The organism is Methanosarcina sp. 1.H.A.2.2, assembly GCF_000979975.1.
Classification (GTDB): Archaea; Halobacteriota; Methanosarcinia; order Methanosarcinales; family Methanosarcinaceae; genus Methanosarcina.
Map to the genome: position 1 here is coordinate 1 of NZ_JJQL01000038.1, position 57,671 is coordinate 57,671.

General features: G+C 42.7%; 46 protein-coding genes and 1 pseudogene. 17 read left to right on the forward strand and 30 right to left on the reverse strand.

Annotated features, from left to right (window positions below; genetic code table 11):
* Positions 1–77: 77 nt before the first annotated feature.
* Positions 78–2,459, reverse strand: a complete 2,382-nt coding sequence (locus EO93_RS05870) for a tetratricopeptide repeat protein (protein WP_048161416.1) — start codon at positions 2,457–2,459, stop codon at positions 78–80.
* A 525-nt stretch (positions 2,460–2,984) separates the two neighbouring features.
* On the opposite strand from EO93_RS05870, the gene EO93_RS05875 reads away from it, so the two are divergent.
* Complete coding sequence (locus tag EO93_RS05875; protein ID WP_082107578.1) at positions 2,985–3,617, forward strand: flavodoxin family protein; 633 nt, start codon at positions 2,985–2,987, stop codon at positions 3,615–3,617.
* Positions 3,618–3,872: 255 nt separating this feature from the next.
* Here EO93_RS05875 and mtaA read toward each other — a convergent pair whose 3' ends face one another.
* From mtaA to EO93_RS05895, 4 genes are all read right to left on the reverse strand, one after another.
* Entirely contained in the window at positions 3,873–4,904 is a 1,032-nt protein-coding gene (mtaA, locus tag EO93_RS05880) for a methylcobamide:CoM methyltransferase MtaA (RefSeq protein ID WP_048161417.1), read from the reverse strand.
* A gap of 286 nt (positions 4,905–5,190) precedes the next feature.
* Positions 5,191–6,111, reverse strand: coding sequence for a glycine betaine ABC transporter substrate-binding protein (locus EO93_RS05885; protein WP_200898088.1), 921 nt, complete (start codon positions 6,109–6,111; stop codon positions 5,191–5,193).
* 209 nt (positions 6,112–6,320) lie between these two features.
* On the reverse strand, positions 6,321–7,151 hold the full coding sequence (locus tag EO93_RS05890) for a proline/glycine betaine ABC transporter permease (protein WP_048161419.1): 831 nt from the start codon (positions 7,149–7,151) through the stop codon (positions 6,321–6,323).
* Positions 7,145–8,614: a glycine betaine/L-proline ABC transporter ATP-binding protein gene (locus tag EO93_RS05895; RefSeq protein WP_048161421.1), complete on the reverse strand. Its 1,470-nt coding sequence runs from the start codon at positions 8,612–8,614 to the stop codon at positions 7,145–7,147. Before EO93_RS05895 ends, EO93_RS05890 begins: the two co-directional genes overlap by 7 nt.
* Positions 8,615–9,266: 652 nt before the next feature.
* Between EO93_RS05895 and carA the strand changes: the two genes are divergently transcribed.
* From carA to EO93_RS05910, 3 genes are all read left to right on the forward strand, one after another.
* Entirely contained in the window at positions 9,267–10,373 is a 1,107-nt protein-coding gene (gene carA, locus EO93_RS05900; RefSeq protein WP_048161423.1) for a glutamine-hydrolyzing carbamoyl-phosphate synthase small subunit, read from the forward strand.
* On the forward strand, positions 10,373–13,585 hold the full coding sequence (gene carB / locus EO93_RS05905; RefSeq protein WP_048161424.1) for a carbamoyl-phosphate synthase large subunit: 3,213 nt from the start codon (positions 10,373–10,375) through the stop codon (positions 13,583–13,585). The genes carA and carB overlap by 1 nt, the downstream gene beginning before the upstream one ends.
* A gap of 353 nt (positions 13,586–13,938) precedes the next feature.
* Positions 13,939–15,126 carry an argininosuccinate synthase gene (locus EO93_RS05910; protein ID WP_048161426.1) on the forward strand — a complete coding sequence of 396 codons (1,188 nt, stop codon included), beginning with the start codon at positions 13,939–13,941 and terminating at the stop codon, positions 15,124–15,126.
* Positions 15,127–15,303: 177 nt separating this feature from the next.
* On the opposite strand, the gene EO93_RS05915 is transcribed toward EO93_RS05910, so the two are convergent.
* Complete coding sequence (locus EO93_RS05915; protein ID WP_052735394.1) at positions 15,304–15,699, reverse strand: hypothetical protein; 396 nt, start codon at positions 15,697–15,699, stop codon at positions 15,304–15,306.
* A 244-nt stretch (positions 15,700–15,943) separates the two neighbouring features.
* On the opposite strand from EO93_RS05915, the pseudogene EO93_RS16750 reads away from it, so the two are divergent.
* The 3 genes and pseudogenes from EO93_RS16750 to EO93_RS16485 all read left to right on the forward strand — a co-directional run.
* Positions 15,944–16,337, forward strand: a pseudogene (locus tag EO93_RS16750) (argininosuccinate synthase); the annotation flags it as partial.
* A gap of 311 nt (positions 16,338–16,648) precedes the next feature.
* Entirely contained in the window at positions 16,649–18,520 is a 1,872-nt protein-coding gene (locus EO93_RS05930; RefSeq protein WP_052735395.1) for a HEAT repeat domain-containing protein, read from the forward strand.
* Between the two features lie 430 nt (positions 18,521–18,950).
* Complete coding sequence (locus EO93_RS16485; RefSeq protein ID WP_052735396.1) at positions 18,951–19,862, forward strand: hypothetical protein; 912 nt, start codon at positions 18,951–18,953, stop codon at positions 19,860–19,862.
* A 682-nt stretch (positions 19,863–20,544) separates the two neighbouring features.
* Here EO93_RS16485 and EO93_RS05940 read toward each other — a convergent pair.
* The 6 genes from EO93_RS05940 to EO93_RS05970 all read right to left on the reverse strand — a co-directional run bounded on the left by EO93_RS05940 (position 20,545) and on the right by EO93_RS05970 (position 26,111).
* Positions 20,545–20,772: a type II toxin-antitoxin system HicA family toxin gene (locus EO93_RS05940; protein ID WP_048161433.1), complete on the reverse strand. Its 228-nt coding sequence runs from the start codon at positions 20,770–20,772 to the stop codon at positions 20,545–20,547.
* Positions 20,765–21,016, reverse strand: coding sequence for a type II toxin-antitoxin system HicB family antitoxin (locus tag EO93_RS05945; RefSeq protein WP_048161435.1), 252 nt, complete (start codon positions 21,014–21,016; stop codon positions 20,765–20,767). Before EO93_RS05945 ends, EO93_RS05940 begins: the two co-directional genes overlap by 8 nt.
* A gap of 502 nt (positions 21,017–21,518) precedes the next feature.
* Positions 21,519–23,999, reverse strand: a complete 2,481-nt coding sequence (locus tag EO93_RS05950; protein WP_052735397.1) for a PKD domain-containing protein — start codon at positions 23,997–23,999, stop codon at positions 21,519–21,521.
* 927 nt (positions 24,000–24,926) lie between these two features.
* The gene (locus tag EO93_RS05955) at positions 24,927–25,151 is read right to left on the reverse strand and encodes a type II toxin-antitoxin system HicA family toxin (protein WP_048131891.1); all 225 of its coding nucleotides are present in this window, start codon (positions 25,149–25,151) and stop codon (positions 24,927–24,929) included.
* The gene (locus EO93_RS05960) at positions 25,152–25,370 is read right to left on the reverse strand and encodes a type II toxin-antitoxin system HicB family antitoxin (protein WP_048131895.1); all 219 of its coding nucleotides are present in this window, start codon (positions 25,368–25,370) and stop codon (positions 25,152–25,154) included. It abuts the gene before it with no gap.
* Between the two features lie 543 nt (positions 25,371–25,913).
* Positions 25,914–26,111 (reverse strand): CxxC-x17-CxxC domain-containing protein, encoded by a 198-nt coding sequence (locus EO93_RS05970; protein WP_048131897.1) that lies wholly within the window; start codon positions 26,109–26,111, stop codon positions 25,914–25,916.
* Between the two features lie 242 nt (positions 26,112–26,353).
* Here EO93_RS05970 and EO93_RS18610 point away from each other — a divergent pair, with 242 nt between their 5' ends.
* Complete coding sequence (locus EO93_RS18610) at positions 26,354–26,647, forward strand: transposase (protein ID WP_156161245.1); 294 nt, start codon at positions 26,354–26,356, stop codon at positions 26,645–26,647.
* Between the two features lie 33 nt (positions 26,648–26,680).
* On the forward strand, positions 26,681–26,950 hold the full coding sequence (locus EO93_RS18615; protein WP_082107579.1) for a transposase: 270 nt from the start codon (positions 26,681–26,683) through the stop codon (positions 26,948–26,950).
* Positions 26,951–27,248: 298 nt separating this feature from the next.
* On the opposite strand, the gene EO93_RS05975 is transcribed toward EO93_RS18615, so the two are convergent.
* Entirely contained in the window at positions 27,249–27,932 is a 684-nt protein-coding gene (locus EO93_RS05975) for a trans-aconitate 2-methyltransferase (RefSeq protein ID WP_048161439.1), read from the reverse strand.
* 200 nt (positions 27,933–28,132) lie between these two features.
* Here EO93_RS05975 and EO93_RS05980 point away from each other — a divergent pair, with 200 nt between their 5' ends.
* The gene (locus EO93_RS05980) at positions 28,133–28,378 is read left to right on the forward strand and encodes a hypothetical protein (RefSeq protein WP_048161440.1); all 246 of its coding nucleotides are present in this window, start codon (positions 28,133–28,135) and stop codon (positions 28,376–28,378) included.
* Between the two features lie 360 nt (positions 28,379–28,738).
* Here EO93_RS05980 and EO93_RS17905 read toward each other — a convergent pair whose 3' ends face one another.
* A complete protein-coding gene (locus EO93_RS17905) occupies positions 28,739–28,894 on the reverse strand; it encodes a hypothetical protein (protein ID WP_200894987.1) in 156 nt (51 codons plus the stop codon).
* A gap of 110 nt (positions 28,895–29,004) precedes the next feature.
* On the reverse strand, positions 29,005–30,228 hold the full coding sequence (locus tag EO93_RS05985; protein WP_048161544.1) for an NADP-dependent malic enzyme: 1,224 nt from the start codon (positions 30,226–30,228) through the stop codon (positions 29,005–29,007).
* Positions 30,229–30,554: 326 nt separating this feature from the next.
* Between EO93_RS05985 and EO93_RS05990 the strand changes: the two genes are divergently transcribed.
* Both EO93_RS05990 and EO93_RS17910 read left to right on the forward strand, forming a co-directional pair.
* Positions 30,555–30,950, forward strand: a complete 396-nt coding sequence (locus EO93_RS05990) for a Mov34/MPN/PAD-1 family protein (RefSeq protein WP_048131902.1) — start codon at positions 30,555–30,557, stop codon at positions 30,948–30,950.
* 456 nt (positions 30,951–31,406) lie between these two features.
* Positions 31,407–31,580 (forward strand): hypothetical protein, encoded by a 174-nt coding sequence (locus EO93_RS17910; RefSeq protein ID WP_200894988.1) that lies wholly within the window; start codon positions 31,407–31,409, stop codon positions 31,578–31,580.
* 366 nt (positions 31,581–31,946) lie between these two features.
* Here EO93_RS17910 and EO93_RS05995 read toward each other — a convergent pair whose 3' ends face one another.
* The 15 genes from EO93_RS05995 to EO93_RS06060 form a co-directional block, all read right to left on the reverse strand.
* Positions 31,947–34,736, reverse strand: coding sequence for a NosD domain-containing protein (locus tag EO93_RS05995; RefSeq protein WP_048161442.1), 2,790 nt, complete (start codon positions 34,734–34,736; stop codon positions 31,947–31,949).
* 190 nt (positions 34,737–34,926) lie between these two features.
* Complete coding sequence (locus tag EO93_RS06000) at positions 34,927–37,029, reverse strand: CHASE4 domain-containing protein (RefSeq protein WP_235284129.1); 2,103 nt, start codon at positions 37,027–37,029, stop codon at positions 34,927–34,929.
* A 542-nt stretch (positions 37,030–37,571) separates the two neighbouring features.
* Positions 37,572–37,820 carry a KEOPS complex subunit Pcc1 gene (locus tag EO93_RS06005; protein ID WP_048131908.1) on the reverse strand — a complete coding sequence of 83 codons (249 nt, stop codon included), beginning with the start codon at positions 37,818–37,820 and terminating at the stop codon, positions 37,572–37,574.
* 225 nt (positions 37,821–38,045) lie between these two features.
* On the reverse strand, positions 38,046–38,519 hold the full coding sequence (locus tag EO93_RS06010; protein ID WP_048131909.1) for an rRNA maturation protein: 474 nt from the start codon (positions 38,517–38,519) through the stop codon (positions 38,046–38,048).
* Positions 38,520–38,524: 5 nt separating this feature from the next.
* Positions 38,525–38,662 carry a DNA-directed RNA polymerase subunit P gene (locus tag EO93_RS16765; protein ID WP_011021777.1) on the reverse strand — a complete coding sequence of 46 codons (138 nt, stop codon included), beginning with the start codon at positions 38,660–38,662 and terminating at the stop codon, positions 38,525–38,527.
* 30 nt (positions 38,663–38,692) lie between these two features.
* Complete coding sequence (locus EO93_RS06015; protein ID WP_048131910.1) at positions 38,693–38,977, reverse strand: 50S ribosomal protein L37ae; 285 nt, start codon at positions 38,975–38,977, stop codon at positions 38,693–38,695.
* 159 nt (positions 38,978–39,136) lie between these two features.
* The gene (gene rrp42, locus EO93_RS06020) at positions 39,137–39,937 is read right to left on the reverse strand and encodes an exosome complex protein Rrp42 (RefSeq protein WP_048131912.1); all 801 of its coding nucleotides are present in this window, start codon (positions 39,935–39,937) and stop codon (positions 39,137–39,139) included.
* Positions 39,921–41,450 (reverse strand): exosome complex exonuclease Rrp41, encoded by a 1,530-nt coding sequence (gene rrp41, locus EO93_RS06025; RefSeq protein WP_048161446.1) that lies wholly within the window; start codon positions 41,448–41,450, stop codon positions 39,921–39,923. The genes rrp42 and rrp41 overlap by 17 nt, the downstream gene beginning before the upstream one ends.
* Before the next feature lie 78 nt (positions 41,451–41,528).
* Positions 41,529–42,311, reverse strand: coding sequence for an exosome complex RNA-binding protein Rrp4 (gene rrp4, locus EO93_RS06030; protein WP_048131914.1), 783 nt, complete (start codon positions 42,309–42,311; stop codon positions 41,529–41,531).
* A gap of 11 nt (positions 42,312–42,322) precedes the next feature.
* A complete protein-coding gene (locus EO93_RS06035) occupies positions 42,323–43,015 on the reverse strand; it encodes a ribosome assembly factor SBDS (RefSeq protein ID WP_048161447.1) in 693 nt (230 codons plus the stop codon).
* Between the two features lie 78 nt (positions 43,016–43,093).
* Positions 43,094–43,843 carry an archaeal proteasome endopeptidase complex subunit alpha gene (gene psmA, locus EO93_RS06040; RefSeq protein ID WP_048161449.1) on the reverse strand — a complete coding sequence of 250 codons (750 nt, stop codon included), beginning with the start codon at positions 43,841–43,843 and terminating at the stop codon, positions 43,094–43,096.
* 1,115 nt (positions 43,844–44,958) lie between these two features.
* Positions 44,959–45,321: an Rpp14/Pop5 family protein gene (locus tag EO93_RS06045; protein WP_048131920.1), complete on the reverse strand. Its 363-nt coding sequence runs from the start codon at positions 45,319–45,321 to the stop codon at positions 44,959–44,961.
* The gene (gene rnp3, locus EO93_RS06050) at positions 45,318–46,037 is read right to left on the reverse strand and encodes a ribonuclease P protein component 3 (RefSeq protein ID WP_048131922.1); all 720 of its coding nucleotides are present in this window, start codon (positions 46,035–46,037) and stop codon (positions 45,318–45,320) included. Before rnp3 ends, EO93_RS06045 begins: the two co-directional genes overlap by 4 nt.
* Entirely contained in the window at positions 46,030–46,455 is a 426-nt protein-coding gene (locus EO93_RS06055; RefSeq protein WP_048131924.1) for an RNA-binding protein, read from the reverse strand. Before EO93_RS06055 ends, rnp3 begins: the two co-directional genes overlap by 8 nt.
* A gap of 14 nt (positions 46,456–46,469) precedes the next feature.
* A complete protein-coding gene (locus tag EO93_RS06060) occupies positions 46,470–47,060 on the reverse strand; it encodes a 50S ribosomal protein L15e (protein ID WP_048131926.1) in 591 nt (196 codons plus the stop codon).
* A 426-nt stretch (positions 47,061–47,486) separates the two neighbouring features.
* Here EO93_RS06060 and EO93_RS06070 point away from each other — a divergent pair, with 426 nt between their 5' ends.
* The 5 genes from EO93_RS06070 to EO93_RS06090 all read left to right on the forward strand — a co-directional run bounded on the left by EO93_RS06070 (position 47,487) and on the right by EO93_RS06090 (position 57,058).
* Positions 47,487–48,668 carry an acyltransferase family protein gene (locus EO93_RS06070; protein WP_048161450.1) on the forward strand — a complete coding sequence of 394 codons (1,182 nt, stop codon included), beginning with the start codon at positions 47,487–47,489 and terminating at the stop codon, positions 48,666–48,668.
* Between the two features lie 145 nt (positions 48,669–48,813).
* Positions 48,814–50,685 (forward strand): DUF2207 domain-containing protein, encoded by a 1,872-nt coding sequence (locus EO93_RS06075; protein WP_048161453.1) that lies wholly within the window; start codon positions 48,814–48,816, stop codon positions 50,683–50,685.
* Positions 50,686–50,736: 51 nt separating this feature from the next.
* The gene (locus EO93_RS06080; protein WP_048131934.1) at positions 50,737–51,285 is read left to right on the forward strand and encodes a LemA family protein; all 549 of its coding nucleotides are present in this window, start codon (positions 50,737–50,739) and stop codon (positions 51,283–51,285) included.
* Between the two features lie 477 nt (positions 51,286–51,762).
* Positions 51,763–54,501, forward strand: coding sequence for a DEAD/DEAH box helicase (locus EO93_RS06085; RefSeq protein WP_048161454.1), 2,739 nt, complete (start codon positions 51,763–51,765; stop codon positions 54,499–54,501).
* A gap of 1,123 nt (positions 54,502–55,624) precedes the next feature.
* The gene (locus tag EO93_RS06090; RefSeq protein ID WP_048161455.1) at positions 55,625–57,058 is read left to right on the forward strand and encodes an NAD(P)/FAD-dependent oxidoreductase; all 1,434 of its coding nucleotides are present in this window, start codon (positions 55,625–55,627) and stop codon (positions 57,056–57,058) included.
* Positions 57,059–57,671: the final 613 nt, after the last annotated feature.

A 57,671-nucleotide genomic window follows, 5' to 3' on the forward strand; every position in this document is an offset into this window, starting at 1 on the left:
GTTAGGAATTGTAGGGAATGCTCTCTGTTTTGTGATGTTCATTTGACCGAATTACACAAAATAGAGAGCACTTATTTTTATCTAACTGTCAAAGTCAGGTTATAAGTCAAAACAAGTCTTGCCCTGTTTTCCAAGGAACTATTATATTCCAAATTCTTCAAAAAATGAGTTTTTCCACTTCCGGCTTTTCCAATAATAGCAGTCATTAGAGGGTTGACTAAACTTAGTCTACAAACACTCTCAAACAAAAATTTAAGTTCTCGAGCTTGATTTCCAACTAAAATATCTTTATTGTCGTCGGGAGATTCAGGAAAAGGATTGTCTACTTTCATCCTGTCCACAATGTCCTTTATCTCAGAAATGGGACGTTGTGTTTCAAAACTCTGAATTGATTCATTTTCAACCTGCTTGTGAAAATCTTCTATTCTACGGATATAAATATTTTTTAATGAACTGGAGAATAGATCCTCTGGAAAAGATCCTTTATATTGCTTAATATCCTGAATAAGGCATTTAAAATCTTCTATTATCGAGAATATGTATTTATTAGCTGCTTCAATATCAAAATGGTTAGTATTTCCCTGAGAATTGAATGTAAAGGTATTTTTTATATCATTTTCACGATTTAGTTTATTTATTATTTCATATACTGTACAATATACTTCATGGTTATTCTGAATCTCTTCAAGATCATTTCTAAAATTGCTTAAGTTAGTAACTATCTTAGTGAGAGTTTTCTCAGCAACATTAACAGAGTCAAGAGTTTCTTCATATGTTGGTATTGTGTTAATCTCTTCATTGATAACTTTTGTTTCTATGAAATCTATTTTTGGGATTGATTCTAACTGAGCATCATTTACTTCAACTACTTGGGCAGTTCCTTTCAGAGATTTTTTTCCCTTCTTACAAAAGGAGGTCTTCAATTTTTTTTCTGAACAATGTTTTTTCCCTACAACTTTATTTTTTGAGCTACCTACCTCTGTTGTGTTATTTTCTTTGGGTTCAAATAACTCTGACTGTAGAATTTTGTTAATAGCATATGTCCTTGTAGAATGGTCAAATTCCTCTATTACTTTTTCCCACAATTTTTCTTTGAATATTTCAGTTGACTTCTTATATTCTTCAAGGATGCCACCAATCGAGCTTTTGGTAGTATATCTATCAGAATACTGCACGTCTGTTCTCATTGCCCAGTTAAAAGCTTCCAAAGACTGTCCTAAATTGCCAAGTTTCAGAAAGATTAGTCCTTTTCTTTCCCAAACTCTCGGACATTGAGAATCTATAGCTAAAGCCTTATCAAATGACTCTATAGCTTTTTTATACTCTTTATTTTCTGTAAGTTTGACTCCTTCTTCATACCACTTGTTGGGCTTTTCCGGACTTTTTTTATCTACTTGAAGAAGGACTGGATCATTTCCTAAAGAAATTTTCTCTGCTTTCTTAGCGACAGATGGTTCTTCTTTTGACTCAACAATTTCTTTATTTTCCATTCCATCCTTTTTACATACATTAATTTTTGACAAAGCATCTATTTTGAGATAAAGTGACTTGACATCTTCGGGATTTGTGTCAAGAACTTTGTCAAGAGCTTCTATTGAATTCTCATATTGTCCTAATTTTAGCAGTACTTTTCCTTTCCAAAAAAAGATTTCAGGTTCATTAACTTTTGTTTCCGAAAAATAATTTAATACATCCAAAGATTTTTCGTACTCCCCAAGATCAAAAAGAGATATACCTTTAAGAAGTCTAGCTTTTGTAAAGTCCGGGTTAAGTTCAAGTGCTCTATCTAATACTCCTATTGCATTTTCAAGTTGATTTGTTTTGACCAGAGTCTCTCCTGCATTAAACCAACAATTTTCGTTTTGTGTATCTTCTATCAGGCACTCTAAGTTTTTCAAAACTTCTTCATGTTTGCTTGATTTCAGAGAATAAAGCCATTTATAATGTTGTGCTTCATAAAAATTAGGATTAATTTCAAGTGCTTTTTCAAATGATTGGATAGCACTTTCCATCTGTCTAAGTTCAGCAAGGACAATCCCCTTGTTAAACCAGATTTCGGGATTGTTGGAATCCATTTTTAAGGCTAAATCGTAGACCTCAAGTGACTTATCATAATTACCTGTAAAATAGGATAAAAGCCCATGATAAAGATGGTCTTCTATCAGATCAGAACGTACAATTTTTTTAATTAAATCTAAGTTACATGTAATTTCGGTCAGTCTGTTAATTTCTTCTGTAGACCTTTTAACACCGAGAGACGTAGAGAAATTCTCCAGTCTTTCCTTTCGTAACTTATCCGCTTCGTCGTCAAATTTTTGTACAAATTCCTCTATACCTTTTTTACCATTGTTTAAGCAATTTCTAACCTCTATTAAGGTATCTGTGATTTCTTCAACTTTAGTCTCCAACTTCCAAAATTGATCGAGTAAAATACATAGGTCTTTTTCGTCATCCAACATGTCCTAACAACACCCCATGAAAAATAGGACTTAAGAAACTGGTAAATTTAAGTAAATCTTGTAAACTCAGAGTATATAATTTAAACTTTTTTTTTAGAAAGTCATTGTATCTAATTCGTATTTATAGTTTTAGATTTTAAGTAGAGTTTCGGGCGAGAGGATCCTAATAAATATTAGTTGGTTTAATTGTGAATAATCAATTGAATAAAAGGATCTTGTCACGCTCTAGGCTGTCCAACAATTCAATTTCAGGGCAAAAACATGTAATAAATTAGGCATATAAAGCCTTTAAATCAAAAAAGAAGGAATTCGGTTCTTAATGATAGTAATTTTAGGACAGCCTGATTTGATTAAACCTGATAATTGTCCAGATAAATATCTGGAGTTTTATAATAAATAATGTTCTGAGATTTAATCAGGTTCATTAATCCTGACTTGAACTTCTACTCAGGTTCTACAACAGGATGGGACTTCATTCTGGAACCTATTTAACCTGCCAGCCCCGATATAATATGGGGAAATAAGGTGAATGAGATCAAAATTATCGGAGTTGGAGGAAGCCCCCGGAAAGGAGGGAATACCGACATCCTGCTTGACAGCTTTTTGAAAGGAGCGGAATCGGCAGGATCTGAAACGAAAAAAGTCCTGTTAAGGGAATATTCGATCGAACCCTGCATCGGCTGCGAAGCGTGCAGGAAAGCCGGGACCTGTATAAAGTTCCACGACGGAATGGGATTCCTTTACCCCGAGATCGAAGCCGCAAAAGGCCTTATCCTCGGCTCTCCCACTTACAACTACAACGTAACCGCCCAGATGAAAGCCTTCATCGACCGGCTCTACCCTTACTACAATTTCACGAACGACCTTCCCAGGCGGTATTCAAGCAGGCTTGCCGGGCAGGGGAGAAAGGCGATTGTTTTTTCAGTCTGCGAGCAGCTGGAAATCGAAGAAATGGGTTTTACGCTTGGAGCGCTCGGGATGCCCCTTGAAGCCCTGGGTTATGAGGTCGTGGAAAAGTTTCCGGTGACCGGGTATTTCCATAGGGGAGCGGTTTCTAGAGATGAAGAACTTGTAAGGAAAACGTTTGAAGCGGGTAAAAAACTGGCAGAGGCTCTTCTCCGGGCCGGTGGAGTGGGAAATCTTCCGGAAAAAGGTTGATTTTTGATTTCCTGCCTCAAAGCCGGCGGCTTTTTCTATAAAGTATACCGGGATACCTAAAATATGCATCCGAATAACTGAAAAAATATAGTTAGGTGACTAAAAAGGGCATCCGGATGACTGGTGAGATATATTGAAGTGACTAAAAAGGGCATCCGAATAACTGAAAACATATATTGAAGTGACTAAAAAGGGCATCCGAATAACTGAAAACATATATTGAGAGAACTAAAAAGGGCATCCGGATGATTGAACTCATCGGTTTCTCCCGCAAAACTCATTTCTTGCTTCCACCAGAGCCTTCAGGTTCCGAAGTGGGGTTTCCGGGGCAATCCCGCAGCCCGGAGCAAGGACATCCACCCCGCTTCCCAGGCACTCAAAAGCTTCTCTCTTTACATCTTCCGGCTTTCCGGCAAATAGGGTCCGAGACGTTGAAACGCTACCGATTACCACAACACCTGATTCATGGGCTATATGCACGGCGCTTTTCAGGTCCTTTATGCCTTCCTCAAGGCTGAGCCCGTCAAACCCGCACTCTGCCATGTCTGCAATTATGGGATCTGCAGCTCCGCAGATGTGAAGCACACTTTTTCCTCTCCCGAGAGCTTTCGGGATCCTGCTCATGCCCGGTTTTATCAGGTCTCTGAAAGCATCCGGGGAAATCATGACCGGGGAGGAGACTGCATCTGCGATAACTACCACATCGGCTCCTCTTTTCAGGCATTCCCTGCCGTACACAATGCAGGCATCTGTGCAGAGTTCGACAAGCCTTTTCACAATATGAGGCTTATTTATAGTCCATTTCAGGAAGCGGGTGATTCCGCAAAGGGAGCTAGCAAGGTCTGCAGGGCCTTCCATCCCTACAATGAGGGGAAGGTTTGAGCCGGCTTCCCTGAGGATTTCAGTAGCTTCCAGGACTGCCGGGATCCTGCCCCTTTCCAGAAGGTCTTCAGGCAGTTTCGGAACTGCGGGAGAAAATTCCATAGGGCCCTTAAGCACAGCCGGGGTCCTGGCTTTCGTGCCTGGGTCAATTGTGCAACCCAGAGCTTCTGCGAGTACAACCACGTCAAAGGGATACCTGAGAGTTTCAAAAGAGGCATTTACGTACTGGGAAAAGGCAAGCAATGCCATCTTTTCAGGCTGGCTGTCCGCCTCGGGCCTGGCTGCCCCGCTCATGTCCATTAGTTCGAGTACAGGCGCGGTTGTGAAGGTGCCAACCGGTATCTGAGCGGGAGTTTTGCCTTCGAGGGTTCTGAGCATCTCTGTCCTGAAGTTCGGTTTTTCCATAAAAGTGACCCCGGATTCGTGTCTTTTGCTTTTTCTGAAGCTATTAACTGTGCTGCTATTCTATTGTAATGATACTGTGCAATGATACTGTGCAATGATACGGTATCATTATACTATACTGCTAATATACCATATTATACTGCTACTGTACGGCGGCTGTGACCTGTAGCTATTCGAACAAACCACCCTGGAAAAGGATGAAAATAAAACAAAATAAAGATCGAAAGAAAAGACAGACAATGAAAAATTAGGCGAAAAAAAGATAAATGGAAAATGAAAGAGAAATTTACTTCTCTCCGATCCATTCATTGACTTTTTCAGGGTTACTCTTTACCCAATTTGCTGCGGCTTCTTCAGGAGCAATTCCGTTTTCAATGTCCACCATTACTGCCTGGATATCTTCATGGGTCCACTGGAAGCGGGTAAGGATGCCGTAGAGGTTGGGCTTATCTTCTTTGAGCCCAAGCCTTGCCAGGGTTTCAACGTGGTCAGCATCGCCGTAAACGCCTTTAGGGTCATCAAGGTACTTGAGGTCCCAGCGGTTAAAAGCCCAGTGGGGAGACCAGAGGGTCACAGCTACCCATTCTTCGGAGTCAATGGCTTTTTTCAAGGAAGCGGTCATCGCAGCACTGCTGCCTGAAACAAGCTCCATATCAAGGTCATACTCGGAAATTGCGTTTTCAGATACCTGCATGATGCCTGCTCCGGGATCAATGCCGATGATCTTACCGTCAAATTTGTCCTTTTCGGAGTTGAGCTCTTCAATGGAGTCTATAGTTACATAGGAAGGCACAACAAGCCCGATCTTGCAGTCTTCGAGGTTTGTCTGGACAGAGTCGAGCTGATCTCCGTAAGTTTCCCAGTAATTCTGGTGGGTATAGGGAAGCCAGGCAGATGTGGTAAAATCAAACTGCCCGTCAGCGAGCCCCTGGTAAAGGGGACCTACATCAACTGCAATGATTTCCACGTCTTCATACCCTGCCTGTTCGAGCACCTGCTGCATCACATTGGTACTTGCAATCTCACCGTCCCATAAGACATATCCTATTTTCACAGGTTCACTTAACTCTGATACCTCTGTTCCTTCTACAGCTTCATCTCCTTGTTCTGCACAGCCTGCCGCAAAAAGGGTAAGCCCTATGATCAGAACAATTGTAAAAATCGATCCGATCTTTTTTCCTTCAGGGTTTAGTTTTATACTGGTCAAAATATCTACAACCTATTTTTGAATTTCATTCTATTTTTGGTTTTTATTCTTATTTTGGGATTATTTCAGGGGGATTGAAGTGAGTGATGCACCTCTTCCAGACACTGTTTTACACTGTATGGTGCTGTCTGGAAGGAGTGGCCCTGTTAAAGTGAAGAGTTCTGAATCCAGAGTGCCGGTTTCAAGAAGGCATCAGGAGTGGAACGTTTTTACCTGGGGCTGAGTTTCTGGGTAATACGATCCAGGACAACCGCTATTATGACAATAGCAAGCCCTGCTTCGAAGCCCATGCTGATGTCCACCCGCTGGATCCCGAAAAGGACCTGGTACCCGAGCCCTCTGGCTCCGATCATGGCTGCAATGACGACCATGGAAAGGGAGAGCATAATGCACTGGTTGACCCCGGCCATTATGGTCGGGAGAGCCACAGGCAGTTCCACCTTTGCAAGCTTCTGCCAGCCCGTGGAGCCGAAGGCGTCTGCGACTTCGATAAGCTCTTTTGGCACCTGCTTGATCCCCAGGTTAGTGAGCCTGATTGCAGGAGGCATGGCAAAGACAACCGTTGCGATCATGCCCGGGACGTTTCCGAGCCCGAAAAAGATCAGGGCGGGGATCAGGTACACAAAAGACGGCATGGTCTGCATTAAGTCAAGCAAGGGCTTTACAACATGGTAAAGCGTCGTGTTTTTTGCAGAAAGGATCCCCACCGGAATCCCTATAAGCAGGGTCAGCAGGGCAGAAGAGAGCACGAGAGCGAGCGTCTCTATCGAGAGCACCCAGAGCCCCATATTATGGATAAGGAAAAAACCGAAAGCAGTCCCTGCTGCAAGCTTGATATTGCGCTTTCCCGCAAAGTAGGCAATCAGGGAAATCCCGAGGATGAAAAGTTCAGGAGGCAGGAAAAGAAGCGCGTCTTTCAAACCCGAGATAAGGAAATCAAGCTTATCGCTTGTGAGGTCAAGAAATGTGCCGAAATTGCCTTCGATCCAGTCAACAGCAAACTCGACCGTGTCTCCGATGGGGAGCCGGGGAATCAGCATGTTTTCACCTCGGGACCCGGCAGGGCATCAGACCTGGCAGGGGCTTTGGCAGGGGCTTCGTTCTTTGCTTCTGCCTCCACAGGCACAGGCCCACTGTCAATTCCGTTGTTAATTATACTGCCAGGGCTACCTGAGCCTGCGGGCGGAGGTCCGGCTTCGCCTTCATTTTTGCCGATGAGGACCATTTTTTCAGGAGGCTTCTCTTCAGGAATATTTTCTCCTGAGTCTCTTTCTTCTGAAGCTTTTCCGTCCGGAACCTCGTCCTGCCCGATCTCTCCGGAAATTGCAAGAGCACCAAGCACACTGCCCCGGACTATAATTCCGAGTAGCTTTCCTGAATCATTGACTACTGCAAGAGGGTACTGGCTTTCCGCAATCAGAGGGATTACCTCATTGAGAGGCATATCCGGAGCCACACGGGGGATGTCCGGAATCATCACTGCTTCAAGGCTCTTTCCTGTTTTCAGGGCTTCAAGGGCATCACCTATCATAAGTATGCCTTTCAGGCGCCTGTTCTTCCCCTCAACCACATAAATAGAGGAGATCCCATGGTCTTTCATCAACTGAATGGCAACCCTGGGCCCGGAATTGATGGGTACGAGCGGTTCAGGCCGTTTCATAACCGATTCAGCAACAAGGATTTTTGACCTGTCGACCCCTGCAACGAACTTCGAAACATAGGAATCTGCAGGTTCGGTCAGGATCTCTTCAGGGGTCCCTATCTGGACAACTTCCCCGTCTTTCATGAGTGCAATGCGGTCCCCGATTTTCAGGGCTTCGTCCAGGTCGTGGGAGACAAAGATAATTGTCTTTTGCACCCTGTCCTCAAGGGCAAGCAGCTCGTCCTGCATATCGCTCCTGATAAGGGGGTCAAGGGCACTGAAAGCCTCGTCCATAAGCAGGATGTCAGGGTCATTGGCAAGCGCTCTTGCAAGCCCTACCCTCTGCTTCATGCCTCCGCTGAGCTGTGTTATCCTGCTATGCTCATGGCCTTTGAGCCCTACGGTTTCTATGGCTTCAAGCGCCTGCGAATAGCGTTCTTCTTTAGGAATCCCCTGGATCTCAAGCCCGTAAGCCACGTTATCCAGGACAGACCTGTGAGGCAGCAGGGCAAAATTCTGAAAAACCATTCCAAGCTTGCTCCTGCGGGCACTTCTCAGTTCCTCAGGGCCCATATCAGTAATGTTCTTCCCATCGATCAGAATATCTCCGCCCGTTGGTTCGATAAGGCGGTTCAAGCAGCGCAGGAGGGTGGATTTTCCGGAACCCGAAAGCCCCATTATTACGAAAATTTCTCCATCGTAGACCTCAAAGTTAACGTTGTTGAGCCCTATGGTCTGTTTTGTCTTTTCAAAAATTTCATTTTTGGATAAACCTTTATTTAGAAGAGAAATTACTTTCTGGGGGTCCTTGCCAAAAATTTTAGTAATGTTTCGTACTTCGAGTTTTATATTTTTGTTCATAATAATACCCGGTTTGACCGAATGCTTTTAAAAAATTATTAACAGTAATTCCGAAATGTAGAAAATTGCCACAAAAACCCGGTTAATAAGAACTATATTTTACTCGAATTAATTCGCTGCCCATATAAGGAAATTAAGACAGTTGAAAATATAGATATAATATAGATTTAATAGAACTTTCTATTTTTCACAGATTAAATAGCTTATTATTCTTACCAATACTGTTGCCCCTATCATATATACTATTTTTGCGGAATATTTATATACCACAAATATTTTCAAGGAATAAACTGGCATAAATCACATATAAACTCAGGATCAAAAAGTATGAAATTTACCTTTACTTTAGCATATTGTGGTTTCAAGTAACAACTCGTATTATATAAAAATGAATTTTTCCCAGGATAATACAGTAGTGATTTTAAGAAACTGTTTGGCATTTCATTAATGCATTTTGATTATATTATTGCTGAGTAACGGGTTTCCGGGAAGAGATTTTTATTTGTAGTTTGAAAGACGGAGTCTCGAAAGAAGATATTTAATTGAAATATTTATATATTAAAAGATAGAACAAAATAGAAAAATAAGGTAATCAGAAAAATCATCGCAACACTTATACATGTCTTATGTCATTTACTCGCAGGTTCAGATGATGAAAGCAGTACTAGGATTAGAAGACGGAACAATTATTAAGGGCACCGGTTTTGGTGCCGAAGGCACAGCTTGCGGCGAACTTGTTTTTACCACTCAATTCACGGGATATGAGGAGGCTCTGACTGACCCTTCCTACAAGGGCCAGATTTTAATGTTCACCTACCCTCTTATAGGGAATTATGGTGTCAGCGGGGAGCGTTTCCAGTCCGACAACATCCACGCGGAGGGGCTTGTTGTCCGGGAAGCCTGCAAAAAACCCTATCACTACAAATCCGCCCGTTCTATCCACAAATTTTTAGAGGATGAAGGAAAACCAGGAATCGAAGGTGTGGACACCCGTATGCTCACCATAGGGGCAAGGGAGCGTGGGACCATGCGTGCAGCCCTGATCACTGGCAGTGACGATGGGGAAGAAGCCGTGGATGTGGCAAGGAATTTTCCACAGATGACGGATGAAGAACTTATCGCAAGTGTAACATGTAAGGAACCCTACTTTATCCCCGGAGCGGAAGGCGCCTGGAAGGGCAGCGGCAAACCCAAACATGCAGTTGTAGTTGACCTTGGGATAAAAAGGAACATCATAAACAACCTGCATAAAAGGGGAATTGACCTTACACTGGTCCCTGCAACCACAAAACCCACAGAAATTGCAGGCTACGAGCCTGATCTTCTCTTTATCTCAAATGGTCCGGGAGATCCGGAAAAAGCAACAGACGCGATCAACGCCGTAAAGGCTTTTGCAGGCACAATTCCGGTCTGCGGGATCTGTTTCGGACACCAGATTATTTCCCTTGCAATGGGAGCCAGGACTTACAAGCTTAAGTTCGGGCACAGGGGAGGAAACCAGCCAGTAAAGGACCTTATTGAAAACAAGATTTTCATAAGCTCCCAGAACCACGGATATGCCGTGGATGCGGATTCCCTTGAAGGGACAGGGCTCTATGTGAAGTACCTGAACGCAAACGACAAAACCGTTGAAGGGGTCTCCCACAAAGACCTGGACATTTTCAGTGTGCAGTTCCACCCTGAAGCCCAGGCGGGGCCCATGGATACCGAGGAGACATTCTTCGGCAAGGTTGTAAAGGTTCTCGGAGGGGATCTCTGATGCCAAAACGCGAGGACATAAAAAAAGTTTTGCTTATAGGCTCCGGGCCGATCACAATCGGACAGGCTGCAGAGTTCGACTTCTCAGGAAGCCAGGCCTGCAGGTCCTTAAAAGAAGAAGGCTTGCAGGTTGTGCTTGTAAACTCAAACCCTGCAACCATTATGACCGACCCCGAAATGGCTGATTCAGTCTATATCGAGCCCCTTGATGCCAGGATTGTGGAAAGAATAATAGAAAAAGAACGCCCGGACGGGATCATTGCAGGCATTGGCGGGCAGACAGGCCTTAATATTACCAGTGAACTTGCAGAAATGGGCGTCTTTGAAAAATACGGGGTCCGGATCCTGGGAACTCCTGTTGACGCTATCAAAAACACGGAAGACAGGGAACTCTTCAAGGAAACCATGCTGAGTATCGGGGAAAAGGTTCCCTTAAGCCGCGCAGTCCATTCCTTAAAAGAAGCCGAAGAGGTTGTCGGGGAACTCGGCCTGCCCCTTATCGTCCGCCCGGCTTACACCCTTGGCGGTGCTGGCGGCGGAATTGCCCGCACAAAAGAAGAGCTCCTTGAGATTACGGAACGCGGGCTCAGGCGCAGCCGCATCAACCAGGTGCTTATTGAAGAAAGCGTGCTTGGATGGGCTGAAGTCGAGTATGAAGTCATGAGGGATGCCAATGACTCCTGTATCGTGATCTGTAACATGGAAAACATTGATCCCATGGGCGTGCACACAGGAGAATCGGCAGTTGTTGCCCCCTCACAGACAATGACCGACGCAGAGCACCAGATGCTCAGAAGTGCCTCTATTAAGATCATACGTGCCCTCAAGATCGAAGGAGGGTGCAATATCCAGTACGCCTTAAAAGAAGGCGACTACCGCATTGTCGAGGTAAACCCGAGGGTTTCCAGGTCATCAGCCCTTGCCTCCAAAGCAACAGGCTACCCGATTGCCCGTGTTACTGCAAAGATTGCAATCGGAATGACACTTGATGAGATCATAAACAACGTTACCATGAGCACCCCTGCCTCTTTTGAGCCGGCTCTGGACTACGTGATCACAAAGATTCCCAGGTGGCCTTTTGACAAGTTTACCACCGCAGACAAGACCCTGACCACAGCCATGAAAAGTACGGGAGAAATCATGGCAATAGGCAGGACAATTGAAGAGTCCCTCCTGAAGGCTTTCAAGTCTCTTGACATTGACTCCCAGCTGGGAATAAAACGCTGGGAAGAGCCTGAAATCAAAACTCTCCTCAAGACCCCCACAAGCGAACGCCTTTTTGTGATCTTCCACGCGCTTGAGAGGGGAATGCCGGTAAAGGAAATTGCCGAACTTTCGGGCATCAACCCCTTCTTCCTCTCAAAGATGAAGAATATCGTGGATATGGAAAAGCGCGTCCGCGTAGAAGAACTCACTCCTGAATTCCTGCGCGAAGTAAAGAGGATGGGTTTCCCTGACAGCCGCCTTGCAGAGCTGACGGGAAAAACCAGGCAGGAAATAAGTGATCTCAGGCATGCATCCGGAATTCTTGCTACCTTCAAGATGGTGGACACCTGTGCAGCCGAGTTCCAGGCAGCAACTCCCTACTACTATTCTACTTACGAAGACACCTGCGAGACAACCCCAACCGACCGGAAGAAAATCCTCATCCTCGGAGCAGGGCCGATCAGGATCGGGCAGGGAATAGAGTTCGACTACTGTACCGTCCATGCAGTAACCGCACTCAGGGAAGAGGGCATAGAGACCCATATCATTAACAACAACCCTGAAACCGTGTCAACTGACTTTGACACCTCGGACAAGCTCTTTTTTGAACCCCTCACCATGGAATACGTTATGAACGTAATCGAACGTGAGAGGCCCGACGGTGTCCTTGTGCAGTTCGGAGGGCAGACCTCGGTCAACCTTGCACTCCCCCTGAAAAAGGAGTTGAAGCGCAGGACAGACCTTGATACCGTGATCATGGGCACTGACCCGGAGGATATGGACCTTGCCGAAGATAGGGAAAAGTTCTACCTCCTTATGCAGAAACTTGGCGTCCCCCAGCCGGAAGGCGGATATGCGACCTCACAGCCGGAAGCAATCGAGGTTGCACAAAGGATCGGTTTCCCGGTACTGGTGCGCCCCTCTTACGTGCTCGGCGGCAGGGCAATGGAAATCGTTTATGATGAAATCGACCTTGAACGCTATATGAAAGAGGCAGTCAGGGTCTCTCCGGAACACCCCATCCTTATCGATGACTTCCTGGAAGACGCCTGCGAAATCGATGTGGATGCGGTCTGCGACCGGAAAGATGTACTTATCGGGGCAATCATGGAGCACATTGAGGAAGCAGGCATACATTCAGGAGACTCGGCCTGTGTTATCCCGCCCCAGTCTCTCTCCCCCGAAGTGCTTAACCAGGTAAGGGACTACACCCGGAAGATTGCTCTGGGCCTCAGGGTCAAGGGCCTGATTAATATCCAGATGGCAGAGAAAGGCGGAAAGGTCTTTGTGCTTGAAGCAAACCCGCGTTCAAGCAGGACAATTCCTTTCGTCTCAAAAGCTGTCGGTCTCCCTCTTGCAAAGATTGCAGCCAAAGTCATTGCCGGGCACAGCTTAAAGAGCCTGGGCTACACGGACGAGCCAAAGCCCAAACATGTCTCGATCAAAGAAGTCCTCCTGCCCTTTGACAAACTGCCGGGAGCAGACCCCGTACTCGGACCCGAGATGAAGAGTACCGGAGAGGTCATGGGCATTGACTACGATTTCGGAAGGGCATACTATAAGGCAGAGCTTGCAGCTGACAACCTCCTGCCCCTTACAGGAAAGGTCTTCCTCTCTATCAGGGAAGCAGACAAACCCCAACTTGTGGAAGTTGCAAAGAAACTGCAGGCAGCAGGCCTTGAACTCATGGGCACACGCGGTACTGTAAACTACCTTGCACAGCACGGGGTCTTCATGGACACTGTAAAGAAGATCCACGACGGAAGCCCGAACGTCATAGACATGATGCGCAGGGACGAAGTTGACCTGATAATCAACACCCCCACAAGCAAGCAGTCACGTAAGGACGGCTCCAGGATCAGGCGGGCAGCTGTTGACTTCAAGGTCCCCTACATCACCACCATCCAGGCAGCAGTTGCTGCAGCCGATGCCATTGAGACCATGAAAAACGGACAGGAACTGACAATCAAATCCATCAACGAGTATCATAAAGAGATGGGGCAGTAAGGTAAAAGAAAAAGACCTGAAAAAACCTGCCAGTAGAGTAACTGCTGAAGAAAAACCATTGCGCTAACGGAAGAAATAAAGTGAGAATCGGAGCCGGCTGGGTGGCTTTCCATCCTCCGGCAAAAGATAATCAATATTTAAACTTACCAGCCCGTTAGCTGTCAAATTTATCCGGACTCAGCATATTGCTCCCAAAATTATTAAAATTATAATACTTATAAAACTTATTAATTCATTGACTGTTAATTCATTGACTGTTAATTCATTGACTGTTAAACCATTGACTGTTAATTCATTAACACGTTAATTATTCGTTCTTATCACAAATCCGCCAAACAAGGGGTAGTAAAAGCATGGTAAAGAAAGTTGCACTTGCATATTCCGGTGGGCTTGACACCTCGGTGTGCATCCCCATCCTCAAGGAAAAGTACGGGTACGATGAAGTAATCACAATTTCGGTCGATGTAGGCCAGCCCGAGGAAGAGATCAGGAAAGCTGATGTGAAAGCCGAGAAGATCAGCAACAAGCACTATACTATCGATGCAAAGGAAGAGTTCGTAAGAGATTATATCTTCCCCCTGATCAAAGCCAACGGAAACTACGAAGGCTATGTTATGGGCACATCGGTCGCCCGCCCGCTGATCGCCAAGAAAGTGGTCGAAGCTGCCATAAAAGAAGGCGCAGTTGCCCTTGCTCACGGCTGTACGGGAAAAGGCAACGACCAGCTCCGCTTCGAAGCCGTTTTCCGCCAGACCGACATGGACGTTATCGCCCCGATGCGTGAGATGAACCTGACCCGCGAATGGGAAATCAACTACGCAAAAGAGCACGGCATCCCTGTCGAAGCTACAAAGTCCAAGCCCTGGAGCGTTGACGAAAACATCTGGAGCCGCAGCATCGAAGGCGGCAGGCTTGAAGACCCATCCTTCGTCCCGCCGGAAGAGATCTTCGAGTGGACCAGATCCGCAGAAGATGCCCCCAACGAGCCCAGGATCGTTGACATCGCCTTTGAAGCCGGAGTCCCGGTTTCCCTTGACGGCGAAAAACTCGGCGGCTATGCCCTTGTCAAGAAGATGAACGGAATTGCAGGCGAGAACGGCGTCGGCAGGACCGATATGATCGAAGACCGTGTCCTTGGCTTAAAAGCCCGCGAGAATTACGAGCACCCGGCTGCAACCGTCCTCCTCGCAGCCCATGCCGACCTCGAAAAACTCGTCCTCACCCGCGGGGAACTGAAGTTCAAGAAGAGCGTTGAAGAGCAGTGGTCCGAACTTGCCTACTACGGCCTTGTGGACGAACCCCTCTATGCCGACCTCAATGCCTTTATCGACAAGTCCCAGGAAAGGGTCACAGGCACAGTGAAAGTGAAGCTCTACAAAGGCGCACTTACTATCCTTGCCCGCTCCTCTCCAAACGCCCTCTACTCCGAAGACCTCGTTTCCTTCGACAGCCAGACCATTAACCAGCAGGACGCTGAAGGGTTTGCGAAGTACCACGGGTTCCAGGCCAGGATGTACAGGAAAGTAATGGATAAGAAATAAGTTTGTGATTTTGTCTGTTCCTTTTAGAGGGACGGACTTCTATTTTTTATTGAGCTCATCCCAAAACCAATTTTAGTCGCAAATCAATAAAGCTTCAGAACTATTTTCCGTGATCACAAACTCAACTGATTACTCATAACTGTTTTACTTTGATGAGCTTTCAACAATAGAATCTCCTCATGAATATTCCTTGATTCCTACTCTAAACGAGCCAGTATCCAGTGGTTTAACGTGTATATTGTAAGTCCCGTTTTCTTCTACAGTAAAATCCGGATGATAGGGGCCGTAAACTCCATCCAAATAATCCAATCTGAACGTTTTTTCAAATGGGACGTAGGAATCCTTGCTTATTGATACAAAAATCTTCCCGGGACCTGAATAAGGTATCTCTGCAACTAAAAACTTGTATTCTACATTGCTGGTCAGGTAGACCTCAAAAACAGATTCATCTGATACGGAAGCTCCAAAAACATATTCATCATCAAGACTTAAATAAAAACTATAGCCAAAAACAAGTATTGCTACCAGTATTGTTAAAACTATAAAAATTCTATTTTTCTGTTCTTCTTCCAATACTCTGCGCCCCCCACAGAAGATGGATTCATTGTGAATAGCTAAATTCCCTTACTCATTTTTGAGTTCCAGAATATCTTAAATCTTCTGTATATAATCTATTTAATCTATAATTAGATATATTTACTTAAATTTAGTCAAAGTCAAGATTATACTCAAGACATCTATATACCACTAAGAAACTGTTCTGGAACTAATTTTATATTCATATCAAAAAGAATTTTAGAATACATTTCATGATCAGAGAGCCCGTGAGAACTACGAGCACCCGGCTGCAACCGTCCTCATCGCAGCCCACGCCGACCTCGAAAAACTCGTCCTGACCCGCGGGGAACTGAAGTTCAAGAAGAGTGTTGAAGAGCAGTGGTCCGAACTTGCCTACTATGGCCTTGTGGACGATCCCCTCTTTGCTGACCTCAGCCTTTATCGACAAGTCCCAGGAAAGGGTCACAGGCACAGTGAAAGTGAAGCTCTACAAAGGCGCACTTACTATCCTTGCCCGTTCCTCTCCAAATGCCCTGTATTCCGAAGACCTGGTCTCGTTTGACAGCCAGACCATCAACCAGCAGGACGCTGAAGGGTTTGCGAAGTATCACGGGTTCCAGGCAAGGATGTACAGGAAAGTAATGGATAAATAAAATTTGGATTTTGTCTGTTCCTTTTAAGGGAACAGGTTTCTTTTTTAATTTCTATTCTTCAACCGTTTTTTCTGTTTTGTTTTTTATTTGCTTGGAAGCAAATTTCTATATTTTCTATAAACAGATAACGTTTTTGAGATCATATTTCATACCCCGAGCTCTCACCGGTCGACGAAGGAGACCGGCTTTTCCTCAATAACTGCTTGAAAATATAATTATGTGCATAAACAAAAAGTTGTAGAAATGAAAAGCAAGAGAAAAAGAATGATTTATAAATTTTGAGGTGTTAAAGAGGTAACGGTGCAGGGAAATTGATAGATCAAGAGGAATTTCACAGGAAAGTTTGCAGTGGTGATTTCCAAGAATTTGATGGTTTATTATATCAAATAAACTCTAACCTTAGTTTATTTCCAGATAAGCAACAATTATGGGATGATTTAATAAATTTGGCAATAAAAGGGCTTCCTAATGTTCGGTGGAACACTATATTTAACCTTGGATTTGTTTTTCCACATGTTCCAGATAAACAAAATTCATGGGAAGATCTTATTATATTTCTCTTAGATGAAGATTTGCTAATGAGATGGAGCGCAAGTTTTGCACTTGGCCTCTCCTTTCAATATATTCCCGATAAAAAAAGAGCATGGGAAATTTTACATGAGCTTTCTTCTGATAAAGAACAATTCGTGCGAGAAGGTGCAGCATTTACTTTTGTATCTGCTTTTCAACATATTCCCGATAAAGAAGCGGCCTGGGAAGATATTAAAAGACTCATACATGACAAACACATAGAAGCAAAAAAATACGCTACACTCGCCCTTGCACCAGTTTTGCTATATATATCTGATGAGCAGATATTTACCGAACTGTACAAACTTGTAGATGATGAAAGTGGTCCTGTTAGAGGAAATGCAGCACATGTACTTGGGTTTGTTTTGACACACATTTTAGAGATACCTTGTGTGCCTAACAAACAAGAGATATGGGATGCTTTGGATAAACTAGCACAGGATAGAGATGAAAAAGTAAAAACAGAGGTTGTATCCTCTTTGAAAAATTTATATCATACTGTTTCAGATAGAAAACAGGTAAGGGACAATTTAGTAAGCCTTACAAATGATGAATCAAACGAAGTCAAAATGAACGCTTATTACTCCCTTGGAAAAATTTCAATTTTTGAAGCTTCCCAAGCTGAAACTGAGGAAGTATATAAGAAGGAATTTGAAAACGCTATTCTCCTCTTTGAAGAAGCTGCAAAAAGTTCAACTTCACTTAATCCAGCTCAATTTTGTTATCCTTTTTATCGTTCACTCCATACAATAATTTTCAAAGAACAAAAAGAAATAAATAAAGAACTAGAAATGTACCTTGAACAAGCAAAAAGTGCTGTTAAGGATTCAAAAAATAAAAAATTACTCTTTGAAACTGTTCAAAATCTAGCCAACGCATTAAAGGAAGTCCAAAATCTGGAAAAAATGGACATAGAAGCCATGAAAGGGGAACTTAACTTTTACAGGAAATACTGTGAGCAAGCTGCAAAGCTGATGACTGAAACAGAAGAAATATCTCCTTATGCTACAGAAGTCATGAGAAAAGGTCTTCCCATCCTCGACCGAAAACTAAAATCCCTCCTCGAAGAAATCCAGGAGAAAGCAAAGACCGCGTGCCAAGAAGCAAAAGGTACTGATACGGAAGAAATTGCATGCGCTGTCAGTCGGGAAGTTCAGAAATGGGAAATTGGTAGTCAGGAAGAAATGACCTGGAATGTAGAGAACCTTATTTTTGCTTTAGAATCAAGTGTTCCTAGAGTACCTGCAAATCAGCATATTTTCGATAGAATTCAACAAATTAGAGAACAAAAAGACATCCCAAAGCAGTATGGAATGGTATCTACTCTCATTCCGCTGATTCCCAATTTATGTATGGAACAAAAAATAGATTCAATGGAAAAGAAGCTTGATGATATAATTGTCCACTTTTCTGAATCTCATACAGATCTTACAATATCTCTCGGAGCAGATTTTTACGGAAATGGCATGAAAGTTACAAAAACAATTCCTCTCCATAAGTTTTCAGACAACGAAAAAGGAGAGATGGAAGGAAAAATTCAGGGGAACGAGGGAATTAAACTTTCAAGCTTACCTGCAACACTAGTCAAAAAAATAAAAGATCACCTTTTTTGAACTTCAGAATTTGGCTCAACGATCAAAATGTTGCCATTTATTACTCAACTCTTCATCAACCAGAAGGAATAGAAGGGTTTGCGAAGTATCACGGGTTACAGGCAAGGATGTACAGGAAAGTGATGGAAAAATAAAATTGTTTGAGATTTTAATTTTACCTGCTCTTTTGGTTTAATGGGGGGGGCAGGATGACTTTTTTTCATTTAATGAATATTTTTTACTGTACTATTGTTTTTTGTTTGTTTTGTTTCAATTTTCTTAACTAATTGAGTGCTGGATACTTACCAGAGCTATCGAAATATTGGTCTTAATTTTTTTCCAGTTGTGTCTATCATTGAAGCTACTGAAAAATAAAATGAATATCTATTAATAATAAACAATTGTTGGAAATTAGAAACACTACTCAAAGAGAAAGCTGAAGGTCAATATTTTGAACGAAACTACTAAAGAGACAGTTTCTCCAGGAATTAACAATTCAAATTGGATTTCAACGGTTATTTTAAAGCTAGATGAGAAACAGCGAGATAAAAATGAAATTAAAAATGAAATTCATTTTCAAATATTATCTGATGTCATATGCTGTATTCTAAGTAAAGTTGAAGGCGATGGAATAATACTGTTTCCAGCTGGTTGGATTAATGCAGGCGAGGATAGAGCAAAAGAATTGTACGATAAAACTGTGGAATGTATAACTTCGGTACTCAAAAAAGAAAAAAGAAATGTTTTTGTCTGTATTGGTATAGATGGAAACCATAAGGATGGTTTAACGTGTGATCAGATCGCCTTGGCAATAGATAAAAGTGGCATTCGAGCCAGAGGTAGAAAATTTTATCCAACAGAAAAAGAAGAAAAGTACGAAGATTTAGTAAAGAATAATTTTGCAAAGAATTATTTAGTTGAAGAAGACGGTTATTCACGTATTTTTCCCCTAAATGGCATACGATATTATTTAAGTGTTTGTTATGACATTTTTGGGTTAAAAGAAGATGGAATCGAAAACAAAAACACAGATGTCATTTTAAACCTCGTACATTGTTTTTGTCCAAAAGGCAGTAAAGATATGAAGTATGAAGAAGGAAAAAGCGGAGTTTCTTCAGGAGATAGTTATTACGCCAGACATGGTTTTGGAAGTGCATCAAAAAAATGGGCTTGTCCTGTTTTTGGTGCGGCTGTGTTCTATGGCCGTAAAGTACCCGAGAGATGGCCCTCTGGCGTAATGTGGAATGCAGGAGATAAAAGTACTCAAAAATGTAAATACGAAGAAATTTCTTTACAACCAGCTGAAAGATTTGAAAGAAACATAAATGGATGTACAGCTCACATTAGAATTTATTGTAGCTGATTTTTTGTGATGAGTTGATTAGGGGGGAAGATTTTCATATTGAATTCAGCGGTCCAGTTTCGGATACTTCTGAATACTTAAAACTGGGAAAATGTTTAAAAAATATTAGTGGAAAGACACTAAATATTAGTTTCTAATGAGTTCATGCTTATTTATCTGAATTTTAAATTGCCATGTATCGGTCTCAGAATTAGGAGTTTATAACAGGTAATACCCATTTTACCAAAATTGTGAGAATAGCAAATATAATAATAAGCCAAATTACCCAACCGGGTAAATTTTCGGGTGTGTCAACCATAATAACAGATATTTCTGAATCATATAAAAAGACATATAGATGGATGACTCCAACGTACCTTTTTCGAATTAATTTTGAGTTACTTGGAAAGGATAAGGAGAAATTTTCACCTCTTATTAAGTGATCCTTTTTCGGGCTACTTTCTTTAGTCTATAATTAACTTGAGAAAGTCCCTTAAATCAGAAAAATTTCCCACTCGGAAAAAGAATCGCTTAATCTAAAAAAGCCCTGCAAAGTGCCCCTTTTAAAGATGCAAAAATCAAGGGTTTTTCAATTTCACTTTTCTTAACATTACCTTAACAAACGTTTTCGGGGTAGATTTAAGCAGACCGCCGGCAGGAAAAATAGATTTCAATTGAACTGTTACCCAGAAAACGGAATTTTTCAGGAATCTTGCTCTCCAAGCCACTCTTCCCTTGAGATTCGGGCTTGTTTAAGGATTCTGGTCAAAAGGTCAACTCCGATTGTACCTTTATGTGGATTGGGAATCGTTAAAACAAGATCTCCTCTTCTCATAAAAGGGTGCTTTCCGCCAGAATATGGCCCTTCAAATCCCAGTTCCTGCAGCCTTTTAACAAAGGTTCGCCAATCGACAGGAACCAATTTAGACAACTGCAATATCTCCCGGTTCTTTGATTATGTGGTCTCCGATCCGGGGTAAAGGAAGTCCATTTCTTAATCTGATGACAATCCATTCGTCAATAACTTCTTCCAGGTTTCTACGGCATTCTTCAAGAGTCTTGCCTGTAGCCCATACACCCTCAAGTTCGGGAACTTCTCCATAATAGGGTTCTTCGTCATCGATTATTTCATATTGTGCCCTTTCAAGAGCTGCGTGGATGTACTGGATAAGCATGATTACACCTTTCCGAATGTGGTATATCTAGTTTTATGCTGTTTAAATCTTATATAGATTCTGTGGATCGGCTGATTAAGTTTTGGTTTACTGTTGCTGAGCGATGAAGAAAATGCCTCTATCTAATCATGATGATTTTTTTCTTGATCCAAAACTCATCTGAAAAACTTCGCTCGAATCAGGAAAACTCCCCTACAAGTAAAAAGAATCGTTTAAGCTAAAGAAGCCCGGAAAAGTGCCTCTTATAAAGCTGCAAAAACCACGGGTTTTTAGTTTCACTTTTCTTAACTTTACCTTTACAAACGTATTCGGGGAAGGGAACTTAAGACAAAATATGAAAAAAATATCATGAGAAATCCAAATGATATTACAAAAGTGAAGGATAGGGTTCAAGATACTTCTTGCCAAAAAATAGTAACAAAAAGGTAGATTTCAAATCTGGTAAGTGGATATATTCGTTTTGTTTAGCCAGATTTGACCAGTTACCTGCCGTCTTTTAGTTTTAATCCTTTTTATCATTCGAGTTGGATACTGAGATATATTTAGATTTTTTTTCCGTATCCGTTCCGTTTTCACTTTTGACTATTAAGCTGACGGTATACCCTCCAGCTTTATTGTATGTATGTACAGGATTTCTGTCTGCTGAGTATGCATTGTCTCCAAAATCCCATTTCCATTCTGTTGCATTTTCTGATAAATCTGTAAATTGTACAGAAAGAGGATAACAACCACTTGTAACATTGGAACTGAAACTTGCAACAGGCATATCCGATCCTTTTAACGAAATAGTGCACATATGAATATAGTTACCGCACTTGCCATTATTATACCACAATATTCTGTCCCCGTATATTACAGGACAATCCTGAAGTAATCTACTGGTAGTGATCTGAATTTCTTTCTGAATGGAAAGATTATACATGAAGATATCAAGGTTTCCATTTCGTTGATCCTGCCAGACTATCCTGTCACCGTAGATATCAGGACGCTGCTGACTTAAATTATCAGGAGTTATCTTGATTTCCGTGGAATCAGAGATGTTATACACATAGATCTGCCTTTTTTCATAGCCATCATCCTCCCACACTATCCTATCATCATAGATAGCAACAGGAAATCCTGCTGACCCGCTGGTAGTAATCGGAGTTTTTTTGGAAGTAGAGAGATCGTACATGTAAATATTGGAGAATCCATTGCTATAGGATACACTGGTATAGTTCAGCCACACTATCCTGTCACCATAGATATCAAGCCCCACAACTGATGTATCATTAATAATTTTACTTTCTTTGGAAGTAGAGAGGTTGTACATGTAAATATCGGGCACTCCTTCTTCATCACGATTATCTGCCCATACTATCCTATCCTCATAAATAGCAGGATGGGATGTGCTTCCACCGGAGGTAATTTGAGTTTCCTTAGAAGTGGAGACATTATACATGTAAATATCGGATTGACCATTGCGAGATTCATACCAGACAATCCTGTCCTTGTAAATATCAAGTCCGTACACTGATCCGTTAGTAGTGTGTATCCGAGTCTCCCTTTTAGTTGAAATATTGTACAGACAGATGTCATACTTATCATTTCCACTGTAATCTCCAGTATGATCAACCCATACTACTTTGTCATCATAGATTGCAGGAGAATCGTATATAGCTTTTCCACTGGTGCTAATTTGAGTTTCTGTTAGGACGAGTTGATTATCTAAAAGTTGCTCATCAAATACTAAGACTGTAGATAATTTTGAATCAGTAGTATTTGTATCGCTTACTGTCAGGTTAACAATATAGTTTCCAGGATTGGTATATACGTAAACAGGATTCTTTTCTATAGATTCAGGTACTCCGTCATTATTGAAGTCCCATGATCTTAATATTGCATTTTTTGAGAGATCTGTGAACTGTACAGACAGAGGGGAAAATCCTAAATCTGGAGCTACAGAAAAGTTTGCATCGGGAGATTTTAATACTGCCGAAGCCATACAAGTGTAAATATCAGAATGTCCCTCATCTGCGTTACGATTATCCTTCCACACTATTCTGTCACCATAAATAGCAGGCCACATTTGACCTGATTCATCTTTGGTTACCTGAAATTCTTCCTGTGTGGAAATATTGTACAGGTAAATATTCGACGAGATTCCTTTATTATTGCGACCATCCTTCCAGACTATTTTATCCTTATGTATTGCAGGCCTAGATGCTGATTCACTGTATGTAATTTGAGTTATTTTAGAAGTAGAAATATTATACATATAAATATCTGGATTTAAACTGTAGCGTTCTCCAATACGGTCACCTGCCCATACAATATTATCACCGTATATATCGGGATCTATCTGCCGAAATTCACTGTTTGTAATTTGAGTCTCTTTTGAAGTAGATAAATTATACATGTAAATATTGGAATTTCCATTGTGATATTCTGTCCATACTATTCTATCAACATAAATGGCGGGATAAAGTGCTACTCTATTGGTTGTGATCTGACATTCCTTAGATGTGGACAGATTATACATGTAGATATCTGAGACTCCATTTCGAGAATTATGCCATACAATCTTATCTTCGTAAATAGCAGGAATACTATCTCTAGATACATTTTTGGTAATCTGAAATTTCTCAGCTGTTGAGATGTCGTAAACAGAAAGATTGTAATTATCATTGTTCCCACAACTCTGATAATCTCGCCATACAATTTTGTCACCGTAGATTGCAGGCCAGCTTCCATGAAATGAATTAAGATGGATATCTTTTGAGGTGGTCAAGTTATACAGGTGAATTATCCCTGAATCACTAACATAATCTGACCATACGACATTATCCCCGTAAATGGCAGGAGTAGATGCTCGTGAACCGTTTTGTGTAAGTTGAATTTCCTGTACAGCAGATGCCGCAGCTGATATTGAAGTTAAGAATAAGAACACCAAAGTTGTTGAAATTAAAATTATTAAACATAGCTTTTCTTTATTATTCCTCATTTATCTCCCCAATATGATCTATCTAATCTTTAACACATAAGCCTTAATAGTGTCATAATTTCTCATTAGTCCCTAGAGATTTAAATGAAATGAATAAGATGACCATAAATATATTTAATATAAAAATTATCTCCTGAAAGTTTCTCCTGTCATTTTTAAAAAATGCTTGTCAAAACAAAATTAATGTTGAATTCGTGAAGCATCAACATATAAAGGAAAACAAGCGAATTGAAAGAGTTCAATACACTTTCAGAATGGAAAGTCTTTAGCAGCTCTGTATATGGGAAAAAGAGTTACTTCCCGAGGTTCTTACAGTTGAACTGGAACCAGGAAGATAAATGAGATATTTTTAAACATAAGGAAACAAGACAAATGTATTCTCTTGCCAAATTTGATAAGTAAACCTCACTTAACTAAAATCCATAATGATTTACCGGTACTGACCGATAAAGAAAGCACCCTCTTTTGAAGTTGCAAAGCTCACGGGTTTTTCAATTTCACTTTTCTCAACGTTATCTTAGCAAATGTATTCAGGGTAGATTTAAGCAGATAGCCGGCAGGAAAAAAAGATATTCAAATGAATTGCTTCTGGGGAAGATTTTCATTTTGTATTCGACGGTCCAGTTTTGGACAGATTTCCTTTATCCATAATTCACCTAAGAACTTCACTTGGATCAGTAAAACCCCCACCAGAGGAAAAGAATCGCTTAATCTAAAGAAGCCCGGAAAAGTGCCCCTTATAAAGCTGTAAAAATCACGGATTTTTCAATTTCACTTTTCTTAACCCTTTTCTTACAAACGTATTCAGGGTAGATTTAAGCAGACCACCGGCAGGAAAAATATATTTCAATTGAATTGGGCAATATGAAAAAGAAAACTACCTTAACAAATAAGGCTCACCCGATAAAGTAGCCAAATCAAAAAATCTCACTTCAAAAGAGCTTCGAATTCTTCTACCGTGAGCCCTGAAGCTTTTATCAAATTTCTTAAAAGACCCGGCTTCAGTTCTTTGTGCTTCGGGACGGTAAGCGTAACTTTTGAGCCTTCCTTTCTCAGGACAACGTGGCTTCCTACCTGCCGGTGGGGAAGCCAGCCAGCTTTAGAAAAGGCTTTAATTGCCTGCATCCCGGAAATTACAGGAAGTCCTGACATTTAAGCAACCACATCAACAACTCTACAGGAGGATTTTCCAATGCATTCCTGCAAGTCGTCTTCTGCGAGGGATTCCAGGCAGGCCTGAATCGCTTCTTTAATATTTTCAATAGCTTCTTCTACAGTGTCTCCCTGTGAAAAACAGCCTGGTAAACCGGGGCAGCTGGCAATAAACCCTCCGACTTCTTCGTCTTCCTCAAGGATAATTTTGAACCGCATAGAACCGATTATGAGGTTTTTGCTTAATATTTGTATGGGTAAGGGTTTGATATTGATATTTTTGATCCATAATCCACTTAAAAAAACGTCGCTCGAATTTGAAAAACTCCTCAAAAAGGGAAAAGAATCGCTTAATCTAAGGAAGCCCTGCAAAATGACCCTTATAATGCAGTAAAAACCACGGGTTTTTCAATTTCGCTTTTCTTAACTTTATCTCTACAAACGTGTTCGGGGTAGATTTAAGCAGACCACCGGCAGGAAAAATATATTTCAACTGAATTGGTTGTTGAAGAAGATTTTCATATAGTATTTGGCGGTCCAGTTTTGGATAGCTCCAACGAAAAAAGTAAGGTCACTAGTTAAGAGAAAAGTATATTCCGGGTCTGAGGTATATTTAAAAAAGTAAAAGTGTAAGTCCGCTTGAGCGAAACTCACTTTATAATCCAAAATTAGCCCTCTTGAGCGCAGCGAAAAGGGCCGCGTACTCCCGAGGCGCAATTCGGGTGCCGAGGCGCAATTCGGGTGCCAAAGCGAAATTCGGGTTTAGTATCTGTCTTCTCTGGGTTTCCTGTGCTTAGGAAGACATTCTCTGCAGTAAACGGGTCTTTCCGGGTCAGGTTTGAAAGGCACTTCGGTTTCAACACCACAATCAGAACATTTTGTCTTGTGCATTTCCCTGGGAGCTCCGAAGCCTCCACGGCTGCTGTCTCTTCCCCTGTCTCCTCTATCATTATAAGCCATTTTGTTTCACCCTGGTTTTAGTTGTTAGTTATTGCTGAAAAATAAGATTGTATACGACTCTTTGGTTAAAAACAAAAATTGGTTTTTAACAACAGATTGTCATACATCTCTTTATTTTCAATACACATACATTGCATTTAAAATATATAAATGTTCCATAATATAATGTGAGCCGATCCCGAAACTAATATTATGTTGAAATTATATATTTAAGGTGATGTCATTTCAGGAGATGGTGATCTGTGGAAATCCATAGAACCTATCTTCCCCCACAGAAACCACACACAGGACGGCCTCATGCAGACTTAAGGAAGTTCATGAATGGAATCTTGTATGTCGTTACAACAGGTTGTACTTGGAAAGATGTTCCTCGTATCTATGGCTCTAAGTCAACAGTTCATAGATTTCATCTCTACCTGTGTGAACATGGTACCTATCAGAAGATTTGCAATGAACTTTTAAACAAAGGTTATGACTTGAAGAAACTAGATCTTTCTCATTGCTTTACTAATAGATCTTTCTCATCGCTTTACTGATACAAAGGATGTTCCTGCTAAAAAAGGGGAAACATCGGTTATGATGGTTACAAGAAAGTAAAAGGAGTAAAAATAAGCGTTTTAGTAGATTTAGAGGAGCTACACCTCTCTATTATTGTTGTTTCTGCAAATGAGAATGACTCCACGCTTTATGTACCTGCACTTAAGAATTTCAAGATACAGAGACCTATAGGAAGGCCTGTAAACAGGCCTTCCAAAGTGACAGCTGATGCAATATATGATACAGGTGAAATTCGAAAATATAACAGAAGAAGAGGAAGCAAGTCTGTAAGATTGCCATAATGGCGCGACACATCCGGACACCAGGAACCGCACTTTCGCACGCTCAAAAAAGCCAAAATTAAGAAAACTGTCCGTTAAGCTTTAAGTCTAATAAAATCTAAAAGAACTCCAGAAAAGTAATTGTAGGAGGTGGGGATCATGAAAGATGTTCATCCAATTTATAGAGATCCCATTACATACGAGAGTTTCCCACCACCTAAATAATATAATGCAACAGTTGTATATATACCCCACTTATGAAAATTAAAAGAAGATTTGTTTTTCATATGATAGATTGGTTTTATCGAACCCTCAACTATTATTTTTTACCCAGTTTTCTCCCAAACATCACTGCAAACTGATAGTGCTTATATATACAGCTAACATCGCAAAAACCTGCTTCTTTAAGCCAATCGAGCTGCTGGTCCAAGCTTGAATCCTTATCAAGTTTAACTCTTTCATAACCAGCCAGTATTTCTTCTTCGGGCAAGCCGCTGCTTTCGATATGCTGTCTCCAGGTTGTCTTATTCAGGTTTTCTATGAAAAGAGTTTCTCCATGTACCTGATCGGCGTTAATAAAAACCCCGTTCTTTTTAAGTATGGAGTAGCTTTTTTTGTAGAGCTCCTTTTTCTCTTTGTCTTCCAGGTGATGGATAGATACGGCTGACACTACCATATCGTATTTTTCCGAAAAATCGTACTTTGAATAATCTGCTGCAATGTATTTTACTTTTGAGTTATTTCTGAACCTGTCTTTTGCCATATCCAGCATCTTTTCCGAGATATCAATAAGTGTAAATGATGCATCTGGATATCTTTCCATCAGAAAAGCCGATAGAAGTCCTGTTCCGGCACCTATGTCCAGGATATCTGGATTTTTCGCATCTACTGACGCCACGGATACCGCGGCTCCATAAAAGTCATCGAAGCAAGGTATAAACTTCCTTCTCTGTTCATCATACTTTTTTGAAATAGCATCAAACTTTCGTTGAATTTCGCCCATTTTTTTCACCAGGTTTTAGCACCGAGGACGGTTTCTTCTTTTCCTTCTTACTGCATACGTCTTTGTACGGCATATGATTAATTCATTATTGACCTGTATTCCGTACGACATTTGTTTTCAATATCTCAAAGCTCATTTAGGCAGGTTCTCTCTAAAGCTCAAAAAAGAATCTATTTATATTTCGCAGCATTGTTAGAAGCATGTATCTCGAAGATGAAGAGGCGGTGAGCGCCGACAAGAGCCGTGAATTTGGCGTATTGGGAGATGTTCTGCGGGAACTGCAAAGGGAAGAAGTGGAACAAACTGAGACATACCTGGTGGAAACCCCAGAAACAAACACGACACAAAAAACGATAGAGATAATGACAGAGATCAATGCAACATTAAAAGAGATCGCAGAGACTCAAAAGAAAATACTGGAAGAGATTAAAAAGAACAAGACCTGATAAACTCCAATTAACACTTTCTTTTTTCACTTTAAGCACGGCTTTTATATTTTCAACTGTTTTTTCTGAGATTTCGATAGTATTCTAACATATAAACAGAATTTTTTCAGCCGAAATATGGGTATCTCAGACACTGTCTGGGTCTTTCAGATACTGCAGTGAATCTCTCAGACACTATCTTCAAGGCTTTTCCTTGCAGTAAAACTCACAACGGAAGGGCACGCTTGAAATTGAGCCAAAAATTAGACATTTATGAGTCCTAAATCCAGAAAAAATCCCTTTTCAGGCTTTTTCGGGTTTTATCTTTTATGCAGCTTCTTGCGGATTTATTGCCTTACATACCCCAGTAATTTGTCTTGTTTATTCTTTCAATTTCATCGGTTCTCCGCAACAGTCCATATCACCGGTACAGCCTGTAGCGCAGCGGTCATCTCCGCACTCATTTACCACCTTAAGTTCGAGCCCACAGTTCTCACAAATAAGAACCTGACCCTGTTTCAAATTGTTGCAATTCATTCCATACCACCTCTATATTCTTGACAGAAAAAATATGTAATTTAGGTTAAAATTGCTTTTGAAACAATAATTCTGAAGATTAGTCTGCTAAACTGAAAAATTCAACTCTTTCAGACACTATCTTCAAGGCTTTTTCTTGCAGCACAACTTTCAAATGACGCATTAGCAACGGCTTTTGCAACCGCAGGCACGACATGCTTCTCAAGGGGGTCCGGTATAATGTGGTCTTCGGAAAGCTCACCAACGGTCACTACATTTGCAAGGGCATAGGCTGCTGCCATTTCCATTTCAGGCGTTATCCTCCTCGCACAGGTGCCAAGAGCCCCTTTGAAAAGCCCCGGGAAACTCAGGCAATTATTGAGCTGGTTTGGAAAATCCGACCTGCCGGTAGCAACAATTCTTGCCCCCGCCCGCTTTGCAGCATCGGGCATGATTTCAGGAACAGGGTTTGCCATTGCCATTACAATAGAATCTTTTGCCATCGAGCGGACCATATCCTCGGTCACGATCCCTCCGACTGAAACCCCGATAAAGAGGTCAGCCCATGGAAAAGCTTCTTTGAGACCGCCTTTTATTTTTTCAGGGTTTGTAAGCTTTGCAATTTCCTCTTTTATATGGTTCATGCCTTCTTCTCGCCCCTCGTACACAAGCCCCTTGCTGTCACAGGCAAGAATTTTTGCAGGATCTGCGCCTGCCCGGACCAGGAACCTGAAAATTGCAACCCCTGCAGCCCCCAGCCCTGAAATAACGATTTTTAGCTCATCCAGCTCCTTTTTCACAATTTTAAGGGCATTCAGGAGCCCGGCAAATACGACAATGGCTGTCCCGTGCTGGTCGTCATGGATAACAGGAAGGTCAAGCTCTTCCCGCAGCCTTGCTTCTATTTCAAAACAGCGGGGTGCACTGATATCTTCCAGGTTGATGCCTCCGAAAACCGGAGCCAGGTGTTTTACCGCTTTTATCACCTCTTCGGTGTCCTGGGTATCGAGGCAGATAGGAAAAGCGTCTATGCCGGCAAATTCCTTGAAGATGATCGCCTTTCCTTCCATAACCGGCAGAGCCGCATATGGCCCGATGTTCCCAAGCCCGAGCACTGCTGACCCGTCCGTTACAACAGCAACTGTATTTTTCTTAAGGGTGTAAAGGTAGACAAGCCCCTGGTTTTCGCTAATTTTCCGGCACGGCTCAGCAACTCCGGGCGTATAGGCAATGCTGAGGTCGTGGATTGTACGGAGGCGTACCTTGCTTGCAACCTCAAGTAAACCCTCCAGCCTCCTGTGCATTGCAAGCGATTCCTGATATAATGAAGCGTGAGTGTCACTATCCTTTTCCATACCCTTTCCGGAGCCCTTTTGAGAATCTCCTTCAGAGTTCTTCCCCATATTTTCTTCCGGATCTCTTTCCAAGCCTAAAACCGAATAAACGTCTTTTATTCCAAAAACCCCCTGTGCTATAGCAAACCCTGTGTCCGGAGAAGGAAACCTCCGGAAAAACTGCCTGTAAGAAATATAATGCTACATAATGATTTATCGAAATAATAGATAAACCCGATGGGGGAAAATGAACCTGATATTTTTGTATATTTTATTTCCAGTGATTGCTCAGTTTGCAGATCTCGCTCTCCAGAAAGAGATATACCATTTCAGGAGAATTACCCTGTATGCAGATTAAAGGAATTGCCAGTGATACTCTTGATTTTATCCTTGAAGCTAGCAGGTCAATGGCTCCGGAAGAGTTTGCCGGGCTTTTGCAGGAGAAAGACGGAATAATCACCGAGGTGCTTATCCTGCCGGGAACCGAATCAAGCGACTCAAATGCAGTCCTCAGGCTTTACATGATGCCGAATGTAAAAGCTGCAGGCTCAGTCCACAGCCATCCCGGACCCAACCGCAATCCCTCAAAAGCCGACTTACACCTCTTTTCAAAAACCGGAAACTTCCATATCATCGTGGGCCGTCCCTACAACAGGCAGAGCTGGACCTGTTATGACAGAGAAGGAAATGTAAGGGAACTTCCTGTCCTTGATGTAGAATTCGAAGAGGACGAAGAGTTTTGAAAAGATAACAGAAGTAAGGCGCGATAAGAAAACCTGATGTTAAATACCCTGATGTTAAATACCCCTGATGTTAAATATCCCTGATATTAAATACCCGCTAAAGATTTAACGGGTTTCCTGCTGAGAGTTTATGACTGGATATCCCTGCAACACGCAGAAATTATTGATACAGATGCAAGGAAAACATCAACCTAATATCTCTGCTTTATTCTCCGGAATAACCTTTACTATTTTTTCACTATAAAGCCTGAGAAAGCAGCAATTATCTCCTGCCTCCGTCTGCTTCTGCCTTGTTCCCTACCAAAAACATTTTATTTACAGATACACATTATTTATGGGATACACCTTGTGCCTTCATTTAAAGGGAGGCGATTTTAGCTTAAAGGTTGTATTCAGGAAACGTATCTGGGACTCAAGAACCAGATAGCCTTCACGTATCTGGAGGTAGTAATCCTAATGCCTACATGCCAAGACTGCAGATTCTATACGGTTATTGATGAGCTAAAAGGCGAATGTTTCAGCCTCGGATTTGAAGTACGCGGGAAAACCGATTCCAAGAAATGCCCGGAGCGGGCTTTCAGGCCAAATAAAGGTCCCAATTCGAAAAAAGCCGGAGCGGCAAGGTATTAAAATGGATCACGGATCGGGGACGAAAAAAATTCTGTTAAATGAGGTTGAAAATGTAAAAATACATTGATCGAGCCTCCAGCTGGACAAAAAACCGGAAAGCGCAAAAAATCTATTTTCTGCTTGCCGGAATCAAATGAATTTTAAGTTAAATCTCATTCAATCTTTCCTTTTTATATATTCTTTTTTACCTTTACGTTTCTTTATGTGCTGACCTTTGCTATTTTACTCAAACATACCAGGTTTTGTTACTAAAAAATGATAAAGGAACGGCTGACTCTCATACCTGATAACGCAGAACAAATACATCTCTTTTGTAAGATATGGCCAGTAACTTTCCCTTTATCTTTATGCTGATTTCTCTGTTTTTCAATTAACCTGTCTTTCGTCCTCGGAGACTACGATATATTCAGGAATGATCCTTGTGTTGCTACCGTTTTCATTCGTTACTGTAAGACTTACATCATACTTTCCCGGTTCATTAAATGTGTGAGTTGCATTCAAAGCATGTTTTGAATGGATGCCATCTCCGAAGTCCCAGAACCAGTAAATCGGTGCACCTGTACTGTTGTCAGTGAATAATACTTTTAAGGGCGCACTTCCTGACGTTATATTGGCAAAGAAATCAGCAACAGGTGCTTTTAATGAGGGCTCCACTTCTGAAACGGTACACATGTAAATATCCGCATTTGCGTAGGGATCATCATGCATGCTATGTCCATTGCGCAAATCATCCCAAACTATCCTGTAACCATAGATTGCAAAATTCCCCTTCCAGGATTTATTTGAGGTGATCTGAGTTTCCGTGTGAGTAGAGAGATTGTACATGTAAATATCGTTGTTCGGATAGCCTCTGCGATTATCCTGCCATACAATCCTGTCCTCATAGATTGCAGGAATGTATGATGATCCTTTGATGGTGATCCGAGTTTCCTCGGAGAGGGAAAGATCGTACATGTAGATATCTGCATTTCTATTGCGCCAATCTTCCCACACTATCTTATCTCCGTAAATAGCGGGATATTTCTGATCCGATTCATTCGTAGTAATTTGAGTTTTAGTAGAATTGGAGAGATCATACAGGTAGATATCGGAGTTTGAATACCCCTTATTGTCGCGATTATCCTGCCACACTATTCTGTTCCCGTAGATATCAGGACTGCTTGCTGATCCATTTTTAGTAATCTGAATTTCGTTGGAAGTAGAAAGATCGTAAAGATATACGTCTGAGTTTCCATTGCGCTTATCTATATACACTATCCTGTTCCCGTAGATAGCAGGATTACTTGCTCTTCCACTATTAGTTATCTGAGTTTCTTTTGAAGTGGAAAGATTGTACATATGGATATCGAATTTATCCCATACATTGGGATTATTGTCATTGCGATACTCCTGCCAGACTATTCTGTCCTCATAGATCGCAGGCCCTGTATTATAATATGAATTATTGAAAGTAATCTGAGTTTCCCTGGATGTAGAGAGGTCGTACACATAAATATTGTAATATCTCCATTCATTGCGGTCATCTAAAAAGACTATTTTATCTCCGTAAATGGCAGGCATCATCTGATTTGATATATTTGTGGTAATCTGAACCTCCCTGAGAGTGTATTGGGGCCTATTGGATGCAATTATTGGATATAATCTCGAAAAAGTACCGTTTGCATTGTTTACTGTCAGATTGACAATATAGGTGCCGGATACCGGATACACATGAACTGGTGTTTTATCTGTAGAGTCAGCGACTCCGTCATTATCGAAATCCCATACTCTGGATGTGGCATTTTGCGAAAAGTCTGTAAACATGACAGAAAGAGGTACATAACCACCAGTTACGTTGGCACTGAAGTCTGCAACAGGAAATACTGTTTGATCCTGTTTAGATATAGAGACTAGAGGAAGATAGTCAATATCATACGCACTGACCGTGTAGATAGAGTCACCAATCCCATCTCTATTCCAGTCGTTACAGGTTTGAGAAAAACCGGTGCCATCAGGCTTTGCCCAGTAATTGCCACCCAGGAAAGACCCCCCAACAATATTAGTACCTGAGGTTTTTGTGGTATTCCAAGCAACCGGAAACACTCTGGCTCTATTGCTTACATCTGTAGTATAATGACTGCTTGTGTCGTTAAAAACATTGACAGTATTATTGAAGATATTGTTATAGAACCGGTTCGTTCGATTAAACGGTTTAGTATAGGCAATTCCGTTTAGATATACCCCGTATTTCTTGTTTAACTCCACCTTATTATTGGCCACCAAATTACTTGAAGAATCAGCTTCCACCAATATCCCAATATTGTTCTTTGAAATAGTATTATTCAAGAGGGAATTACTTCCTCCCGAGCCTTTGATCCAAATTCCTTTATCGTTGCAAATCAGTGTGTTATTGTTGATTGTATTCTGCGATGAAAGGAATTCCATAGAAATGCCATTACTGCAATTCACAACCGTATTATCTTCTATCTCATTGGAATAAGATTCCCAGAGGTTAATTCCAGAATGTGGACTGTTTGAGATGTGATTCCCGAGAATTCTGTGTCCACCGCTTTCAACTAAACCTATACTACCATTTAAAAGAGTATTATTAATCACGGAAACATATGGTCCTAAATAAATATCAATACTTCCTTCAACAATTAGGTTGTCAGAGATTGTAAAATTAGAACCTGGATGATAGTCAAAACTGGATACACCAATGCCGCCATTTACGATTATATTTTTTTCAATAATGAAATTATAACACTCGTTAGCATAAGTGCCCAGCTTCAAAACATTATTTTTAATTGTGCAGTTTTCGACTGGATAGGAATAATGACCATCATATTTTAAGACTTCCTGTATGCTAAATCCGCTTACAGTAATGTTATTTTCACTAATTTTAAAAGCCCGAACAGTAGTATCTTCAGGATTTTCAGACTCAGAAATGATGCTTATGTTCTGTACCCCTACATCCACACTTTCGTTATAGAGACCCGGATAAACAAGAATAATATCTCCTGAAGAGGAACTGTTTACCGCTTCCTGAATCGATTTAAAATCTGCACCTGAACCACTATTATCCACCGTTATCTCCCTTGCGGATGCAGAGCTGCAAATCGCAACTGCAAGAAAAATAGCAACCACTAAAAGAATAGTTAATTTATTTACCCACACCCGTTACTTCCCCCTTTAAACCAGAAATATGATACTAATAAAATCCTATAAAGTACTGAGAATTTAGTAATTTCAGAGCTAATAGACCTTATTTTCTGGATTTATATAATCCTAACCTTTTATTAAGGGAAAATACAGCATGTTGGGAAGTTATTTTTTATTTAGATCCTTAAAGTGCATTCTTTAGTTTTCAGCCGTTTTGTTCTTTCGCACTTAATCCGGCATTGACGTCATATCTTTTATCGCCGTTTATCGGAATTGTGAAAGCAAAGGTACTCCCCTCGCCCGGACTGCTCCTGAACCAGACATATCCTCCGTGCAGGTTTACAATCTGCTTAACTAAAGAAAGGCCAAGCCCCGTCCCCGGGAATTTTTTGGAGGAAAATGAATCGATCTGGCTGAAGGGCTTGAAGAGTTTGTGCTGGTCCTCAGCTTTAATACCGATTCCGGTATCTTTAACCGTTATTTCTACCTTGTCTCCTTTCATTTTTGCCCCTATTGTTACAGAGCTGTTTTCATGGGAGAACTTGATAGCATTATCAACGAGGTTGTACATTATCTGGGCAAACCTGGCCTCATCCGCACAGATGCTTGTAAGCTTGCTATCCATATCGATTTCAATTCGAATATTTTTCAGGTATGCGATTGGAGACAGGAGACTTATTATCGTGTTGAGCTTATTAGCAAGTTCAAACTCATTATAATCAAGCTTCAGTTTTCCGGCTTCTACTTTAGAAATATCCAGAATATCATTGATCAGATTCAGAAGGTGCTTCCCACTCCTTGAAATATTGCCTGCATACTTTAACTGCTTTTCATTCAACTCCCCGAAAACCTGTTCATACAGCAGGTCTGAGAACCCTATGATTGAGTTAAGTGGAGTTCTCAGTTCATGGCTCATATTTGCCAGGAACTCGCTCTTGGCATGGTTTGCAATTTCTGCTATTTGTTTTTCCTGATAAAGTTTTTCTACTGCTTTCCTTCCGGTAATGTCACTGCAGGTTTCCAGGACGCCTATGATCTTGCCATTATCGTCAGTTACCGGGATTGCCTGGACAAACCAGGAGTTGCCGTCCTCTTCAGTAAATTCCCCTGACTCCTTATTCCCTGATACAAAGATCTCTTCAAGCTGCAGGTGCTCCCCCAGGGGACCGCTCATACCCAGAATAGGTTTAAGGCGTTTTCCCGTTGCTTTTTCAAGATCCACATGCATATATTCAAGAGCAGCTTTATTTGCCCAGATGATATTAAGCTGAGGGTTTACGAAAATAACCAGCTCGTTTAAAGAATCAAGAAGGACTTTCTTTTCCCGCTCCTGTGCCTTTAATTCCTGATCTGCCAGGTCGATATCATTCAGCATCCCGTTTATTTCTCTTGAGAGGCGATAGAGTTCATCGTTGTCTTTGAGAACCAATCTTTTGGAAAGATCTTTTTCCGACCTGACTTTTGTAACGAAATTGTCAATCTCGATCAGTCTCGAAACGAAGAAACTGTCAAGTGCAAATTTAACTCCGGCTCCTGTCACAAGCCCGGTTAGCAAAAGGAAAAAATACATATAATTCAGGGCTTTTTTTCCATTTAAATAGAGTTCTCTTGGGAAATCAGCTCTCATAATAAGGGCAGGCTGACCTGAAACGTCCTTTAACTCAAAATAACCTGCTATTTTTTCTTTGCTGATGGGTTCGACAATATTCCTGTCCGGAAACTCCGAAAAGTTTTTATATTTCGTTTGAATCTCAGGGGGAATCTCCTGATCAGTTCTGTACATCAAAATGGAAGAGCAGGTAGTTTGATTGAAATAATCAAGAAGCTTACTGTCAAAGTACCTCCCGAAAATCAAAGTGCCCTTCATAGGCCCCTGATACTTTGTCGTAAGGATTGGATGGCAGGCAATAAACATGGGGTCTTCGTCGAGCAAAACACAAGTGCTTATAGTGTCGTTTTCGGATTTTGTGAGAAGGGCACCTTCTTCTACCAGTTTAAGAAGCTCTTCTGGGACCGGTCTTTCTTTTCCAGAATTAATGTCTACCGATTTTGCATAGACCACTTTCCCGGAATCATTCACATAAAGCATCACATTAACATTGAGTTCTACAAGAGTCTCGTTCTGAAGGTCTGCATTTATATAATCCTGGTTTCCATCATCGATAAAACGGTAAGTATCATCCCAGCAGGCCCAGTCCTGAACCATGTTATCAAGATAACTCTGTTCGGTAGAAACCACATTCTGTACCTTTTCAACATCATTCAATGTGTTAGCCTGTTCAAACTCCAAAAAATTAGAAAGCTGCATATTATAGGTAAACGTAAACGTAACGGTTAGAACTGTAAAAATTAAAATTGTTATTATAAAAATTTTTTTACTAATATCTATTCCAGACACCCCAGAGACTATAGATAAAGAAAAGCTAAAGAGCAATATAATAAATACATTAAAAAGGTGAGGGAAGTATATAATAGTAGGGATACATTATAAAAAAATGTATAAGATAGTAACACTTATTAGTCTAATTTAACTTATTAATTATATATAAAAAATTTGAATGAATCTAAATAAACATATATAAAAATTTAATTATATTACAGGTGAAATCCACACTGTCCTCAATCATAGATTTTGGGTCCATGATTTACACACATATTTTGAGGACCCGGAGCATAAAAAGCAGTTGTAAGTATATTTCTTGTCTTTGAAGGTACATTCCTTGTCTTTGAAGGTATATTCCTTGTCTTATCCCTTTTTGTGCCTGTTATCTGGTAAATCCGGGTATATGTCCTCTAGAGATGCAATTCTGGCGACTGAGCGCTGGTTGGCAGGTATGCTTCAGTTATGCTTCAGTTATCTTCAGATGTGACTTCAAGGACTTCCTGAGCGATCTGGATAAGCCTGAACCAGGTGTTCAGGGCAGAACGCAGAGAAACTGCATCGTCGGCTTTAACCGTAAGTACAAGGCAATTTGCACCTTCAAGGGACAGCCCTATTCTTGACCTTTCAGAGAAGTTATCATTAAGTTCTGGAAGGACAGCCTGATAGATCTTTTCAACAGCTTCGGTTTCAAATGTAAACTCTGCGGAAAGTTTCAAAGAACTCCTCCTGGGAAGAATCCGGGTCTAAAAATCTTAACTCTTAAACTGGATATGGATTCTAACTTTATCTTTAAAAGGTTTATTCTGAAAACTTAACTCTTAAATCCGGGTAAGGAATCAGGAAAGTTGATTTTAAAATATAGTCCTGAAAATAGACTGAAATTCCTCAGTAACCTGAAATTCCAGAAAATTCAGAAAAAAGGGTTGAAAAAGGGTGTCCGGTCAGTACTTTTTGAAACCTTTGACAGTAAGCTTAAAAAGGGACTTCCCGCTGCCCATGAAATCGACCTCTTTTTCTCCTGCCGCCATCAGTGTGGAGCGGGGAGGGAGCTGATCGACCTTATCACTTTCGACCCTGTTGAAATGGAAAAAAGACTCAAATGCGTCCGCAATCTCTCCCTGGCCTGCAAGCACCGGTTCAACATCTGGAAACCAATAAGAATCGATTTCCTCAGAATACCAGTCCGAAAACCTGAGGGAAAAAAGAAGCTTCCCCGCATCGTCATAAAAGCCGAGTTCCCCGGGATTTCCGTGGTACTCTCCTACAACTATGAGAGGCCCCCCCTCTGCAAACTCCAGAAGTTCCTGCATGCCCATCTTGCCGCGGGAAATGCTCCTGCCAGCAATAAAGCGTGAAAGAAGCTTGCAAAGCGTCCGGGTCTTTGCAGAAGGTTTACGAGAAGAAGTAACTAACATACTTCTTACTCGGCCTTGATGCGTTTGATGGTTGTAGGACGCTCTTTAACCAGGATCCTGTGTCCGCAATACGGACACCTGATGCCTGTGTACTCGTAGTCAATTTCCACTTTCTGTTTACATCGAGTGCACTTATAACCCATACAACCTCACATCCCTGAAAATTGTTTGTTTTACTTTGCCTCAGCAAGGTTCTTCATGGTGCGCAGCAGGGTCTGACCAACACTTGTGGAGGGGATATAGGTCCCGCCAGCGAAGGTGTGTCCGCACTTGCTGCATTTCCAGATCCCGGTTCCAATCCTTTTAACTGTAGGGCGGGCACATTTGGAGCATACATGCGGAGCTCGCATGCGTTCTTCCAGGTCTGCGACAAGCTTTCGGTCTTTTCTCCCGTACCTGGGACCAAACCTGCCTGCAGATCTGGAAATTCTTCCTTTCTTAGTGAATTTTTTTGCCATCGTTATAACTCCTTAAAATGTATTTAATCAAAGTGATAGAGCCCTTAACCGATCTATGGACTGTTAGCCCAGAGACCCGGGTTCTTCTATCACCTTAATACGTGCACTTAGACCGTAATACTGGCATTTAATATTTATAATTAATTAATCCGGCCTGATTTATTCACTTTTTGCAAGCCCTTTCAGGTAGAGTTCCCTGATTTCGGCTGCCTTTTCAAGTGCCAGGTCTATTGCCTCGAACAGTTCTGCCTCGGAAAGAGGGGCAGAACCCATTTTCTGCATGCCTGCTACAGATCCGTCCGAACTGGAAACTATGGTCAGTTTTGTTTCGCAAACTGCCTCCTCGTCAAGGGAGGGGTCAACCATCAGTTTTGAGCCGACCTTTGCAAGAGTTATACCAACAGGCATTTCTTTCATTGCAAGGGGCACGTTCTCGCCCAGTCCCTGTTGTTCGTTCGGAACGACTGTGGTCATAAGGGCTGCAATTGCAGCAAGACAGGATGCATCAATGATATTTCCGTCATTGTTCAGGATATGGACATCTATAAAGACAATCCATACGGATTCTCCCACCGTTATGCAAAGCTTCTTTATATCAATTGCGCCTGATTCCCGGATTCCCCTGTCAACGACCCTTGCCATTTCGATTGCTTCTTCTCTTGGAGGCCCGGGCTCATATTCGGGAGAAGCTATCGGGTTAAGCTCAAGGTTGGTAATAATCACTCCTTCATCCTGAGAGTCTGGAAATGGAGTTCCTTTCTGAAGCTTTACACCTACAAGAACCTGAGTGTTCCCAAGGGTAACCTTTGCAGAACCTTCAGCTTTGGAAATAATGTTTGTTTCGAGCTTGAGCTCCCTGAAATCTTTAAACCCGCGCCAGTCCTGACGCTTTCCTTTGACCATCAGGCTGTAAATATAGTCCTTCTTAAGTGTGGCTATGATTTCACTCATCTTTTTCACCTCTGTTTCCGGCTTCAGAGGGGTCTTTTACTACCTTCCAGGGACCTTCGGATGTTTCTTCTTCAGGCTCTTCTTCAGGCTCTTCTTCTGCCTCTACTGCTTCAGTGGAAACTTCCCCGGTTTCAACCTCGGGTTCTACCTCTGTTTCAGGCTCAATAGTTTCTTCTGAGGCAGCTTCTGTTTCCTCAACTTCGGATTCTTCTTCGAGAGAGGATTCTTCTTCAAGGGAAGATTCTTCTTCAAGGGAGGATTCTTCTTCGAGAGAGGATTCTTCTTCGACAAATTCCTCAGCTTCAGACCCGATTCCGATTTCCTCTTCGGCTTCTATGGAGACAGATTCTTTCTCAAGCCTGGCTTCAATTTCGTCAAACTCTTTGAGTTCAGGAGTACCTTCAAAAGAAGCTTCAAACTCAGCTTCGTCTTCAAGAGCTTCTTCTAAATCGTCCTCTAAATCGTCCTCTAAATCTTCTTCAGATTCAGCCTCAAATTCTTCCTCTTCGGCCTCATCTTCGTCTTCAAGATCCTCGTCTTCCTCTTCGGCTTCGAACTCTTCTTCCTCTTCGGCTTCGAACTCGTCTTCAATCTCTTCATCGAGCTCTTCTTCGAAGTCAGGAATTACCTCAGTGGAAAGGACATCAGCTGCAGATGGTTCTTCTGATGCCTCTGCTTCGAATTCTTCAGTTTCCTCAACAGCTTCTTCAACCACTACTGCTTCCGGAACAGCCTCGGGGGCAGGTACGGACTCTTCTTTTTCGCCTTCCTTTTCAGTTACTGCAGCTTCTTCCGCAGTATCCTCAACAGGAGTCTCAAACTTCTTTCTAAGGACTGCCTGCTGAATTTCAAGGATCTCCTTGCACCCTTTCTTTACGAGCTCCATACCTTTCTTAATCTCTTCTGGAGTAAGGTGCCCGTCCATCTGGACAAGAGTAATTTCCCCGTCCTGGGTCATTGCTACAGGGAAGTCAGCGTCTCCGTAGTTGTCCTCATCCTTATTGAGGTCAAGCACAATCTGCCCGTCAACCTTTCCGAAAGCACAGGAGGTAATAAGGCCCTTCATGGGGATTCCGGCATCTGCAAGAGCTATACTTGAAGCATTAATTGCTGCTGTCCTTGTCCCTGCATCGGCCTGAAGCACTTCCACGAAAATATCAATTGCTGTCTTCGGAAACAGCTCAGCCATAATCACAGGTTCGAAAGCTTCCCTGGAAACCTTTGAGATTTCGATGCTCCGCCTGCTGGGTCCCGGACGAGCACGGTCTTCCACGGAGAATGATGCCATATTATACCTGTAACGGATAACTGCCGAATCTGCGCGCTGGCTGCGGCGGGGATGAGCTTCCCGGGGTCCGAAAACGCCTACCAGGATCTTATTCCTGCCCCATTCAAGATAACATGAACCGTCGGCTCGTGAAAGTACGCCGATCTCAATTTTCATGGGCCTTATCTCATCCGCACGTCTCCCGTCAAGGCGCAGCCCATCGTCAGTGATTAATTTATCAGGTTTATCACTCATACTTTAATCTCCAAACAACTCCTAAACCAAAATACTCTAGAGAAGCTTACCTAAAATCCTCTTGACTACATCCGGAATTTAATTCGTCGGGTCCAGCAGTACATCGATCTTCCTGTATATATCTTCGGAATGATCGTCCTGTCCTGCAGTCGCATCTTTCGTTTCATTTTGAAAAAACGTAACAGGCTTGGACTCTTTCTGTCTAATCCGTTCATTTTTCAAAAAATTGTAGATCCGGTCTGTTAATCCGGAACGCTGGGCTTCAACTTCGATTTTCCGGAGAGCCTTACTCAAAAGCTCTACATCCTCGTCCTTTCCATCGATCCATATTCTGCCGTTCTGGCCTACGAAAATGCTGCAGTTTGTTTCTTTCTTCAGCATGGAGATCATGGAACCGCCGTGTCCTATTACACGGGGGACTTTTACAGGCTCAACTTCGACAATCTGGCCTGTTTTGAGTTTATGAAGGCTCGGGTCCCTCAGGGCAAGCTCGATTTTCATGGAGCTGTCTACATCTTTTACCCTGAGAATTGCAGAGTCGCCTACGTTCATAATTTCAGGCATTTCCCGGGATTCGACTCTTCTCGGATATTCGGATACATGGAGCAGACCGTCATAAGGAGCTCCAATATTCAGTATCCAGTTGGATGGAGTAACCACAATAACGATCCCTATCACCACATCATTCACTGAGGGGATGTAAGCTCCCGCAAGTGGGATCACTCCAACTTTATCCTCTTTGAGGTTTTCAATACCGCAAAACGAAGAATAGATCTTGTTGTTCTTGATATACGTCCCGTATCCGGCTTTTTTCATTTCCTCGGATAACAGGTCACCAGGGATCACTATTTTTTTATCCATCCAACATCCTCTTATAAAAGTTTAGTCTGAGCCTCTCCCTTCGTGAGATGATTTATAAGAGCGTAAAAATCAGTCTGGACTCCCGCAGGAATCCGCACTACTGCAACCCATGAGCCGTCACGTTGCCATTCTTCCTTCGTAATGCTTCCGGCTTTGGAAATATCTCCGTATGCTTTGGGAGCATATTCGGGAGGGATTTTCACAGCAATATTAATTTCTTCAAAGCGTATAGGGATAAGCGGGCGAATGGCTTTCATTGTAATAGCTACCAGCTGATCTACGCTTTTTAAAGGGTCTATGTGCACCTTTGCCTCTTCCATCGCTCTTTCTATTCGTGCGGGAGGATGCGGTGCTCTAGTCTGAGGGTTTATAGCATTTCTGGAAATGGTATAGATAACCTTTTTCTTTTTCTCTTCAAGAATTCGTTTTCTCTGCTCAGCGGTAAGTTGAAGCTCTCCGCTCTTCAGGATCACGGCAGCAATCTCAAAGGGGTCGGTTGTCTCAAAAGAGTTGATTATATCAGACTCTGCTGCCCGATCCCCTCTGTTTGCATCTTCGAAGATAGTTTCAACTGCCAGAATGTTTTCGAGGTTTACTTCCTCTCCTCGCTTATAGGCCAGAGCCCCTTCGGGCTCGACCAGGACTTCGAAATGTTTACTGCCTCTTTTGAGCCGAGCAGTCACTGCCTCGTCCAGGGACACCATTTTCGAATACCTTCTCTATAACGTAAGTTTGAGATTCAGAAATTCTCTGATAACTCGTTCTTAAAATATTTATAGGTTTTATTCTTTGCTTTCAGTTCCCTTGTGTTTCTCAAGGATCTGCTGAACGTAGTTCTCAACTTCCTCAGGACTCAGTTTTCGGAATTTCTGGTCCTGAAGGGATACAACACCCACTTCAAGGGTTCCGGCATCGAACTTGCCTTCAGCTGCTTTATAGAGCGCGTCCATACCAAGGAGGATAGCAGCATCAATATTCATATCTTCCCTGTAGTCTGCCTCAAAAACCTCAACAACTGCATTTCTGCCTGCACCTATGGCTGTTGCCTTGTACTCGAGGAGAGCACCGCTGGGGTCGGTCTCAAAGAGTCTTGGCTTTTGGTCATCCACGCCGGCAATCAGGAGTGCAGTTCCGTAGGGGCGAACTCCGCCATACTGGGTGTAGGTCTGCTTGTGATCACAGATTTTCTTGGAGATAACCTCCACACCTATGAGTTCATCATAAGAAACCCTGTTTACCTGGGCTTCTACACGAGCCCTGTCAACAAGGGAGCGGGCGTCTGCCACGAGCCCTGAGGTTGCGGCTCCTATGTGGTCGTCAATCTGGAATATTTTTTCGATTGATGCGGCTTCCACAAGCCTGCTTGTTATTCGCTTGTCAACAAGCAGCACTACCCCATCAGCTGCCTTGATTCCTACGGCTGTTGTTCCCCTTTTGACCGCTTCGCGGGCATACTCTACCTGGAAAAGTCTTCCGTCAGGGCTGAAAACCGTAATTGCCCTGTCATAACCCATCTGTGGTGCCATCTGCATATTCCGTATCTCCTTGCCTTAATATATGTTCCATATTGTTTCAATTTTCCCGGCCAGAAACCGGTCATTTTTCCTTAGGGATTTCAAATCCGCAGAATCGTCAACTAAACCACCGCATGCCCAAAAAAGGCTTTGGTCAGTAAACGTTATTTAACCTGTGCGGATATCCCGAAAGCTCAGGAGCTTAAAGTCCCCGACCCAGTGTTCAGGTAAGGAAACCGATTATTGATTCCCTATAACGTATTTCTTCCTTATTAGAGTTTTTAGCCTTTTACACGGGACTTTCAATCCTGACAGAGTTTTTTCCTGATGAAACCAGCGGAAAATATCCCGGTTACAGGGAGTTTAAAGGCACTTTTACCCTGCAAAGTACGTTTTCCAGACATAACCCGGATTCACGCACTTTAGTAAACTTTTTAACAGAGTATGAAGGTCCATTCCAATGTTAACTATGTCCGTTAATAAAGTGTATTTACTCAGTTATAATGTTTGTGAGAGCCCGGGGCTTTTCCGGCGCTTAAATTCAGATTTAGAACCTGTAAGGAAGAATTTACCTCCTGCAGGATTCCACTCCAAAACGCAGGGATGCCTCCAAGCCCTCTCAGACAACTCATGAGTAAACTACCAGGAGTCCCGGCAAAGCTGCCCTTCTGTCAATCAGTTCTGCCAATCTATTATACTTTGTTACACTAATACTCATTCATTATAGCATATATTAGACAGCTTATTCGGCCGTTACTGAAGTTCACAACGGAAATTTTCAGCCTGAAGTATTCAGCAGACATCCTTAAGACTGGCTGATACCTGCAGACTTCTGTCACTGCTGTAAGGCAGATATCCAGTTCTTACTTCATATAAATAAGACCGGATATAAACGAGACCACATATAAACCCTCTGAAAACCCGGATCTCAGCTCTAACATTCCTGAGTCTCAGGTCAAGCTTTCCAGAACCTTAACTTTAGCTCGTTAGGATCCCGATTCCAGTTTAACAGAAGCTTAATTACAGCTTTTCAGAAGCTTAATTACAGCTTCCGGATTTTAATTACAGATTCGAGATTTTAATACAGCTTCGGGACTTTAAGGTACCTTTCCGGAAGCCGGTCCCGAATCCTTTCATTCCTGTATTTCAGGCTCAAAAAGCCTGTAATCCTGTAGAAACTTTTCCGTAGCTCCTTTAACAGTGCCTGACGCTCCCAGCACATGAAGAGTTGCCCTTTTCCCGTTAATCCGGGTCAGAGCAGCCAGGGAGGCTCTCGTTTCTTTTACTCTGGCATGGGAACACTGGAGAATTCCTATTCCGCCTTCAAATCCCAGCACCTTAATATCACAGTCGCTGGTTGTGACATCTCCAAGCAGCGATGAAGCAGAGGAAATAACTTCCCTTACAATATCGTTTCTGCTTGCAGGCTCTTCTGAGATCAGTTCAAAAGCAAGATAGCGCTTTCTAGCGCGGAGCGAAGGAAGCAGGCGTTTCAAAAGAGATCATCTCCCTCAAGAACTTCAATACCATCCCTTACATATCCAGGACCGGGGCGGTTCTTTGTGATAATTCTTTCCGGAACAATGCTTATGGCATCAAGAGCCTCGTCTTCTTCAAGCCCGCAGACCTCAGCAAGGGCAAGAGTTTCCATTGGGGAGCGCAGGTCAAAGCAGGACATAGCATCACTGCAAAGGACAAGGGATACCTCGTATTTTCTGGTAAGCTCAAGGTTTGCCTTAAGGTCGGACAACAAACGGACACGCCTTGAACCCCGGGAATGAAGAATAGGTCTAAGGGTGATACCTATTGCAACTCCATTTTCTGCAGCTGCTTTTGCCAGCACCTGGTTTAACCCGCTGCTCCTGTCAAAAGCCGGGTGGTTCAGAATGTCTACCCTGGGGTTTTCGAGCGCAGCCCTGTTGACTGCTTCGGACCCTCCGTGCACAATCAGGACATCCATTGAATTCCTGAATTTTCCGATCAAACTGTGTAATTTAGAAGGGTTTTCTTCCACAAGCTCAATTCCCCTGAAGACCTCAAAACCCTCTATTGAAGGCAGTACTGGCTTTTTATCAGGGAGTTTATCGGAATGGTTAGCAAGGGCAATCCCGTCGTATCCGAAATGCCGGGCAAGGGAAACCAGTTCCGGAGCAGTATGGTCCCCATCCGGAGCTGCATGAACGCAAAAATCATAAAACTTCGGTTTACCCAAATAACTCCTCCACTATGGCTCCGGCTTTCTCCCAGTTCCTCGGATAGGTCTCGATCTTGACCTTTGCAATAATAGCATCAGAAGAGTTAGTCAGTTTTACCTGCTGCAGGTATGCAGCCTGCTTGTCAAAGCGGAGGTGAAAAACCGTATCATCGTCCAGCCTCTCAGGCATTTCTTTCCTGAGCATTCCCACATCTTCTTCCGAAAAGTTTTCCCGGACAAAATGGGCAAATTTCAGGCATTCTGCCTTCTTTTTAAGCTGTAAGCTAAGGATAGTAATTGGATTTCCATGGTGCCCTTCAGCCTCAAGCTCTTCTATGAGCTTATCTCTGTCCTTTACGCCAGCACCTAATAAAAAAAAGTCCAGAGTCTCGCGGACTCTGGATACGTCTTCGGTTGCGTGGGCGATCACACGCATTGTTATGTGATGAATCACTTGCCTCGACTCTGATTTGAACGGATGCTCGGCCTGGTCTTTTCAGTTCCCTTGCCGCGTGTAGTCATGCCTCTGCCCTTCCTGCCGGCACTGGTTTTGCCTCTGGTAGCTCTGCCCCTGATGGATGAGTCACAGACCCAGTTCAGGTTCTTGTCGCTCTTAATTACAGGGTGGTGCGGGTCTACAAGGATGACTTCAAACCACTTGTGCTTTCCATCTTCCCCTACCCAGTAGGAGTTCAGGACTTCAAGGTTCGGGTATTTGCGATCTGCACGGGCTTCAGCGATCCTCTGGATGCTCATTCCGCCTGAGATCTTATTCGTCCCCATCCTCTGGGTTCTTCTTCCACGCTTTGGTCTTGATTTACCAAGCCCTCCACGGCGTACATTCACTCTGACAACGACAATTCCCTGCTTGGCTTTGTATCCAAGGGAGCGTGCCCTGTCAATCCTGGTTGGTCTTTCGATTCTGGTCACGGAACCCTGCTTCCTCCAGACCTGGAGGCGCTCCCAGCGGAGCTCGTTCACGTATGTCTCATCAGGGTTTTTCCATGCATCACGTATATATCCGTAAAAAGATTTTGACAATTTAAACACCAAGTTTCACTTATGTTTCATGGTTCAGCCCTGCCTGCAGGACCACATTCCAACGGGATCTAATCCCGAAAATGAAACATGCGATACAACTGAATCATCTGATTTAAAGCTTTGCCCCTTCAAAAGCCCTTTAAAAGCAAAGAATCCGCAAAAAAGAGATACAGAGGTGCGGGTAAAGCTCAGGGGAAACCTGGAAAAAGATTAAATTAAATACCAGGATGCTATAGAAAAAAAAAATGGAAACTAATAAACCGTGGTGGAAGTTCTTGTAATATTCGGAAACAACTTCTACTTTAGATACTATTCAGTTTCCCGATGTTGCGTGGAAGTTCTTGTAATGTTCGGAAACAACGTACACACAATGAGAATTAACAAAATATTATTATATTGTAAACACTGTTTACATCCCGGGTTAATATGAGGCTTCACTGGATTGACGCTTTAAAAGGAATTGGAATTATGCTTGTAGTGTTTGCGCACCACAGCTTACCTGTAGCGCTTGATACTTACATATTTTCTTTTCACATGCCGCTCTTCTTTTTTATTTCCGGTCTGCTGTTTGACTTTGAGAAATATGCAGGATCGGCTGCAAATTTTGTAAAGGGGAGATTCAGGTCTCTTATTGTGCCTTACTTTTCTTTTGCACTACTCACTGGCCTATTTTACTTTTTGCTGGATGCAGGATTTCAGCCCGGAGTCACGAATATTGAGTTTTTCGAAAACAGTACTCTTTACGGCATCTATTCCATTCTGTACGCACTTGGCCCCCTCGTCTCTTATAATCCGCCTCTCTGGTTCCTGAGCTGCCTATTCGTAACCGAGATTCTCTTTTACGGGTTTGCAAAGAAGTATTACGGGGAACCGCGAAAACTTGTACTCTGGCTTATTGCAGCCGGTATCGTCGGGTATCTTTATGCGGTTTATGCACCTACCAGGCTGTTCTGGAACACTGATGTAGCTCTCTCTGCCGTGGTCTTTTACGGAGCCGGAAATTTATTTAAAAAAATCACAGAGCCGGAAAAAGAGTCTGGATATGGCTCAAGCATTTATTCGAGTTCAGGTCTGAGTGCAGGTTTGAGTCAGAATGCAGATTCGAGTCTGAGCTCAAGTTCGAGCCTTAATTCGGGTTCGGGGTTCAGAGAAAAGTTCGTCCGGGCTGAGAAGATTTTCCCTGTGGTTTTTATCTTTCTGAACCTGCTGTATCTTGGATACCTTCTGGAGTTCCCTACAACCGATAAGGTCAACATGAACGTGCTGAAATACGGAGGCTTCTTCTCGTATTATCTTCTTGCTTTCTCAGGGATCTTTGCCTTTGTTTATCTATTCAAAAAAGTCGGAAGTTCAAGAATCCTGGAATATTACGGAAGAAATAGCCTGATTGTGCTTGCGCTCCATTTTCCTATAAAGGATGTCCTGACAAAACTGGCACTTCTGAGTTTCGGGGTCGAGCTTGAGTATTTCTATTACAATGTGGCTTTTGCTCTGAGCTTAACCGTGCTGAATCTTATTTGCCTGGTACCTGTGATCTTCATCATTAACAACTATTTTCCCTTCATACTGGGGAAAAAGAAATCTTCGAAGGCTTTGAAAGCTTCCTGACCAGGTTCAGGAAGCCTGTAAATAAATAAAGCTGATCTGTCGATTCTGAAAAATAGTAAATATCTTCAGCCGAAGACTTTAAGATCTTAATGACCTTCGGAGAAGATTAATATTTTAAAATTAATACAGAGTTGGAGGAATATGGTTGCGGCTTTCAAAAGGTTCTATTGAACCTGGTTCTGTTGGACCTGTTAGAAAAGCAAGTATTAAGTCTGCGTTTAATCCTGCGGCATTGAAGATAACTATTCTTTTGCTGGTCCTTCTCTGCCTGGTACCCTCAGCCAGTGCAAGAGACTATGCACTTGAAGGAGCTGCGACGAATATAACTATTGATCCCAGCGGCTTAGTCCATGTTGAAGAATCGATTTCCTACACATTTGAAGGAAATTATCAAGAAGTTTTTAGAATACTCGAGGTGTCCCCCGGAGAATCCATCCGGAATATCCAGGGATATTGTTCTGAAGAAGCATGTAACTTCAGAGTTGAACAGACTTCCGAAGGATACGAGTTGATAGGTGAGCTTCCGACCCCCACTCCGGAAAAAGTGACCTTTTTTATTTCCTATGACCACTATGGTGCAGTCAAGGTCCACACCGATGTTTCCGAATTTCATTATAAGCTGTGGGGTGAAGAATGGGAGAAACCTCTTGGAAGCTTAGAAGGAAGCATTACGCTCCCTGTGGAAAACGAAAATGAGATACAGTACTGGATCCATCCGACCGGTTATACTCAGGACGCGAGTTTGGAACAGAATGTGCTCAATTTAAAGACATCCGAAATTCCCTCAAATAAATGGTATGAGATCAGAGTTGTTTTCCCAAGAATTGAATCTCCCAATTCCAGCCTGGTCCAGGTAGACAATGAAGCGGGCCTTGAAAAAATAAAATCCATTGAGAATGAATATGAAATGAAAGGCTGGATCTTAAAGGGCCTATATAACCTGGCAATTGTATTTGCAGTCTTTGCCCTGGCATTTCCCTTCATCATTTATTTCAGGTATGGGAGAGAGCCAAAAATAGATTATGAGTCAATATATGAGAGAGAGCCTCCTACTGATTCCAGCCCTGCCGTAGTTAATGCCATAATGCAGGGGAATATAGGTACTCCTACAATGGATGGGTTTACAGCCACGGTCATGAACCTTGCTAACCTTGGTTATATTACTCTCCACACTGTAAAATCAGAAGAAAGCAGGGCATTGGGCCTGTTCAAATCCGAATCTGAAAACATTTTAATTGAACTTGTCAGTCTGGACTCCCCTGAGATCACTAACGGAAAACTCCCCAAACTTGCAGATTTCGAAAAAGATGTGTTCAATTTATTGAAAAAACATGCTTCCGAAAATAAGGTCTCCTGGGATAAACTGAAAAAAGAACTTGGAAAGGGAACCGATTTCTATCAATTTGTGCTGGCCTGGAATAAAAAAGTTGAAAAGCATATTGTAGTTGAGAAACTCTTCCGGTCCACAGGGAACACATATATGGGTATTTTCGGTGTGGCAACTATAATAGCAGCAGTTGTTTATTTTGTTGTAATTTCCAAATATTTCCCTTCAGAATCATTTCCCCTTGCATCAAATGTGAATATACTGGTGGCTTTAGTTGTAGTCTTCGGGATAATTATGATAATTTTCTCCGGAATGTTCGAAAAGGTACTGGGATGCTGGACCCCTGAAGGAAGGCTCTATTATGAACGCTGGGATAACTTTAGAAAATATCTCACCGATTTTTCGGCTCTCAAAGAGCATCCGCCGGAATCAATAAAGATCTGGGACTCTTACCTGGTGTATGCAACTGCTCTGGGAGTCGCAGAAGAAGTCCTTAAAAACATGTCTTTAGTCGTTCCTGATGAACAGCTGAAATACAGTCACTTCTACTATGTACAACACAGTTACAGCCAGTTCGGGTCCGGTTTTGGGAGTGCCTATTCAGCATCAGCTCCTTCTTCAAGCGGAAGTGGAGGCGGGGTCGGCGGCGTGGGCGGCGGCTCAGGTGGCGGCGGCGGTGGTGCAAGATGATGCCGTGTAAATGCCAGGTTAAGTACTTTTGATTAGGAGATGGTGATCTATATGATAGTAGAAATTATGGTAATAGTAGTAATAATTCTGGGTTTGCTCTTCGTTATAATTTACAATGACCTTATAAAGCAAAGAAACAGGGTAGAAAATTCCTGGGCTCAGATAGAAGTCCAGCTGAAAAGGCGTTATGACCTCATCCCCAACCTGATAGAAACGGTGAAAGGGTATGCTAAACACGAAAAAACCCTTTTGGAAAACATTACAAAAGCAAGGGCTGCAGTAATGTCTGCAAATAATGTAAATGAAACTGCAGAAGCATCCAATTACCTCTCATCTACCCTGAAATCCCTTTTTGCAGTTGCAGAAAACTATCCGGACCTGAAAGCCAACCAGAACTTCATGCAGCTCCAGAAAGACCTCATGGAGACCGAAAACAAAATTGCCTACGCAAGACAATTTTATAATGATACCGTTATGAAATATAATATCAGTATTCAGACAATCCCTAGAAATATTGTTGCATCTTTGATGGGATTCAAGAAAAAAGATCTATTTGAAACCCTGCAAGCCGAAAGGGAAGTTCCTAAGGTCGAGTTCTAATAATGTACACTGGTTCAGGTTACTGAACCAGTTTACTAATTTTCGATTTCTTTTACTTACTGTTTTTTGTGTGTTTGTTATCAGCTTCACCGGCATTTTTATCTGTTAGGTTCTTACACGTATCCCGGTCTTTTCATTTTCTGGTTTTTAGAAACGACATTATATAGCTAATATTGTTACGACGAGGCAGAGTTCTGGATTCAAAAATTTGAATTAAGAAGAAAAAACGAAGAATCTTAAAAGTGCAGGTGGTACGCAGTCAATAGGTTAATATTATCCAAGGGCAAGCTGGAACGGCATCTTTCATATCTTTTGTCCCGCGCCGCTCCCCGCCTGGGCCGTTGGGCTTCGATCAAATTAAAGCGTAATCTTCATCCGCACTGGGAAAATTAGATCTCAAAATATCAACCCTCCGTAGTGGATTAACAGAGTATAAGGTATAATAAAAATTGGAAAAATAAAAAGTGGAGCCGAAAAATGGAGATTTCCCGCCTGCTGAATGAAATAAAAGCTTCCAGCCGATATGAAAACCAGATAGTTCATATTGAAGAAAAACCTGCAAGGGACGCCCTTTATTCACCTCTTGAGCTGAAGGAGCAGGTAAAAACTGCCCTTTCAGGAATTGGAATCGAATCTTTATACTCCCATCAGGCTGAAGCGATCGAAAAGATCCGGGAAGGAAAAGACATAGTGCTCTGCACAAGCACGGCAAGCGGAAAGTCCCTTACTTACATGATCCCTATTTTTGAAACTGTCATGAAAGACCCTGAGGCTACTGCCCTTTATATATCTCCTCTCAATGCCCTTGTAAACGACCAGTTAAAAGCCTTCCTTGAATTTGAAGGGGCACTGAATTCCGGAGCAGGCATAGCCCGTTATACTGGCGCCCTGACTGCAGCCCAGAAGAGAGAAATCAGGGAAGGACAGACTAATATTGTTTTCACAAACCCCGAAATGGTACATATGAGCTTCCTTGCCTGGCACCATCTCTGGAGACGCTTTTTTTCAAACCTCAAATTCATTGTTGTTGACGAGAGCCATTACTACAGGGGAGTTATAGGAAGTAATATGGCAAACGTGCTCAGACGGCTTCTCCGGGCTGCTGAACACTATGGGGCTTCCCCACAGTTTATCTGCTGTTCGGCAACCATAGGCAACCCGAAAGAGCATACTGAAACCCTGCTGGGAAGGGAAGCAGAAGTAGTTGAGAATAACGGCTCTTCACACGGCCCCCAGAAATTTGTGTTCTGGAACCCCCCTCTTTACCTGAACGGAAGGGGAAGTACAGTAAGGAGAAACAGCTTTTCCGAAACCTCAACCCTTTTTACGCGGGCAGTCCAGGCGGGGCTCCAGACCCTTGCCTTTACGCGATCAAGGCAGGGAGTGGAGCGCATGTATAAGAGCTGCAGGGAACTTTTGAGGGAACGCGGCCTCGCTTCCGCGGTCTGTTCTTACAGGAGCGGCTATTTTGACAGGGAGAGGGAAGAGATCGAAAAGAAAATGAATTCGGGAGAACTCAGGGGCGTCATTTCCACAAATGCCCTTGAACTCGGGATAGATATAGGAGGGCTTGATGCCTGCATTCTTGACGGCTATCCCGGCACGGTTATGAGCGCAAGGCAGCAGGCTGGAAGGGCAGGCAGGAGCGGGAACGAAAGCCTTGTCCTTATGGTAGCCGGCACAAATGCCCTTGACCAGTATTATATGAGAAACCCGGACGACTTTTTTGCAAGAAGCAGCGAAAATGCAGTGCTTAACCCTAAAAACCCCTATATCCTTGCAGGGCACCTGCTCTGTGCAGCAAAAGAAATCCCTCTCAGGGTATCCGATGAAAAGTACTTTGGGAAAGGGTATTCAAGAGTAGTTGAGCTTCTGGAAGCCGAAGGGCTGCTTGCAGGCAGCGACCTGAAGTATTCCACTGACCCTTTCCCTTACAAACAAGTCTCCCTGAGAGGGATAGATAATAATACATACTCTCTTCTTGCTTTTGAAGGGGAAAAAAGCTTTCCTATCGAAAAGGACATAGAGGAGACCCTGGCTTTCCGGGAATGCCATCCGGGTGCGGTCTACATACACAGGGGAGAACCTTTCTACATAAACAGGATCGACCATGAGAAAAAGGAGATCCACGCCATAAGGGCTCACGACAACTACTACACAAAACCCATGATAGATTCGTCAGTCCTGGTGCGGGAGACATATGCGGTAAAGCCTCTCCGGCACGCTCCCGAAGTGGAGGTCGGGCTTGGGGACGTGGAGGTAACGGACACGATTATAGGGTACAGGAAAATCCGGACCCACAGTGACGAGACCATGAGTGCCCATGACCTTGAGATGCCTCCGATAACCCTTCAGACAGTTGCCCTCTGGCTTAAGCTCCCAAATAGGCTGCAGGAGCTGATCGAAGAGCATAAGCTCGATTTTGCAGGCGGGATCCATGCTGTTGAGCATGCGATGATTTCCATGTACCCTCTGCACCTGCTTGTGGACAGGAGCGATGTGGGTGGGGTTTCAACTCCATCCCATCCTGATCTCGGAGGCAAAAGCGGGATCTTCATCTACGACGGGCACAGGGGAGGAGTCGGGTACGCTGAAAAAGGCTATGACCTGATTGAAGAGGTCCTCGACGGCACCTTAAAAGCCATTGAAAGCTGCCCCTGCGAAAGCGGCTGCCCTGGCTGTATCCAGTCCCCCAAGTGCGGGAACAATAACGAACCCCTTGACAAGCACGCTGCAGTCATGCTTTTGCACGAACTCCTGGGAAAAGCCCCCTACATCCCCCCTGAGAAAAAAGAAAGGCACCTCTCTGAAGCCAGAGCCCTGAAGCAGATCCCGGAAAAAAAGGACTCAGGGGATGCCCTTGACAGGGTCAGAAGGCAGCTCAGGCGGGAGACCATAAAACAGGATCCGCAGGCAGGGCAGGAGAAAAAGGAAAAGACCTTCATTGCCACGGACGAAAATGGGGGAATGATAGGAGTCATCTCTGCCCCTTCCCCGGAAAAGGCTGCAGCAAAAACCTTTCACCACAAACTCGCAGGGCAAAAGGAAGCTACGAGAGAAAAGCCTATTGATATCCGGATCAGGGACCTTGGGGCAGGCAGCGACTACCACTTCAAGGTCTGGACCGAGCTTTTCAAAAGCACAGAAAAGGGCGCATCTGATACGGAAGACCAGAAAAAGGCTGTGAGGAAACTGGTTATTAGAAGAATGAACTGAGGAAAGGAATAATTTTCAGACTCTTTGACCTTCCTCATTTCAGGCCAAATTTCAAATAAGATTTCATCAACCCTGCCTCTTATCAATATTAATGACCTGAACTAACAGCCCGGACTGTTAGCTGAGAACTTAAAATCCCCATCCGGATTATTTTTAATTGCCTGTTTTATACAGTTCCGGTAGCCCCTGATTAACCGTATATATTATTCAGAATATCCCAAAATATCTGATTTTCTCCCTCGCGGCACACAGGGCTGTAACCGACTTGCCAGCCAATAAATACGTCCTCTGACCCCGAAAACCGTTTTTCAAGTCCCACCAATATTTGTAATTTGGCCCTCTTGAGCAGAGCTCACTACTAAAACCCAAAATAGTCCTCTTGAGCACAGCGAAAAGGATCGCGGACTGTTGCGATTACATAGCAACTCCCAGAAAAGCTCTGGTTTCCTGTGATCCCGAGACGCAATTCAGGCGAGGCGCAATTCGGGCGAGAGAATATATTTTAAAGAGACTTCGGGATAATTATTTACTTTTCATACATATATTTCAGTGAGTAAATGAAAGTTTTTTATACTGTGTGATACATATAGTTAGGTAGTGGGAAAGAATATTAAAATAGTGGGAACAGGAGGAGGATTATTTGCAAAAGTTGTTTTTTCTGATGGTGTTTGCCTGCCTATTTATGGCCTTTATGCTTGCACTTTCGTTCGTCAATTTCCAGTGATTGATCAGTACACGGATAAACACTGGTAACTGAAATATGAACATAAAGCCTATCAATGAAAGGGTCTCAGCGTAGATACTGTCCTGAACTTGGGGAATGCTTGAAGAAAGTAACCTGTGGAAACTCACGGACACGACTTCTGGCACGACTTCTACACCCCTGGTACGGACTGAAGCGGCTTTTTGCCGAAGAAGTTCGAGACCCTATTCATCGGAGGCGGGTGTATCATGGAGGTGGTGTAAATATAAACAGGAAATATAATAAAAACAAGGAATATAATAATGTGCTAAAAACGGTGGGGAATTAACAGAATATCATAACGAAATTTAGATTGATAATCTTAAAGAAATTCACAGGTTATTCCGGTGCTTAGCGTTCAAAATTCCAGGGGAGTTACCCATGGGTGACGAAAACCAGGCTGTTGAGAAGGAAAAGATAGGCTCTGCATATGATGTAGTAATTATAGGGGCAGGGCCGGCGGGGATGTTTGCAGCTTACGAGCTTGCGGCCGGGAAACTGAAAATTCTTGTTATTGATATGGGCAGGGACATTGACAAACGCCTGTGCCCCATGAAAACCCAGAGCTACTGCATGCACTGCACTCCGTGTGAGATCATGTGCGGGGTTGGGGGCTGCGGGACGTTTTCTGACGGGACCCTGAACCTGCGGCCTGATATAGGAGGAGACCTTGCAGCCCTGACCGGAGACCAGGCAGAAGCCTGGGAACTGGTGGACAGGGTTGATAAAGTTTTCCTTAAATTCGGAGCTCCTCAGGGTGCTCTCCTTACCGAAGGCCCGGAAATAGAGGAGTTAAAACGCAGGGCTGCCTCGGTCGGAGCCCGGTTTATAGAGATCAAGCAGCGGCATATAGGTTCGGACAATGCTCCTGCAGTCATAGGGCGCTTCAAACAGGACCTTGTTGATAAAGGTGTGGATTTCCTGATTGAGACCGAAGTCCAGGACCTGCTTGTTGAGGGCGAAACATGCAAAGGAGTTATACTCTCAGGCGGAAGAGTTGTCCGTGCGCGTTACGTACTCCTGTCGCCTGGAAGAAGGGGCTGCAACTGGGTCTCGGAAATGATTGAAAAACATGATCTTGAAGCCCGTTACGGAGGGATTGACATAGGAGTCAGGGTAGAAGTCCCTGCAATTATTATGGACCCTGTAACGAAAATCAACCGGGATCCCAAGTTCCATATCCAGAGCCACCGCTATGATGACTTTGTCAGGACTTTCTGCACAAACAGGCGCGGCTTTGTCGTAAAGGAAGAATATGAAGACTTTATTGCGACCAACGGCCATTCGATGGCAAACACGGAATCCGAAAACACCAATTTCGCATTCCTTGTCCATATCGAACTGACCGAGCCCATGGAAAACACAACCAAATACGCCCGTTCAATCGCAAAACTCGCAACAACGATCGGCGGAGGAAAGCCTGTCCTCCAGCGCATGGGCGACCTCAGGCGCGGACGCCGTTCTACAAAAGAGCGCCTTGCCAAAAACCTGGTTATAAACACCTTAAAAGATGTCACACCCGGCGATATCTCAATGGCTCTCCCGCACAGGATAGTCATGGACATAATCGAAGGCCTTGAGACCTTAAACGAGATCATTCCCGGCGTTGCCTCGGACTCAACTCTGCTTTACGCCCCTGAAGTCAAATTCTACGCCATGCATCTGAAAGTTGACCGCCGGATGGAAACCAGCATCAAAAACCTCTTTGCAGCAGGAGACGGAGCAGGGCTTTCAAGGGACATAGTAAATGCCGCTGCAACCGGAATCATGGCTGCAGAAGGGATTATGAAAAAGGTTAAAGAAGATATTAAATAAAGGTCAAAGAAGCCGAAAAAGTAAATTGCAAAAATTCTAAGGTTGAAAAATGACTAGAAAAATATTTTAGTTTTTTTGTTATTAATTTTGTTTTAAAAGAGGTTGCGTTCCCATCTCAAAAACCTGGAAATTCCGAAAGGAGTTAAAAGATTTAACTTTTTAACTTTTTGTTTGGGAAGAGGTTTGAGGTATTTTACTTGTGGGGTGAGAGTTTTTCGTTTTTTAATTTTAGTGTGGGGTAAATCTTTTTGGAGTAGGTGTTTGTTTGCTACTGGGGTGTTCAATTGATGAGAACGCAATTCATACTATGTACTTGAGGTATATATTATTTTTAACGCATAATCGCAACGCAGGCATATAATCATTAGCGGATCATATAACCTTTTATTTAGTAATTTAATATTATATAGATTGTATAATTTGGACTCGATACCAAAATCCAGTGATGAATGTAAAATTGAAAATCACTAGATTTTGGAACAGAGTCATAATTTGATCTAAAATAACAAAATCTAAAAATTAAAAAAAGGGCCAAAAAAATGCTGAAAGTGGTCATACCTGCAAGAATATTAAAAACACCAGAAATTAATAGATAAAGTAGTGAACTACACTG

Coding starts and splice junctions, on each gene's coding strand:
- EO93_RS05870 (WP_048161416.1), bottom strand. CDS start 2,459: ATGTTGGATGACGAAAAAGACCTATGTATTTTACTCGATCAATTTTGG.
- mtaA (WP_048161417.1), bottom strand. CDS start 4,904: ATGGAAAAACCGAACTTCAGGACAGAGATGCTCAGAACCCTCGAAGGC.
- EO93_RS05890 (WP_048161419.1), bottom strand. CDS start 7,151: ATGCTGATTCCCCGGCTCCCCATCGGAGACACGGTCGAGTTTGCTGTT.
- EO93_RS05895 (WP_048161421.1), bottom strand. CDS start 8,614: ATGAACAAAAATATAAAACTCGAAGTACGAAACATTACTAAAATTTTT.
- carA (WP_048161423.1), top strand. CDS start 9,267: ATGAAAGCAGTACTAGGATTAGAAGACGGAACAATTATTAAGGGCACC.
- carB (WP_048161424.1), top strand. CDS start 10,373: ATGCCAAAACGCGAGGACATAAAAAAAGTTTTGCTTATAGGCTCCGGG.
- EO93_RS05910 (WP_048161426.1), top strand. CDS start 13,939: ATGGTAAAGAAAGTTGCACTTGCATATTCCGGTGGGCTTGACACCTCG.
- EO93_RS05945 (WP_048161435.1), bottom strand. CDS start 21,016: ATGCTTATCCAGTACATCCACGCAGCTCTTGAAAGGGCACAATATGAA.
- EO93_RS05950 (WP_052735397.1), bottom strand. CDS start 23,999: ATGAGGAATAATAAAGAAAAGCTATGTTTAATAATTTTAATTTCAACA.
- EO93_RS05955 (WP_048131891.1), bottom strand. CDS start 25,151: ATGTCAGGACTTCCTGTAATTTCCGGGATGCAGGCAATTAAAGCCTTT.
- EO93_RS05960 (WP_048131895.1), bottom strand. CDS start 25,370: ATGCGGTTCAAAATTATCCTTGAGGAAGACGAAGAAGTCGGAGGGTTT.
- EO93_RS05970 (WP_048131897.1), bottom strand. CDS start 26,111: ATGGCTTATAATGATAGAGGAGACAGGGGAAGAGACAGCAGCCGTGGA.
- EO93_RS05975 (WP_048161439.1), bottom strand. CDS start 27,932: ATGGGCGAAATTCAACGAAAGTTTGATGCTATTTCAAAAAAGTATGAT.
- EO93_RS05980 (WP_048161440.1), top strand. CDS start 28,133: ATGTATCTCGAAGATGAAGAGGCGGTGAGCGCCGACAAGAGCCGTGAA.
- EO93_RS17905 (WP_200894987.1), bottom strand. CDS start 28,894: ATGAATTGCAACAATTTGAAACAGGGTCAGGTTCTTATTTGTGAGAAC.
- EO93_RS05985 (WP_048161544.1), bottom strand. CDS start 30,228: ATGGAAAAGGATAGTGACACTCACGCTTCATTATATCAGGAATCGCTT.
- EO93_RS05990 (WP_048131902.1), top strand. CDS start 30,555: ATGCAGATTAAAGGAATTGCCAGTGATACTCTTGATTTTATCCTTGAA.
- EO93_RS17910 (WP_200894988.1), top strand. CDS start 31,407: ATGCCTACATGCCAAGACTGCAGATTCTATACGGTTATTGATGAGCTA.
- EO93_RS06000 (WP_235284129.1), bottom strand. CDS start 37,029: ATGCAGCTTTCTAATTTTTTGGAGTTTGAACAGGCTAACACATTGAAT.
- EO93_RS06010 (WP_048131909.1), bottom strand. CDS start 38,519: ATGTTAGTTACTTCTTCTCGTAAACCTTCTGCAAAGACCCGGACGCTT.
- EO93_RS16765 (WP_011021777.1), bottom strand. CDS start 38,662: ATGGGTTATAAGTGCACTCGATGTAAACAGAAAGTGGAAATTGACTAC.
- EO93_RS06015 (WP_048131910.1), bottom strand. CDS start 38,977: ATGGCAAAAAAATTCACTAAGAAAGGAAGAATTTCCAGATCTGCAGGC.
- rrp41 (WP_048161446.1), bottom strand. CDS start 41,450: ATGAGTGATAAACCTGATAAATTAATCACTGACGATGGGCTGCGCCTT.
- rrp4 (WP_048131914.1), bottom strand. CDS start 42,311: ATGGATAAAAAAATAGTGATCCCTGGTGACCTGTTATCCGAGGAAATG.
- EO93_RS06035 (WP_048161447.1), bottom strand. CDS start 43,015: ATGGTGTCCCTGGACGAGGCAGTGACTGCTCGGCTCAAAAGAGGCAGT.
- psmA (WP_048161449.1), bottom strand. CDS start 43,843: ATGCAGATGGCACCACAGATGGGTTATGACAGGGCAATTACGGTTTTC.
- EO93_RS06055 (WP_048131924.1), bottom strand. CDS start 46,455: ATGCGTGTGATCGCCCACGCAACCGAAGACGTATCCAGAGTCCGCGAG.
- EO93_RS06070 (WP_048161450.1), top strand. CDS start 47,487: ATGAGGCTTCACTGGATTGACGCTTTAAAAGGAATTGGAATTATGCTT.
- EO93_RS06080 (WP_048131934.1), top strand. CDS start 50,737: ATGATAGTAGAAATTATGGTAATAGTAGTAATAATTCTGGGTTTGCTC.
- EO93_RS06085 (WP_048161454.1), top strand. CDS start 51,763: ATGGAGATTTCCCGCCTGCTGAATGAAATAAAAGCTTCCAGCCGATAT.
- EO93_RS06090 (WP_048161455.1), top strand. CDS start 55,625: ATGGGTGACGAAAACCAGGCTGTTGAGAAGGAAAAGATAGGCTCTGCA.